Annotated in this window: 38 protein-coding genes and 2 pseudogenes; 32 read left to right on the top strand and 8 right to left on the bottom strand. The window is 30.8% G+C overall.

Features of this window, described 5'->3' with window-relative positions; genetic code table 11:
- The first annotated feature begins 124 nt into the window (after positions 1–124).
- Positions 125–322, top strand: coding sequence for a hypothetical protein (locus tag PNO30_RS03245; protein WP_271987140.1), 198 nt, complete (start codon positions 125–127; stop codon positions 320–322).
- A gap of 23 nt (positions 323–345) precedes the next feature.
- A complete protein-coding gene (locus PNO30_RS03240) occupies positions 346–762 on the top strand; it encodes an NAD(P)H-dependent oxidoreductase (RefSeq protein WP_271987143.1) in 417 nt (138 codons plus the stop codon).
- 48 nt (positions 763–810) lie between these two features.
- On the opposite strand, the gene PNO30_RS03235 is transcribed toward PNO30_RS03240, so the two are convergent.
- Positions 811–1,446 carry a YigZ family protein gene (locus PNO30_RS03235; protein WP_271987139.1) on the bottom strand — a complete coding sequence of 212 codons (636 nt, stop codon included), beginning with the start codon at positions 1,444–1,446 and terminating at the stop codon, positions 811–813.
- Between the two features lie 154 nt (positions 1,447–1,600).
- Here PNO30_RS03235 and PNO30_RS03230 point away from each other — a divergent pair, with 154 nt between their 5' ends.
- From PNO30_RS03230 to PNO30_RS03220, 3 genes are read left to right on the top strand one after another with little or no spacing between them, the layout of a single operon-like run.
- Entirely contained in the window at positions 1,601–1,918 is a 318-nt protein-coding gene (locus tag PNO30_RS03230; protein WP_040464235.1) for a PadR family transcriptional regulator, read from the top strand.
- Entirely contained in the window at positions 1,911–2,519 is a 609-nt protein-coding gene (locus PNO30_RS03225) for a DUF1700 domain-containing protein (RefSeq protein WP_271987138.1), read from the top strand. Before PNO30_RS03230 ends, PNO30_RS03225 begins: the two co-directional genes overlap by 8 nt.
- Positions 2,512–3,453 carry a DUF4097 family beta strand repeat-containing protein gene (locus tag PNO30_RS03220; protein ID WP_271987137.1) on the top strand — a complete coding sequence of 314 codons (942 nt, stop codon included), beginning with the start codon at positions 2,512–2,514 and terminating at the stop codon, positions 3,451–3,453. The genes PNO30_RS03225 and PNO30_RS03220 overlap by 8 nt, the downstream gene beginning before the upstream one ends.
- 42 nt (positions 3,454–3,495) lie before the next feature.
- Here PNO30_RS03220 and PNO30_RS03215 read toward each other — a convergent pair whose 3' ends face one another.
- Positions 3,496–4,842, bottom strand: a complete 1,347-nt coding sequence (locus tag PNO30_RS03215; RefSeq protein WP_271987136.1) for an LCP family protein — start codon at positions 4,840–4,842, stop codon at positions 3,496–3,498.
- A 184-nt stretch (positions 4,843–5,026) separates the two neighbouring features.
- On the opposite strand from PNO30_RS03215, the gene mutM reads away from it, so the two are divergent.
- From mutM to PNO30_RS03185, 6 genes are all read left to right on the top strand, one after another.
- Complete coding sequence (gene mutM / locus PNO30_RS03210) at positions 5,027–5,887, top strand: bifunctional DNA-formamidopyrimidine glycosylase/DNA-(apurinic or apyrimidinic site) lyase (RefSeq protein WP_271965974.1); 861 nt, start codon at positions 5,027–5,029, stop codon at positions 5,885–5,887.
- Positions 5,888–5,899: 12 nt separating this feature from the next.
- Positions 5,900–6,748 (top strand): YitT family protein, encoded by an 849-nt coding sequence (locus PNO30_RS03205; protein ID WP_271965972.1) that lies wholly within the window; start codon positions 5,900–5,902, stop codon positions 6,746–6,748.
- 70 nt (positions 6,749–6,818) lie between these two features.
- Positions 6,819–7,151 (top strand): hypothetical protein, encoded by a 333-nt coding sequence (locus PNO30_RS03200; protein ID WP_271987135.1) that lies wholly within the window; start codon positions 6,819–6,821, stop codon positions 7,149–7,151.
- 62 nt (positions 7,152–7,213) lie between these two features.
- Complete coding sequence (gene rnmV / locus PNO30_RS03195; RefSeq protein ID WP_271987134.1) at positions 7,214–7,765, top strand: ribonuclease M5; 552 nt, start codon at positions 7,214–7,216, stop codon at positions 7,763–7,765.
- Positions 7,765–8,625: a 16S rRNA (adenine(1518)-N(6)/adenine(1519)-N(6))-dimethyltransferase RsmA gene (rsmA, locus tag PNO30_RS03190; protein WP_271965969.1), complete on the top strand. Its 861-nt coding sequence runs from the start codon at positions 7,765–7,767 to the stop codon at positions 8,623–8,625. The genes rnmV and rsmA overlap by 1 nt, the downstream gene beginning before the upstream one ends.
- Before the next feature lie 10 nt (positions 8,626–8,635).
- Complete coding sequence (locus tag PNO30_RS03185) at positions 8,636–8,917, top strand: nucleotide pyrophosphohydrolase (protein ID WP_271965968.1); 282 nt, start codon at positions 8,636–8,638, stop codon at positions 8,915–8,917.
- Positions 8,918–9,169: 252 nt separating this feature from the next.
- On the opposite strand, the gene PNO30_RS03180 is transcribed toward PNO30_RS03185, so the two are convergent.
- Positions 9,170–10,387, bottom strand: coding sequence for an MFS transporter (locus PNO30_RS03180; RefSeq protein ID WP_271965967.1), 1,218 nt, complete (start codon positions 10,385–10,387; stop codon positions 9,170–9,172).
- A 794-nt stretch (positions 10,388–11,181) separates the two neighbouring features.
- On the opposite strand from PNO30_RS03180, the gene trpX reads away from it, so the two are divergent.
- The 6 genes from trpX to PNO30_RS03150 all read left to right on the top strand — a co-directional run bounded on the left by trpX (position 11,182) and on the right by PNO30_RS03150 (position 17,108).
- Entirely contained in the window at positions 11,182–12,186 is a 1,005-nt protein-coding gene (trpX, locus tag PNO30_RS03175) for a tryptophan ABC transporter substrate-binding protein (RefSeq protein ID WP_003147243.1), read from the top strand.
- 151 nt (positions 12,187–12,337) lie between these two features.
- Positions 12,338–13,213 (top strand): ABC transporter permease, encoded by an 876-nt coding sequence (locus PNO30_RS03170; protein WP_271987131.1) that lies wholly within the window; start codon positions 12,338–12,340, stop codon positions 13,211–13,213.
- A gap of 3 nt (positions 13,214–13,216) precedes the next feature.
- The gene (locus PNO30_RS03165) at positions 13,217–13,990 is read left to right on the top strand and encodes an ABC transporter ATP-binding protein (protein WP_271965964.1); all 774 of its coding nucleotides are present in this window, start codon (positions 13,217–13,219) and stop codon (positions 13,988–13,990) included.
- A gap of 219 nt (positions 13,991–14,209) precedes the next feature.
- A complete protein-coding gene (locus tag PNO30_RS03160; RefSeq protein ID WP_271987130.1) occupies positions 14,210–14,875 on the top strand; it encodes a response regulator transcription factor in 666 nt (221 codons plus the stop codon).
- Positions 14,865–16,208, top strand: coding sequence for a sensor histidine kinase (locus PNO30_RS03155; RefSeq protein WP_271987129.1), 1,344 nt, complete (start codon positions 14,865–14,867; stop codon positions 16,206–16,208). Before PNO30_RS03160 ends, PNO30_RS03155 begins: the two co-directional genes overlap by 11 nt.
- Before the next feature lie 294 nt (positions 16,209–16,502).
- A complete protein-coding gene (locus PNO30_RS03150) occupies positions 16,503–17,108 on the top strand; it encodes a PepSY domain-containing protein (protein ID WP_271987128.1) in 606 nt (201 codons plus the stop codon).
- A gap of 98 nt (positions 17,109–17,206) precedes the next feature.
- Here PNO30_RS03150 and PNO30_RS03145 read toward each other — a convergent pair whose 3' ends face one another.
- Positions 17,207–17,731 carry a hypothetical protein gene (locus PNO30_RS03145; RefSeq protein WP_271987127.1) on the bottom strand — a complete coding sequence of 175 codons (525 nt, stop codon included), beginning with the start codon at positions 17,729–17,731 and terminating at the stop codon, positions 17,207–17,209.
- A gap of 516 nt (positions 17,732–18,247) precedes the next feature.
- Between PNO30_RS03145 and upp the strand changes: the two genes are divergently transcribed.
- From upp to PNO30_RS03100, 9 genes are all read left to right on the top strand, one after another.
- Positions 18,248–18,877 (top strand): uracil phosphoribosyltransferase, encoded by a 630-nt coding sequence (gene upp, locus PNO30_RS03140; RefSeq protein ID WP_271965957.1) that lies wholly within the window; start codon positions 18,248–18,250, stop codon positions 18,875–18,877.
- Between the two features lie 163 nt (positions 18,878–19,040).
- The gene (atpB, locus tag PNO30_RS03135) at positions 19,041–19,769 is read left to right on the top strand and encodes a F0F1 ATP synthase subunit A (protein ID WP_271987126.1); all 729 of its coding nucleotides are present in this window, start codon (positions 19,041–19,043) and stop codon (positions 19,767–19,769) included.
- A gap of 78 nt (positions 19,770–19,847) precedes the next feature.
- Entirely contained in the window at positions 19,848–20,063 is a 216-nt protein-coding gene (atpE, locus tag PNO30_RS03130) for a F0F1 ATP synthase subunit C (RefSeq protein ID WP_003143965.1), read from the top strand.
- A gap of 53 nt (positions 20,064–20,116) precedes the next feature.
- Positions 20,117–20,641 carry a F0F1 ATP synthase subunit B gene (gene atpF / locus PNO30_RS03125; RefSeq protein ID WP_271987125.1) on the top strand — a complete coding sequence of 175 codons (525 nt, stop codon included), beginning with the start codon at positions 20,117–20,119 and terminating at the stop codon, positions 20,639–20,641.
- A complete protein-coding gene (gene atpH / locus PNO30_RS03120) occupies positions 20,641–21,180 on the top strand; it encodes an ATP synthase F1 subunit delta (protein ID WP_003147225.1) in 540 nt (179 codons plus the stop codon). The genes atpF and atpH overlap by 1 nt, the downstream gene beginning before the upstream one ends.
- A gap of 27 nt (positions 21,181–21,207) precedes the next feature.
- Entirely contained in the window at positions 21,208–22,710 is a 1,503-nt protein-coding gene (gene atpA, locus PNO30_RS03115) for a F0F1 ATP synthase subunit alpha (protein ID WP_003147223.1), read from the top strand.
- A 34-nt stretch (positions 22,711–22,744) separates the two neighbouring features.
- Complete coding sequence (gene atpG, locus PNO30_RS03110) at positions 22,745–23,614, top strand: ATP synthase F1 subunit gamma (protein WP_102170359.1); 870 nt, start codon at positions 22,745–22,747, stop codon at positions 23,612–23,614.
- 39 nt (positions 23,615–23,653) lie between these two features.
- On the top strand, positions 23,654–25,069 hold the full coding sequence (gene atpD, locus PNO30_RS03105) for a F0F1 ATP synthase subunit beta (protein WP_003147221.1): 1,416 nt from the start codon (positions 23,654–23,656) through the stop codon (positions 25,067–25,069).
- Between the two features lie 20 nt (positions 25,070–25,089).
- On the top strand, positions 25,090–25,494 hold the full coding sequence (locus PNO30_RS03100; protein WP_271987124.1) for a F0F1 ATP synthase subunit epsilon: 405 nt from the start codon (positions 25,090–25,092) through the stop codon (positions 25,492–25,494).
- 101 nt (positions 25,495–25,595) lie between these two features.
- On the opposite strand, the pseudogene PNO30_RS08965 reads toward PNO30_RS03100, so the two are convergent.
- The 3 genes and pseudogenes from PNO30_RS08965 to PNO30_RS03080 form a co-directional block, all read right to left on the bottom strand.
- Positions 25,596–29,195: pseudogene (locus PNO30_RS08965) on the bottom strand (amidase family protein).
- Positions 29,196–29,428: 233 nt separating this feature from the next.
- Complete coding sequence (locus PNO30_RS03085) at positions 29,429–31,558, bottom strand: amidase family protein (protein ID WP_271965946.1); 2,130 nt, start codon at positions 31,556–31,558, stop codon at positions 29,429–29,431.
- A 207-nt stretch (positions 31,559–31,765) separates the two neighbouring features.
- A complete protein-coding gene (locus PNO30_RS03080; protein WP_271965944.1) occupies positions 31,766–32,614 on the bottom strand; it encodes a 5'-nucleotidase, lipoprotein e(P4) family in 849 nt (282 codons plus the stop codon).
- Between the two features lie 413 nt (positions 32,615–33,027).
- On the opposite strand from PNO30_RS03080, the gene gap reads away from it, so the two are divergent.
- A complete protein-coding gene (gene gap / locus PNO30_RS03075; RefSeq protein ID WP_271965942.1) occupies positions 33,028–34,044 on the top strand; it encodes a type I glyceraldehyde-3-phosphate dehydrogenase in 1,017 nt (338 codons plus the stop codon).
- Positions 34,045–34,343: 299 nt separating this feature from the next.
- Positions 34,344–40,628, top strand: coding sequence for a leucine-rich repeat domain-containing protein (locus PNO30_RS03070; protein WP_271987122.1), 6,285 nt, complete (start codon positions 34,344–34,346; stop codon positions 40,626–40,628).
- A gap of 43 nt (positions 40,629–40,671) precedes the next feature.
- Here PNO30_RS03070 and PNO30_RS03065 read toward each other — a convergent pair whose 3' ends face one another.
- Complete coding sequence (locus PNO30_RS03065; protein WP_271987121.1) at positions 40,672–42,432, bottom strand: glycerophosphodiester phosphodiesterase; 1,761 nt, start codon at positions 42,430–42,432, stop codon at positions 40,672–40,674.
- 212 nt (positions 42,433–42,644) lie between these two features.
- Here PNO30_RS03065 and PNO30_RS03060 point away from each other — a divergent pair, with 212 nt between their 5' ends.
- The 4 genes and pseudogenes from PNO30_RS03060 to PNO30_RS03045 form a co-directional block, all read left to right on the top strand.
- Positions 42,645–44,147: a sucrose-specific PTS transporter subunit IIBC gene (locus tag PNO30_RS03060; protein ID WP_271987119.1), complete on the top strand. Its 1,503-nt coding sequence runs from the start codon at positions 42,645–42,647 to the stop codon at positions 44,145–44,147.
- Positions 44,137–45,447: a glycoside hydrolase family 32 protein gene (locus tag PNO30_RS03055; protein ID WP_271987118.1), complete on the top strand. Its 1,311-nt coding sequence runs from the start codon at positions 44,137–44,139 to the stop codon at positions 45,445–45,447. Before PNO30_RS03060 ends, PNO30_RS03055 begins: the two co-directional genes overlap by 11 nt.
- 1 nt (position 45,448) lies before the next feature.
- The gene (locus PNO30_RS03050) at positions 45,449–46,387 is read left to right on the top strand and encodes a carbohydrate kinase family protein (RefSeq protein ID WP_271987117.1); all 939 of its coding nucleotides are present in this window, start codon (positions 45,449–45,451) and stop codon (positions 46,385–46,387) included.
- Between the two features lie 141 nt (positions 46,388–46,528).
- Positions 46,529–46,722: pseudogene (locus tag PNO30_RS03045) on the top strand (IS5/IS1182 family transposase); the annotation flags it as partial.

The raw sequence follows: 46,722 nt of genomic DNA, 5'->3' as shown, positions 1-46,722 counted from the left end.
ATAACATCCACATGTTTAAACTAAATATATATGTGTCCAGAATTTTGGGTACACATCATTTCTTCGAAATCACGATTTTCAAGTCACTCCCTATTTTTTATATTGTATTATTTTATGAGGTGAAATGATGAAAATTTTACAGATTTTGTGTCATCCAGATTTTGATGGAAAGCATAGAATTTCTAATATTTTAGCAAAAATCGGTGAAGAGAAATTAATAGAAGAAGGATTCGAAGATATCGAAAAGATAAATTTATATGATCCGAGTCTTCACATTCCGGTGATGGATAAGTTTATGTTAATTATGAGGGAGTACAATTAACAGAAAAAGAACAACAGGATAAAATTAGACAAAAAGAATTATTAGAACAATGGAAGAGTGCGGAAGTAGTATTTATTTATATGCCGCTTCATAATTTTAATGTAGTATCAAAATTCAAAGATTATATTGATAATATCATGATAGTAAATGAAACTTTTAAATGTGAGGTAGAGTCTTTAATAGGACTAGACGATTCTAATAAACAAATAACCTTCATCATAACCAGTGGGGGAGAATTTGATAAGCATATCCAATATACTAATTTAGACTTTGCAGTTCAATATGTACGAGGAGTATTTAGCATCCTAGGAATAGACAAAGTTAAAGTTATAAGAGTAGAGGGCCTTGATTTAGCATTCAATAATAAAGAAAAAATAGTAGAGAAGGGTATCTCTGATTTAAAAGAGTGGATAGATGAGTTTTCTAGTAGAAATAAATAATGAAGGTATAAGAGGCCATGAAGTATGGTTTCTTGTACCTTCTTTCTTTTATTTAATATCAAATTCGAGTTGTTTTTCTTTTGAAGATAGAATTTTGAATTGACCATTAGTTAGGTTAGTAATCCAATTTTCAAAGTTATCGTAGTCTTCTTGCATTACATAAATTGTATAAATGATTTTGTCAGTGTATTCTAAGTTGTTCACGATGAAATTAGTTTTTCCAATTTCATACTCTATTTTTCCATTTAGACTATAATCTAATTCTAATCTAACTTCAAAAGCATCTTTTCTTTCTACCAATATTGCATTTTTTAGCGCATTAATTACTCCACCACCATATGCACGAACTAAACCACCAGTTCCTAGTTTAGTTCCACCATAGTATCTTATTACTGTGGCACAGACATTTTTAATTTCATTCTTTACTAATACGTCTAGCATTGGAGCGCCAGCAGTTCCACTAGGTTCTCCGTCATCATTAGCACGAGTTATTTCGTTATTATCACCAACTACATAGCATGAGCAAACATGTGTAGCATCGTAGTGTTTTTTCTTCATTTTTTGAATAAACTCTCGGGCTTCCTCTTCGCTATTAATTCTTATAAGATGAGTAATGAATGTAGATTTTTTTTCTACAAATTCATCGTATGAATCTTCTTTGATTGTAATAAATTTTTTCGCCATAGTACCTCCTTTGTAATTTATAATTTGCTGAATTTACTATATTAATTATGATGTATTATAAATAAAATGTCAATAATTAGAATGTATTGCTCATTATACTACTTGACAAATTATACTATGCAATGTATAGTATTATGTGAAAGGAGATATTTGTATGGAAGCTCAATTAAAAAGAGGTTTATTGGAAATATGTGTTCTTGCTACTTTACGTAATTCTGAATCATATGGGTATAAAATTATAAAAGATGTTTCAAATGTAATTCCTATATCGGAATCAACGTTATATCCAATCTTAAAACGCTTGGAAGCAAACGATTGTGTTACCTCATATTCGGTAGAACATAATAGTAGACTAAGAAAATATTATAAAATTACAGATGTTGGTCTCAATAAAATTCAGGAATTTCTTATCGACTGGAAAGTAATAAGTAATGCACATAAATATATATTAGGAGATGAAAAACATGAATAAGACACAGTTCTGCGCTCTTTTGGGAAATAAATTAAAACCATATTTATCGCAAAAAGAGATGTATAAAACACTTAATTTTTTCGAAGAAATGATTGATGATCGTATTGATGAGGGCTTAAGTGAAGAAGAAGCTGTATCACAATTAGGGGATATTAATATCATCGTTGATCAAATTTTAGATGAACATAATATTGGAAAAAAACAAACAAAACTAGTATGGAGGTTTATACCACGAAAAATCCCTACAGAGCTCGGCTTTATTATTACCGTATTATTATTTCCTGCTTGGATAACTATATTTTCTCTAGTCGCTAGTCTTTTTATAGTTATTCTGTCTATAATATTTAGTATTGTACTTTCTATTATAGCTATTTTCATTGGTGGAATCTTATTGATATTAAAATCCCCATTTTATCTTATTTACGAAAGAAATATTTCGTATTTCTTAGATACTTTAGGATTTGGATTTGTTATTTCAGGGGCTAGTTTAATTGGTATTTACTGGTTGATAAAAATATATAAAAAATCACGTCAAAATGGTATAAACATCAGAACAATTTTTGTGAAGATTTTCAAAAAAGAGGTGTATATAAATGAATAAATTTATAAAAATTTCTATTAGTTTTATAATTTTTGGATTAGTATTGATAGGATTAGCAGCTTACTTAAATAATGGTCATGTACCTAGATTTTCTTCTAATTTAGAGAAAAAGAATTATACTGTCTCAATTAATGATGTTAAAAATTTAGATTTAGATATTATTGATTCTGATGTAACCATAGAAGAGAATACTGCTTCTAAAAATATGGAAATAGAATACTATACTGCTCTAGAACGTAAAGTTAATATAGAGCACATAGGAAATAAGTTATCTATAAAAGAAAATAAAAATATTGTGGGTATTAATTTTAATTTCTTTACTGAAAAAAGAAAACTTATTATAAAAATACCTAAATCTTCTAATATCGATATCAATTCAGTTAATAAAATAGGAGATTATTTTATCAAGAATCTAGATATTAAATCTCTTATAATTAATAGTAAACTAGGTGATGTATATATAACTAATATTTCAGCTTCAGATGCTGACATTAAATTAGCAACTGGAAATTTAAATATAGATAACTTAAATAGTAAAAATAATTCTCTAAAAATTAATGTTGCTACAGGAAATGTTAAATTAAATAATATTAATGATTTAAAAGATATTAGTATTGATAATAAAACGGGAGATACAGATTTGTCATCATCAACAATAAAAGATATTAATATAACTAATGAACTAGGAAATATTAAGGTAAGTAATCTTCCTAGTGAAAGTTCAGATAATATTAACTTAAAAACAACTACTGGTAATATTATTTTAAGTAATCTTACTGCAAATAATTCTATTATTCTTAAGTCAACAAAAGGTGATATTATAGCTGAATTAAGTGATGAAGAATCAAATTTTACAAATAGCTCAAATAAAAAGAAACAATTATTCACATCTTCAAATACTGGAACTGTAAATGTAAAATTTTCAAATAAATAATTAATATCCCATCAAAAGTAGTTTTTGATGGGACATTAATTATTATTGATTATTATTAACTCCGGTATTTTGATGGGTATTTGTAGTACCGATACCAGTTGTAGTATTTTGCTGTTCATTGCTATTGTTAGCATTGTTTTCAGTATTACTATTTTCATCTGGTCTATTTTCGTTACTTACTGTAATATCTTTTTTCAGATCTTCTTTAGAAAGCTGTTCTGGAAGATTGATTAGTAAATCTCCAGGTGACATTATTGTAAGTGAAACTTCTGGATATATAGTTTTAGGTAATAAATCAGTTATTCTATATTCTTTTAATCCAATATTTATGTGACCTTGGTAATATATATTTAGTAAATCTTTTGATTTTGGTAATGGTAAATCTAAATTATCTCTTAACGCTGATGATGCGTATAATAGAGATAGTGGACGAGGATAGTAGTAATATACGCCGTTGTACATTACATCATATCCATCGATTCTGTGTGAAACGATTTGAATATCATCATTAAAGAACATTTTTATCGCTGAAGAGATTTCTGTCGTTGATAGGTTATGTTCTACATTATCACCTGCAATATTAATTACATCATTGATTTTAGTTAAAGCATTTAAACTTTTTGCTTTATCGATAAGAGCGTGAATAGCTTGAAGTTGACGTTGACCACGTTCGATATCACTATCGTAATATCTACTACGAGCAAAAGCAAGAGCTTGTTCACCGTTTAGAGTGTGCCATCCTTTTGTTAGTTTAACAGTGTTTTCTTCACCATTAGCATTTTGTTCATCCATATCGAATGGTACATATAAATCAATTCCACCGAAGGCATCAACAGTTTGCTCAAAAGCCTTGAAGTTTATTAATACGTAGAAGTTAATAGGTGTATTTAATAAGTTTTCTACTGCGTTTGTTGTTCCTTTTACATCATTATAAGCATGAGCATGTGTAATCTTATCATAGAAGTATGCACTATCATTGTTCTCGTCATTCTTTTCACGCATCAAAGCAAGCGAGTCACGAGGAATACTAACCATATCCATACGTTTTTTATCTTTGTTAACAGTTGCTAGAATCATTGAGTCTGTTCTACTGTCTTCACGAGTTTGACCTTGAGCTTTACGGTCATCATTCATATCTATTCCTAAAATTAATACTGAAAATTTCTTAAAGTTAGGATCAACTTCTTTTAAGTAATCAACTTTTTTATATCCTTTGTGAGTTGAATTATAGAAGTTGAAAAACGTATACGCGGCAAAAGCTCCTGTTCCTAAAAACAGCAATGCTAGAACTGTAAATATTATTTTTTTAAATCCTCTTTTTTTAGGAGAGTGTTTATCATTTCTTGATCCAGAACTGATTCTATCTCTTCTAGATATTCTTTCTTTCATTTAATATAATCCCTTCTATAACATTATAACTTTTTTATTATACTACAAATTTCAATTTGTTGCCATAATAAAGGTGAAAATTGGAGATAAATATTGAAAATTAGAAAATAAAAGTGGGAAATTTTTGATATTTTCAAATATTTATATTAAAATAAAAAAGTAAGTATAAAAATAGGAGTATATTATGCCAGAATTACCTGAGGTAGAGAATATAAAATTTGGACTTGAAGAAGTAGTAATAAATAAGCAAATTCTAGATGTGAAATATTCAAATGTTGTAACAGAAAGTCATAAATTGAATAAAATGGCGATAGTGAAGCAGGATATAAATTTTTTTTCGGAGAATGTAAAAGGTAAAACTATAGAAAAATTATCTAGAAGAGGGAAATATTTATATTTTACATTAAATGAAGGATATATTATCACACATTTTGGAATGACGGGAGCATTTTTTTTAGTAAAAGATATAGCAGAAATTACCAATAAAAACTACTTCAAACATCAACATGTGATTTTCGAATTATCGACTGGTGAAAAATTAGTCTACAGTGATATTAGAAGATTTGGCGAACTTAGATACATAGAAGATATAACGAAATTTAAACCTTTTGTTAATCTCGCTCCAGAACCGTTTGATAAAAAAGCTAAAAAGTATTTTCTAGATAAATTAGATGAAAATAAATATAAAGATCAATCTATTAAAGCATTGCTATTGGAAGGGAATGTATTTTGTGGATGCGGGAATATTTATGATTGTGAAGTATTGTATCGTCAAAAAATACACCCTTTAACTAAAGCGAGTGAACTTTCTAAAAAGAAGAAGGAAAGTTTATTTAAGGAGTTAGTTGATATTCTCGATTTAGCGATAAAAGAAGGTGGATCTACAATTTCAGATTATGTACATGCTGATGGTGGAGAAGGAAATATGCAGAATTTCCACCAGATTTATGGTAAGAAGGTTTGTCCATTAGGCCATGATGTTGAAAATGTTACAATAAAAGGTCGTTCGAGTCATTTTTGTCCTATTTGTCAAAAAATAAAATAAAAAGGAGATTCAATGGATAGTAGATTAGAATTTTTAAAGAAATATATTAGTATAGTTATAGGATCGTTGATCTTTGCGGCAGGATTAGAATTTTTCTTAATTCCTAATAATATCCTAGATGGAGGAGTGATTGGGGTATCTATTATTGCTCGCCATTATTTAGGATTACCACTTGGATTATTTATCTTTCTTTTAAATATTCCATTCTTATATTTAGGATATAAACAGATTGGTAAAGGATTTTCTATAGCATCTATTTTTGGTATTGTTATTCTTTCTGCAGCTACATCATACTTCCAAAGCATTCCACCACTAGTTACGGATCCATTTTTAGCTTGTATATTCGGAGGAATTATACTTGGAATTGGAGTAGGGCTAGTTATCAGAAATGGTGGTACATTAGATGGTAGTGAGATGTTCTCAATCTATGCTACAAAAAAATTACCGATTTCTGTAGGTGAAATGGTTCTTGGAATAAATGTTGTTATCTTTATCGCATCTGGATTTGTTTTCACATGGGAAGCAGCATTATATTCTATGATAAGTTATTTCATCGCATCTAAAGTTATGGATATCGTTATTGAGGGACTTAATGATTCTAAATCTGTTATGGTAATTACTAGTAATTACCAAGTAATAAGTCAAGAAATTCAAGATAGACTTGGTCGTGGAGTGACTCTATTACATGGTGAGGGTGGTTATTCAGGTCAAGAAACAAAAATTATCTTTTGTGTAATTACACGTATTGAAGAATCAAAACTAAAAAAAATAGTCTTTAGGAACGATAAAAATGCCTTTCTATCGATTGGAACAGTTAGTGAAGTAAGTGGAGCTAACTTTAAGAAAAAAGATATACACTAATAAACATTCCTTTGCAGAGTTTTCTGCAAAGGATTTTTTGTGTTATAATGACTATAAAGAGGTGGGAGTTATGGAAGAATTATATAATTATCTTATTAAGAGTGAGAAAGTTTATTTGTTAGAAAGAAGAAAAACAGTAAAGTGGTGGCATATGTTATTTGACCTTGTTGGATTTCTATATTTTTTGGGAGAATATGGAAAAGATAAGACTTATGATTGTTACTTAGTTAAGTTTGAAAAACATTGGGAAATACTAGTGTATAAAAAAGGAAAAGCACTAGAAAAAATTAAGCTTAAAGAGAAATTTGAATTGAAAAAGAAATTTCTTTGTGGAGGATATAAGTATACAGTTCACCATGAAATCACACATGAACTATACAACTATTTGAAATATTCATGCTAGTATGAGCAAAATTTGTCTAAATATGTTATAATAGACTGATAAATTTTTTAAAGGATAATAAAATGAAAATCAAAGAAATAATATTAGTAGAAGGAAGAGATGATACCAATAGGGTTAAAGAAGCAATAGATTGCGATACATTTGAAACTAATGGTTCTGCCCTTACTAAGAAAAAAATAGAACGATTAATCTTTTTAGAAAAAACAAGAGGATTAATAGTTTTAACAGATCCTGATTATGCGGGAAAAAGAATTAGAAGTATAATAGAAAAAAATATCCCTACGGCAAAACATGCATATATATCAAATAAAAAGGCCGTTGATAGTAAAGGGAAAATTGGAATAGAAGCTGCGAGCAAAGAAGATATTATAGCCGCTATTAAAAATCATTATACACCGATGGATGAGGTGAAAAATGATATAAGTAATGAAATATTGATAGAGTTAGGTTTGGTAGGAGGAACCACGTCAAAAGTCCTAAGAGAAGAACTTTGTGAAAGATTAAATATAGGTTACACTAATGCAAAACAACTACTAAATAAACTTAATATGTATAATATTTCTAAAGAACGTTTATTAGATGAGATGGAAAAAATAAGTAAAGGATTGAAATAATGATAGGAACACCTAAGAAAACTTTTGAAATACTAAAAAAACACGGATTCACATTTAAGAAGAGTTTAGGACAAAACTTCTTGATAGATGCGAATATCTTAAATAGAATCGTTGATGGAGCTGGAGTAAATGGAAATGTAGGAGTAATAGAAATCGGGCCTGGGATAGGTTCTCTTACAGAAGCATTAGCAAAAAAAGCCAAAAAAGTAATTTCGTTTGAAATTGATGGTAGACTTTTACCGATTTTGTCTGAGACGCTTGCAGACTATCCGAATGTCGAGATTATTAATAATGATATCTTAAAAGTCGATGTTGATAAAATAATCGCTGAAAAGATGTCAGATTGTGAAAAAATTATGGTAGTAGCTAACTTACCGTACTATATTACTACACCAATTTTGACTCATTTAATTGAGAACACTGAAAAGATTGATGGTTATGCAGTTATGATGCAAAAAGAAGTTGCGAATAGATTAAATGCGAAAGTAGGAACAAAAGATTATAACTCATTAACAATTTTATTAAATTACTATACAGATGTTGAGTATTTATTTACTGTACCGAAGAAAGTATTTGTACCTGCACCAAATGTTGAGAGTGCTGTTGTAAAAATTATGACAAAAGAAACTCGCGAATTTGAGACTGATGCCAAATTCTTTAAATTCGTGCGTTCATGTTTCGTTCAACGTAGAAAAACTTTACTTAATAATTTGATTTCAAGTTATGGTAAAGATAAGAAACAAGATCTGCAAAATGCTTGTGTAGACAGTGATATTGAACCTGGAAGACGAAGTGAAACTCTAAGTTTAGTGGAATTTTACAATTTATATAATAATTTAATAAATAACAGCCTAATTTAAAGGTAAAAAGATGGAAGAGTTAAAAACTATAATAACTGAGTTTAGAGAAAAAAGAGGTTGGGGAGAGTATGATACTTTAGAAAGATTTTCTAAAAGTATATCGATAGAAGCGGCAGAATTACTAGAACATTTTCAATGGAGCGAAGAAGGAGATGATATACAAGAGATAAAAGATGAACTGGCAGACGTACTAATTTATGCTCTTGCAATGTGTTATCATCTTAATGAAGATCCTAAAAAGATTATAAAAGATAAGTTAGTTGATGTCGCAAGACGTTATCCAGAAAAATAAAAGAGGTTGACTCAAAAGTCTTAAAATTTAACAAAGTTCATATGATAATATATAGATGCAGTGGTTTATTGATATCTAAATTCGCCTTGTAAAAGCTCTTTAGATATCTAATAAACTGTTCGGGGGTGACTCGACAAAATCGATTTCTACGAAATCACGATTTTTGAGTCACTCCCTTTTGTTATCAATAATAAATATCTATAAAAAAAGTAGTCCTAAATTTAGGACTACTTTTTAAAGTTTTTAATATTACTATCGACTAGTTTTAGTTTTTAGCACTGGTACTTCTTTACCTTTGTAGAACATAGCGTAAAGAACAGTTACTCCAATTGTTACTATTGCACAAAGGATGTAAATTCCTCTGTATGATAAGATTCCTTGAACTGTACCTAGTGCATATGGTCCAAATCCAAGACCAAGGTCTAATCCAATGAAGTATGTAGATAATGCAATACCTACTTTAGTAGAATCAACAAGTTTTAAACAAACTGCTTGTCCATTTGACATGAATGTTCCATATCCTAAACCGATTAAAGCACCAGAGAATAATAACATGAAGCTACCGTTTGTGAAACTTAACATTAATAATCCTAATGTTAAGAATACAAAACTTGGATACATAACTGCATTTTCACCACGTGCATCAAATACGCGTCCTGCGAATGGACGAGTAACTGTAACGATAAGAGCATATACTACAAAGAAGAATGCCCCAGCAGTAGATAAGTTTAAGCTATCAGCATAGATAGATAAGAATCCTAATACACTAGAGTAAGCTAAACCAACTAGGAATGCTACAGTAGAGATGAATAATACTTTGTATTCAATAAATGTATTTAAAGCCCAGCTGTTTAGTAATTCTTTTTGTTTTTCGTCTAATTCAATATTTTGAACTGGGAATAAGAAACAAGCAATTGTAACTGCTACAGATAATACGATTGCTAAAATAATAACTGCATTAAATCCTGTAATAGGAAGTAATAACATACCGATAAATGGTCCGATTGCAGCTGCTAAACTTGTACTTAATCCGTAGTAGTTGATACCTTCACCGTTACGAGATTTAGGAATGTAAGTTGTAACTATTGCATTAGCTGCAGTTGAGATAGTTCCATAAGCAAATCCATTTAAGAAACGAACAGTATCTAAAATAACAATGTTAGATGAAATTAGGTAAGCTGCTGTTGTGATTAAATAGATTAATGCTCCAAAACGTAAAATTTGTTTACGACCAACAATTTCTAATTTTTTCCCAATATAAAGTCTGGCAATAAGTGTACCGATAATATAAATACCAGCGGCGAATCCTGCTTGAGCAGCAGTAGCACCTAGTTGAGATGTTGCGTATTTTGCTGTAATAACTACGAAACAGTAGTAAATTAAAAATACGATAAAATTAATTGTAGTAATTGTTATAAATCCTTTATTAAATAATTTGTCTTTTTCTTCTATAGCTATCTGGCTATCCATAAAAATTCTCCTAACTTACTTTTTTATTTTTTAATAACATATATATATAATACTCCTCAGCAAATCTATTTTCAAGTGTAAATTTTCATGAAAATTATATATTTTCAATTTTATTTTCATGAAAAATACTATTTATTATAATTAATAATAAATGATGGTATAACAGGAACTAAAAGATTATATATGTGTATTAATATTTAAATATATATATTTTAACTATGAAAACGAATTATTTTCATAAGTTTCAAAAATAATTAAGAAAATACCTTAGTTTTTATAGTACAGCAAATATACATAAAACACCATTAATATCTTTTTAATATTTTTTTGAAAATATTCGTATTTACTATTTTCTTTACAAGCTAAAAATTCAAAGGTATTAATAATTTTAGATAAATTGTCAGAATCTTTTAATTTTTTTTGAAAAATATCTTGACAATAAAAAAAACTGTTGCTATAATGTAAACAAGAATTAAACGTAAAGGAGAAAAAAGATTTATGAAACTGTATCAAGTTGACACGCTACAATTAAATATTCGTTGGCAAAGCCACTAGATACTGAGTCGATCTTGTTTCTTTTTAACATAGATACGACTCTCAGGTGAGAAGTAAGTATCTATGTGGATTATTTGTGATGAAAAAAATGAGACCACATAGAAATATCTAGGTGGTTTTTTATATTAAAAAAATGTCGAGGGACCACTAGATATTATGCTAGTGGTCTTTTTCTATAGATACGCTTCTAAATTTTGATTACAAAAAATATTATTAAAGTAAAAAAGGAGATTATTAAAATGAAAATAAATAAAATTTTTGTAGCATTTGCGGTATTATTAGTTTGTGTATTAGGTTATGGTTACTTCTCTAGTAAGAAAGGTGAAGATACTAAAAAAGTTGATAATAAAGAGGTAAAAGTAGGGGTACTTCAATTACTTAGTCACCCAGCTCTTGATCAAATTTATAAAGGTTTAGAAGATGGACTTAAAAAAGAAGGATATGAAGTTGGCAAGAATTTAAAAATTGATCTTCAAAATGCTCAAGGTGATCAAAGTAACTTAGCGAGTATGGGTCAAAAATTAGTAACAGATAACAACGATATTTTAGTAGGTATTACAACACCAGCTACTTTATCTCTATCAAACGCAACTAAAGATAAACCAATCATTATGGGTGGTATTACTTATCCAGTTGAAGCAGGATTAATTAAAGCTGAAGATAAACCAGGAAACAACATTACTGGTGTTAGTGATAGAACTCCAATTAAACAACAACTTGAAATCATGAAAAAAGTATTACCTAACATGAAAAAAGTTGGTATTCTTTACACAGCAAGTGAAGATAACTCTGTAAAACAAGCTCAAGAAGCTGAAAAATTAGCTAAAGAATTAGGATTAGAAGTTAAAGTATCAACAGTAGCGAATACAAATGATATTCAACAAGTAACAGAAAGCCTTGCTTCACAAACTGATGCAATTTTTGTACCAATCGATAACACAATCGCTAGTGCAATGGCAACAGTAGTAAAAGTAACAGACGCTAAGAAAATTCCAGTATTCCCATCTGCAGATACAATGGTAGCTGATGGAGGACTTTTAGGACTAGGTGTTGACCAATATCAAATCGGTGTTGAAACAGCAAAAGTTGTTGCTAAAGTATTAAAAGGTGCAGATACTAAAGATATGCCAATCGTACTTGCTAATGAGGGTGTAATTTACTTAAATGAAGCAAAAGCAAAACAATTAGGAATCGAAATTCCAAAAGAAATTAAAGATAAAGCAAAAGTAGTAGATAAAAAATAACATTATTGATATTATATTATTAACAAACTATTTTAGGAAGTAAATATATTAAAGGAGCGGCTCATAAAATCGATATTATAAATAGTTGTTTATGAGTCGCTCTAAATTATATAATATCAATTTAGGGGAAAAATAAAAAAAGAGGTGTAAAATGGATTTATTTATTTCAGCGATTTCACAAGGAATGTTGTGGGGAATATTATCGCTTGGATTATTTATTAGCTTTAGAGTATTAAATATTGCAGATATGACTACTGAGGGTGCGTATCCATTAGGAGCTGCGGTATGCGTAATCTGTATACATAATGGAATTAATCCCATTATTGCTACATTAATTTCTATAGTAGCAGGAATGTTAGCAGGACTTGTAACAGGATTTTTAATTACTGTTTGTAAAATACCAAGTTTACTTGCAGGGATTCTAACAATGACTGCATTATTATCAGTGAATCTTAGAATTATGGGAAGACCAAATTTAAGTTTAATCAATAAAGATACGATTTTTAGTAAAATTCAGGGGTTAAACTTACCAACTCATTATGATACTGTACTTGTTGGAATTATTCTTTCTGGATTAATTATCTTAGCTATGTCTTTATTCTTTTCAACAGAATTAGGTCAGAGTTTAATTGCAACAGGAGATAATGAAAAGATGGCAACAGCTTTAGGTATTTCTACTAAATCGATGACGATTTTAGGATTAATGCTTGCTAATGGAATAATTTCTTTAGCTGGTGCGATTTTAGCGCAAAATAATGGTTATTCAGATGTTAATAGTGGAATTGGAGTTATAGTTGTAGCTTTAGCAGCGATTATTATAGGAGAAGTAATCTTTAAGGATGTAACTTTTACAACAAGATTAATATGTGTAATTTGTGGTGCGATTATTTATAGATTATTACTAGTTGGAGTGTTAAAATTAAATATTATTGGAGCTAATGATTTTAAATTAGTTTCAGCACTAGTTATTGCTATATTCTTAACACTACCTCAGTTAAAATTAAAAACTAAGAGAAAGGATGTATAGATCATGTCATTTATAAAAATTAATAAAATAGATAAAACGTTCTTTCCAGGTACGATTAGAGAACAACATGCATTAAAAAATGTTAGTCTAGAAATTAAAGATGGTGATTTTATCACTATTCTTGGTGGAAATGGAGCGGGGAAATCAACTTTTCTTAATGCACTAGCTGGTTCTTTTTCACTAGATGGTGGTGAGATTTTAATAGAAGGAAAAGATGTAAGTAGTATAGTGGAACATAAGAGAGCAGGATTTATCAGCAGAGTTTTCCAAAATCCTTTAGATGGAACAGCTCCTCGTATGACTGTTGCACAAAATATGTCTTTAGCACTTCGTCGAGGAAAAGTGAGAGGATTTAAGCCTGGAACTACTAAAGAAGATAGAGAACTATTTAAAAAGTTATTAGCAACTTTAGACTTAGGTCTTGAAGATAGATTAGATAGTGAAATGGGTCTATTATCTGGAGGTCAACGTCAAGCTATAGCACTTTTAATGGCAACTATGACTACTCCAAAACTTTTACTTCTTGATGAACATACAGCGGCACTAGATCCAAAAACTCAGAAAAAAATAATGGAACTTACTCGACAAAAAATTGAAGAGAAGAAATTAACAGCTTTAATGATAACTCACAATATTCAAGATGCGGTAAAATATGGGAACAGAATAATAGTTCTTCACCGAGGAGAATTAGTTCGAGATATTAGCAAAGAAGAAAAAGAAAAACTAGATGCAAAAGCATTATATGAATTACTTTATAATTTAGAAGAAAGTGAATAAAAGTAACGAAAGCGACTTAGATATGTGATTTTATAAATTACTAATTTAGGTCGTTTTTTCATTTTAAATTCATTTTTTTGTTTTAGAATGTAAATTAAATTATAAAGGTGGAGACTCTGCAAAACAGATTCCTCCTAAATCACGATTTTTTAGTCACTACCTTTACATTTACATATGAATTAAGTAAAATATAGTAGAATTTAGTACGAGGAGATTGTTATGAAAATACTTGTTGTTGAAGATGAACGCGATTTGAATAGAATAATTACTAAGCACTTAAAGAAAAATAATTATAGCGTAGATAGTTGTTTTGATGGCAGGGAAGCTTTAGATTTTGTAAGTTATAGTGAGTACGATTTGATTATTACTGATATAATGATGCCAAATGTTGATGGTTATGAGTTTATAGCGAGACTTCGTGAGAGTAAAAATAATACACCTGTTATAATGTTAACAGCAAAAGACACATTAGCGGATAAAATTGTCGGCCTTGACAGCGGAGCTGATGACTATATAGTTAAACCATTTGAGTTTGATGAGTTATTAGCTAGAATAAGAGTTTTAATGAGACGAAACTATGGTTTAGCGACTAATGTTATTCAAGTTGATGATGTTGTTTTAGATATTTCGAAAAAACAAGTGTTTAGAAATGGTCAAAATATTGGTTTAACTGGTAAGGAGTATGAAGTATTAGAATACCTTATGAAAAATAAGGAAAGTATCTTGAGTCGTGATCAAATTCTTAACCACGTTTGGGATTATGATTATGACGGGGCTTCTAATATAGTAGATGTTATTATTAAAAATATAAGAAAAAAATTAGATAACGGTACAGATAAGACTATTATTTACACTAAAAGGGGGTTAGGATACTTTGTTAAATAAAATTAAGAAATTATCGATATTTCCATTTAGAAAAGTATCGCTGACTTTTAAAATCACTTTATGGTACACAACATTTATAGTTTTATTAATAGGATCACTGATAGTTGGGACATTTTTAGTTAGTGATAGTGTTGTTGAAAAAAATAGTGAAAAGAAATTGATAGAAGAGGTGGCTGAAATTTCAAGTGGATCTGATAAGTTCACCCCATATGAAGATGGAGTAGCCTTATCAGTTTATGATAAAGATGGTAATCTTGTTGCAGGTTCTGTACCTAGAAATTTCAAAGTTAATGATTTTAGTCTAGGAGTAATTTCTGAATATAAAGATGTTAATCATAATAAATATCTTTACTATGATTCGGAAACAAGTTCGGCCCGTTTAGGAAATGGAAAATATGTAAGAGGAGTCGTACAAATTACTAATAATATTAATGGTTGGATATTGCCACTAATCATGAGTATAGGAAGTCCATTCGTTATATTAGTTATAATGTATGGTGGATATTTAATTATTAGAAGTTCATTAAAACCGGTTAGAGATATGACTGAAACTGCTGATACTATTGCAAAAAGTAATGACCTTAGTAAAAGAATTACTATAGAAGACGGTACTGATGAAGTGCATAAGTTAGGTAAAGTTTTTAATGAAATGTTAGAAACATTAGAAAATTCCTCAAAAAGGGAACGTCAATTTAGTTCAGATGTATCGCATGAACTTCGAACACCAATTTCTGTAATAATGGCAGAAAGTGAATATGGAGCTAAGTATACAGATTCTGTAGAAGATGCGAAAGAATCCTTTGATGTTATTGAAAGACAGAGTAAGAGAATGACATCTATGATAAATCAAATACTAGAATTAGCTAGATTAGATAGTCGTTTAGAGATTCCAAAAGAAGAAATAAACTTGTCGGAACGAATAAAATATACCATAGAAGACTATAAAATCTTATTCGATAATAAAAATTTAAAACTAATAATTAATATAGAGGAAAATATTACAGTATATGCTAATGAAGCGCTAATTATGAGGATGATAGATAATTTGCTATCGAACGCCTTAAAATATGCTGAAACAGAAGTAGCAGTATGTTTAGCTAAAAGGAATAGAATTATTCTTGAAGTTGCTGATGATGGAATAGGAATAAGCGATGCTGAGAAAAAACATATTTGGAATAGATTTTATAAAGTAGATAAATCTAGAACTACAACAGAGGATAATTCTTCAGGGTTAGGGTTATCTATTACGAAAAAAATAGTAGAATTACATGATGGTAAAATAGCTGTTTTAGATAATAATCCAAAAGGAACAAGATTTGTAGTGAATCTTTAAAAAACGAGGGAAAGTGACTCGAAAATCGTAATGTAAAAATCGATTTTGTTGAGTCACTCCTTTTTTATTTTACAGAAAATTATATATTAATATGAATCTTCATTTAAGATTCATAAAACACAGATATAATAAAAATATCTTAAGAGAAGAATAAAAGTGAAATCTTCATTTAGCATTCATAAAACGAAGATATAATAAAAATATCAAAAGAAAAGAACAAAAATAAAATTTTCATTTAACGTTCATAAAAGAAATATAAAATTAAGAATATAAAGAAAAAGAGGTAAATTAAAAATGACAAAAAATATTAATAACAACGAAATCGAAACAATTGAAGGTACTTACGTCGAAACTATCGAAAACGACAACCAATATAATGAACAACCTAAAAAAACTAAGAGGAATTTTCTAAAACCATTAATTATTGGAGTGTTAGCTGTAGTAGTAACGAGCGGAGTTGGAGCTTATGCTTATGATAAATATGAAATTGCGCAAAGAATTAAAATTCAAGATGCTTACTCTAATATTAAAATGAATGTAGGAAACCAAACGGCTCAAAATAATAATACTGCTAATAACAATAATAGTAACAATGGTTCAAATAGTGATAACCAATCAACAAATGTTCAAAATAATAACAATAATAATACTCAACAAAATGTACAAAATGCAAAATCACAACAAGAAATACGTTCAATAGTAGCACAAGCTATTTCTACTCCTGAGCAAAACATTAACTTTGTTAAAGTTAGACCAAAGTATGAAGATGATTACGCACCACAAAACAATGGTATGCCATTATATGTTTATGAGGTTGAAGCACGTGCGAATGGATTAGAGTATGATGTTGTTGTTGATGCAGTATCAGGTAAAGTTTTAAAGGTAGAGATAGATAATTAATAAAATAATAAACTGATAATCTAGAAATAAAGATCTAGGTTATCAGTTTTTTCGATATTTGGAGATATCTAAACAATTAATTATTACTTTTTAATTGATTACTTCCTATTGTTGTAAATATAATATCCAATGAAAATAGCCGCTATTAAATATAGATTGAAGTTAGGATTTGCAACGTAGAAAAGCATTGCTTTATATGAAAGTCTCATAAATAATCCTTGGATAATTGACGGAGCAAAAAGTAAAATTACAATTACAGAATTATCCATTTTCTTCGCTAGTATTATTATAAATATTAATACAAGTAAAAGAATTAGAATTGCTAAGTATTTATTTATAATAATATTGAATGCTGTTGGGAATTTAAAAGGATTAAAAAATATCAGTAATGCTATTAATAGTACTAAAATTGTAATTATTGTACTTTTGGTACGTTCATCGAGTCTGCTTTTATTTGTGTACATAAATATATAACTTAAATAAAATCCACCGAAAATTAAAATTCCAACTAAAGCCGCTTCTAATAGATTTAATGCCATAAATGGATTAGCCAAAATAGGCGTAAGATAAAAAAGTAAATATATACCTGTTGCTATTATTAAATTACGTTTGAATATTGTCATATACGCTCCTTAATTATTTTAATAATGATGATAGACCATAAGCTATAAATGAAAAAACTAATATAATAAGTATTAAAACTAGAGCACTCGAATTAAAAATGAAAAATAAAGGAAGTGCTAGAATAGTACTTAATACGGGTATAAATATAGTTTTTTGAATAAAATATGATATTAATAGTGTTATAGCAAATGAAGTGAATCCATAAACTAATATTAAAATGAAACCAGCTTTATCACTAGTGCCATTATAGAATTTCAAAAAAAGTAGTGGGATAATATAGTAGAAAATACTAGTAAGTAAAAATATCCCTAAAAATGTTTTTCTTTGCATGGTAAAGTCTCCGTTTATCTTGTTTTTATTATTGTAATATTTTCTATAATAGAAGTCTAGTAATATAAGAGTTTTAATAAAAAAAAAATTTTTAAAGGAGGTAAAATATTTTTGGATATCCCTTGTTAAAATGAAATAATTAGAGTAAAATAAATATAATAATATAACAAAGGAGAACTATAATTATGTCAAAAGTTCATGTATTTGATCATCCATTGATCCAACATAAATTATCTTTTATTAGAGATAAGAGAACGGGTTCTAAAGACTTTAGACAACTTACTAATGAAGTAGGTTCTTTAATGGCTTATGAAATTACTCGTGATCTTCCATTGGAGGATGTTGAAGTAGAAACTCCAATTCAAACTACTACTTGTAAACGTCTTGCAGGTAAAAAGATAGTTTTTGTTCCAATTCTTCGTGCAGGATTAGGAATGGTTGATGGTTTAATGAATTTAATTCCATCAGCAAGAGTAGGACACGTAGGTTTATATCGTGATCCAGAAACGCTTCAACCACATGAGTACTTTGTAAAAATACCAAATAATCCAGAAGAACGTCATTTTATCGTTGTTGACCCAATGTTAGCAACTGGTGGTTCAGCTATTGCTGCAATTGACTCACTAAAACAACGTGGAGTTAACGATATTAAATTTATGTGTTTAATAGCAGCACCAGAAGGTGTAAAAGCTTTACATGATGCACATCCAGATGTAGATATCTATATCGCAGGATTAGATGAAAAACTAAATGATCATGGGTATATCGTACCAGGACTAGGAGACGCTGGAGACAGAATCTTCGGAACAAAATAACATAATAATAACAACATATTTTTAAACAATTTAGATAAAATTTAAGAAATTGCTAGAAAATATTATAAAATAATATTATAATATGTATTAAGTATTTCTAATTTTATATTACAACAGATTTAGAAATATAAAAGATACTTAAGAAAAGAGGTGAGGGGAATATATGGAAAAACATACATATCTTATTACCAAATTATTTGGCTATGATATAACGGTTAATATTCCTAGTGTAATCACAACTTTAATAACAGTGTTGCTTACCTTTATTATAGTGATGTTTCTAACTAGTAGAATTAAATTAAGACCAGATAGTAAACGTCAAAATGCAGCTGAGTTACTTGCTTATTTCGTTAGTGATAATGTCATCAAAGGTAATGTTAACTGGAAAAAATATGGTAAAGGATTATGGGCAACAGCTCTAACAATTATTTCACTTGTTGCAGTAGCAAATACTATAGGTGTATTAATAGAAGTTAGTTACAATGAAGTAGTCTATGTCAACTCTGTAACTGCGGATCCAACATTTACTTTCTCTCTTGCATTATTAGTGATTGTCTTTACTCATTTTGCAGGAATTAAGTATAAAGGAGTTAAACACTATTTTGGTACATATACTTCTTCAGGTATAGGTATTACACCGTTCAAGGTTATTGAAGAGTTCACAAATTTAATGACTTTTTCAATGCGTTTATTCGGTAATATCTATGCAGGTGAAATATTATTAGCACTATTAGCTACACTTACAACAGTAGGATTCTTTGGTGCAATAGCTGGTATGGCAGGTCTAGTAGTATGGAAAGGATTCTCTCTATTTATAGGACTTATCCAAGCATATATCTTTACTGTCTTAACATTCATTTATTTATCACATAAAATTAGTGATGAACATTAATCTTTTTAAACGCACTATATGTGCAAAAATCTAATAATTAATAAAATTCATTTATTATCCAAGGAGGAAAATATAATTATGGTAGAATTAATTGGAGCAGGTTTAGCAGCAGGTTTAGCAGCGGTTGGTGCTGGTATCGGTAACGGATTTTTATTCGGTAAATTTATCGAAGGTGTATCTCGCCAACCAGAATTAGAGTCAAGATTAAAATCTAATGCTTTCGTATTATTCGCACTTGTAGAAGCAGTACCTATCTTAGCTATCGTTATTTCATTCGTTATCTTAGCTAAATAATTTAGTATAATACTGTGAACAAAAGAACTATGAAGAATAGGAGCATTTAGTAAATGGAAAATTTAGTATTTTTAGCTACTGAACACTCTTCTCATCAAGGTTTTAATCTAGGAAATATGGCTATTAATATAGTAGCTGTGTTAATCTTATTAGTATTACTGAAAAAATTTGCTTGGGACAAACTTATTGATATGTTAGATGAGCGTCAAAGATTAGTTGAAGGTCAACTTGATGATGCTGCTAGAAATCAAAAAGAAGCATTAGTTTTACTTGAAGAAAATCAAGAAAAATTAAAAAATGCTCAACAAGAAATTAAAGTTATGATGGAAGATGCTCGTGAACAATCTAAGATTGAAAAACAAGCTATTCTTGAAGAAGCTCGCAAACAAGCAGAACAATTAAAAGTAAATGCTCAAAGAGATATTGAGGATGAGAAGAAAAGAGCGCTTGAAGAAATCAACAGACAAATTGCTGATTTATCAGTGCTTGTAGCTTCAAAAATTTTAGAAAAAGAATTAGATGACTCAACACAAAGTGAATATGTTGATAAAGTCATTAAAGAGGTAGGGGTGAAATAATGAGTAAGTCAGTATTAGCTAATAAAATTGGATATTCATTATTTGAAGTTGCAAAAGAAAATAACGCATTAGAACAAGTAGCTAATGAGTTACCAGAAGTTGCAAAAGTTATTAATGGAAACTCTGATTTTGTTACATTGATGAACAACCCTAATTTAGAAAAAATAAAAAAAATTAACTTGATTGAAGCATCATTTGCAGGAGTAAACAAATATGTTGTAAATGTTGTGAAAATCTTAGCAGGAAATCTGCAAATCTCATTAATAAATTTTGTTTTAGAGCAATTTACTGAATTGTTTAATAAACATTCAAATAGCGTTGTTGTAAAAGTTGAATCAGCTTCGCCACTAACTGAAGTTCAGTTAGAAAATCTAAAAGAAAAACTTAAAAATGAGTTACAACTAGAAAAAGTAGAACTTAATAACCTTGTAGACAAGAGTCTTCTAGGTGGACTTAAACTTACTTACAATAACAAAGTAGTAGATGCTAGTGTTAGAGCAAAATTAAACGCTATAAAGTCAAAAATTTCTACAATCTAGAAGAAGTTGAAACAAGGAGGGACATAAATGGCTATTAGAGCTGAAGAAATTAGTTCATTACTAAAATCACAAATAGAAAATTATCAGTTTGAAGTTAAGTCAACAGATGTCGGTACAGTTATAGAAGTAGGGGACGGTATAGCTCGTGTATACGGTCTTAATGAAATAATGAGTGGTGAGTTAGTTGAATTCACTAAAACAGGGGTTATGGGACTTGCTCAAAACCTTGAAGACACAAATGTTGGTATCGTAATTTTAGGACCAACAACTGATATTAAAGAGGGAGACGAAGTTCGTCGTACTGGACGTGTTATGGACGTTCCTGTTGGTGAAGAATTAATAGGACGTGTAGTTGATCCATTAGGACAACCAGTTGATGGACGTGGTCCAGTAAATACTACAAAACGTCGTCCAATCGAATCTCCAGCAGTTGGGGTTATGGGACGTAAATCTGTATCAGTTCCTTTCCAAACTGGTATTAAAGCGATCGATGCATTAGTACCAATTGGACGTGGACAACGTGAGCTTATTATCGGGGATAGACAAACAGGTAAAACTGCAGTAGCTATCGACTCAATTTTAGCTCAAAAAGGACAAGATGTTATTTGTATCTATGTTGCAATTGGGCAAAAAGAATCTACAGTACGTAGTGTTGTAGAAACACTTAAAGAACACGGTGCGCTAGACTACACTATCGTAGTTACAGCATCAGCATCTCAACCAGCACCACTTCTTTACATTGCACCTTATGCAGGGGTTGCTATGGCAGAAGAGTTTATGTTTAATGGTAAAGATGTAGTAATCGTTTATGATGACTTATCAAAACAAGCAGCAGCTTACCGTGAGTTATCATTACTATTAAAACGACCACCAGGTCGTGAAGCATACCCAGGGGACGTATTCTATTTACACTCACGTCTTCTAGAGCGTGCAGCTCGTGTAAATGAAGATTTTGGTGGAGGAAGTATCACTGCGCTACCATTCGTAGAAACACAAGCAGGTGACATTTCTGCATATATTCCAACAAACGTAATCTCAATTACTGATGGACAAATCTTCTTACAATCAGATTTATTCTTCTCAGGTATCAGACCGGCGATTAACGCAGGGCTTTCAGTATCTAGGGTAGGAGGATCTGCGCAAATTAAAGCTATGAAAAAAGTATCAGGTACATTACGTCTTGACTTAGCATCTTACCGTGAGTTAGAAAGCTTTGCTCAATTCGGTTCTGACTTAGATCCAGCAACTCGTGAAAAACTAGAACGTGGTAAACGTACAGTTGAAGTTTTAAAACAAGACTTACATAAACCAATTCCAGTAGAAAAACAAGTTATGATTCTTTATGCTTTAACGCACGGATTCTTAGATGATGTTGAAGTTAAAGATATTCACAGATTTGAACAAGAATTATATGCGTACTTAGATGCTCATGAAAATGAAGCAGTTAAGCACATTAAAGAAACAAAAGACTTACCAGCAACAGAAGTTATGGATGAAGTAATCGCTGCATTCAAAAAAACTTTTGCTTAAGATGAGAAGTAGTAGAGTAAAGGTGGTGAACTAATTGGCGTCACTAAGAGATATTAAAAACAAAATCAATTCTACAAAGAAAACTAGTCATATTACAAAAGCGATGGAGATGGTTTCCACTTCTAAACTTTTAAAAGCACAATCTAACACACAAAGATTCAATCCTTACATGCAAAAAATGCAGGAAGTGATGGGAACAATTTTTGGTAAAGGAGCTAATATCAAGCATCCTATGTTAGAAAAAAGAGAAGCTAAGAAAACTCTTTATGTGGTAATTACTAGTGATAGTGGTTTATGTGGAGGATTCAACTCTAATATCATAAGAAATTTTGTTAATACTGTTAACGAAAGACATAATGATAGCGAGTATGGAATTGTAGCTATAGGTAACTATGGTGCAGAATTCTTCAGAAAAAATGGCTATAATGTAGTTGATAGTTATAGAGATATACCAGATGAGCCAAGTTTCACACAGGTTAAGGAAATTACTAATAAAGTTGTAGGTTATTTCATAGATAAAGAATATGATGAAATCTACTTACATTACAATCACTTTGTTAGTATGATTCAACAGGTTGTAACTGAAAGTAAAGTTCTTCCTATAGAAAATACAGATCAATTCGCAAATTCTGATGAGCAACCTACAGGAGCTTATGAATTTGAACCTGGTGAGGCAGCAGTACTAGATGTAATACTACCACAATATGCTGAAAGTATGATTTACGGAAGTATATTAGATAGTAAAGCTAGTGAACATTCTGCAAGAAAAACAGCAATGAAAAACTCAACTGATAATGCAGGAAATATTATTGATACACTTACGATTAAATATAATCGTGCAAGACAAGCTGCAATTACACAAGAAATTACAGAGATTGTAAGTGGAGCAGCAGCAACAAAATAGTAATGAGAAAGGAGAAGCTATTAAGTTAGCAAACAACATATGAATAAAGGTTATATTCTCCAAGTTATGGGACCTGTAGTAGACGTAAAATTCGAATCAGGGCATATGCCTAATCTATTAAATGCTTTAGAAGTATTTATAGAAAAAGGTGATGGAAAAAAAGAAAAATTAGTTCTTGAAGTTTCTCTAGAAATTGGTGATAACGTAGTTAGAACAATTGCGATGTCATCTACTGATGGATTAAATAGGGGAGCAGAAGTAGTAGATACAGGAGCGCCAATCACAGTTCCTGTTGGTAACTACACATTAGGTCGTGTGTTCAACGTATTAGGTGAAGCAGTTGACCACGGTGAAGAAGCAGGAGCAGAAGTTCGTAAAGATTCAATTCATAAAGAAGCTCCTACATTCGAAGAATTATCAACACACGTTGAGGTTCTTGAAACAGGTATTAAAGTTATCGACTTACTTGCACCATATATCAAAGGTGGTAAAATCGGTCTTTTCGGTGGTGCTGGAGTTGGTAAAACAGTTCTTATCCAAGAACTTATCAATAACGTTGCACAACAACACGGTGGTCTTTCTGTATTCACTGGTGTAGGTGAACGTACTCGTGAAGGTAATGACCTTTACTACGAAATGAAAGATTCTGGTGTTATTAACAAAACAGCCATGGTATTCGGACAAATGAACGAACCGCCTGGTGCTCGTATGCGTGTAGCATTAACAGGATTAACAATGGCGGAATACTTCCGTGATGAAGAAGGACAAGACGTACTTCTATTCATCGATAACATCTTCCGTTTCACACAAGCAGGTTCTGAGGTTTCTGCGTTATTAGGACGTATGCCTTCAGCCGTTGGTTACCAACCAACACTTGCTACTGAGATGGGACGTTTACAAGAACGTATTACATCAACTAAAAAAGGATCTGTTACATCTATTCAAGCGATCTATGTACCAGCCGATGACTATACTGACCCGGCTCCAGCTACAACATTCGCTCACTTAGATGCAACAACAAACCTTGAGCGTTCATTAACAGAGATGGGTATCTATCCAGCCGTTGACCCATTAGCTTCTACATCAAGAGCATTAGCTCCAGAAATCGTAGGAGAAGAACACTATCAAGTTGCGACTAGAATTCAAAGAACTCTTCAAAAATATCGTGAATTACAAGATATTATCGCTATCTTAGGTATGGACGAGTTAAGTGATGAAGATAAGAAAACAGTTGATAGAGCACGTCGTGTTCAATTCTTCTTATCTCAAAACTTCCACGTAGCAGAACAATTTACTGGTCAACCTGGATCATATGTTCCAGTATCTGAATCAGTAGAAGCATTCAAAGGAATCTTAGATGGTAAATATGACCATATCCCAGAAGATGCATTCCGTCTAGTTGGTGGAATTGAAGACGTATTAGAAAAAGCTCGTAAACTAGGAGTAGAAGTATAATACAAATAGGAGGTAAATAAATGAATACTTTAAGTGTAAGCATTGTTACTCCTAATGGAGAAGCTTATAGCGCAAAAGAGGCTTCTATGGTTGTATTAGGGACTACGAGTGGACAAGTTGGGGTAATGGCCAACCACGTTCCAATGGTTGCATCATTAAAAGTGGGACCATTAAAAGTAGTTTTTCCTGATGGCAGAGAAGAATATTTAGCTGTAAGTGAAGGATTTGTGGAAACACATAAAGGCGAAGTAACTATTATAGTTCAAACAGCAGAATTAGATAAAGATATTGACGTTGAACGTGCTCAAAGAGCATTACAACGTGCAGAAGATCGTCTTGCTAAAAAAGAAGATAGTCTTGATGTAAGACGTGCAGAACTGGCTTTAGCTAAAGCTTGTGCTCGTCTGAAAGTATCTGGAAAGTAAAGAAAAAGATATAGTTCATTTTATTTGAACTATATCTTTTTTTTATAATTTTAAAGAGATACCTCGGAGATAAAATGCTTTATCTCCGAGGTAAAAGTGTATTAGCTATTTTTTCTACGTTTTAATAGTATAGTTGCAGCGAATAATGAAATTCCCAATAAAGTTAAAGCTTTATTAGTAGTTTCTCCAGTTTTAGGAAGTGTTTTTGGTGCGTTTTTAGGAGCTGATTTTGCTCCTTTTGCATTTATAACTGTGAATTTTTTCTCTTCTTGTACTGCAGAAGTATTAATATCTTTTTCATTAGATGCTAATGCTGTTTTAATTTTTGCTATAATAGCAAACTTACTAAAGTGATTTACAGTAAATTGTAAATTTCCACCTGTAGTACTTGAAGGTATTAATTCAATAGAATTATCATCTTTTAAGTGATATACAAGTATTTCTTTATCTTGCTCATTCTGAAGTAAAGCTATGTGAACTGTTCTTGGTACATTTAGTTTAACTGTTTTATTATCTTTTTTTAATTCTAAATCAACAACTCTAATAGATGAAATTTTATCTTTATTATTAATTTCATTATTTTTATCATTTATTATTTTTGCTTTTAATTCTTCTAAATCTATTTTATTAGTAATATCAGTTGCTTTAAAACTGATTTCTTCAGTATGGTTAGAATTTAGTTCTACACTGATATTTTGATCTTTTGATTTAATTACAACAGTTGTTGTTTCGTTGTTGATAGTTAGTTCTGGAAGCTTTGGAACACTAGGTGCTTTTTCTGGGTTTCTAAATTCAGAAACATTACCATTTTTATCGACAATAACTTTATTTCCACTTGTTGAAAGTTCATTGACTTTACCAGTGAAAGGTTTAAGAGCTGCAGTAACAGGAGCGTCATCAGGAGTATTGAATTCAAAAACATTGCCATCTTTTCCGACAACTACTTTATTACCATTTTCAGAAAGTACGTCAACTTTACCAGTGAAAGGTTTAAGAGCTTCGGTAACAGGAGCATCGGCTGCAGTGTTGAATTCAGAAACATTTCCATCCTTATCTACTACTACTTTATTACCATTTTCAGAAAGTCCATCAATTTTACCAGTGAAAGGTTTAAGAGCTTCGGTAACAGGAGCATCAGCTACAGTGTTGAACTCAGAAACATTTCCATCCTTATCTACTACTACTTTATTACCATTTTCAGAAAGTCCATTAACTTTACCAGTGAAAGGTTTAAGGGTCTCAATCATAGGAGCATCAGCTGCAGTGTTGAACTCAGAAACATTTCCATCCTTATCTACTACTACTTTATTACCATTTTCAGAAAGTCCATCAATCTTACCAGTGAAAGGTTTAAGAGCATCAGAAACAGGAGCGTTATCAGGAGTGTTGAATTCAGAAACATTGCCATCATTATCAACAACTACTTTATTACCATTTTCAGAAAGTCTGTCAACTTTGCCAGTGAAAGGTTTAAGAGCTTCAGAAGTAGGAGCGTCAGCAGGAGTGTTGAATTCAGAAATATTTCCATCTTTATCAACGACTACTTTATTGCTGTTTTCAGAAAGTCCGTCAACTTTGCCAGTGAAAGGTTTAAGAGCCTCAGCAACAGGAGCATCAGCAGGAGTGTTGAACTCAGAAACATTACCGTCATTATCAACGACTACTTTATTGCTGTTTTCAGAAAGTCCGTCAACTTTGCCAGTGAAAGGTTTAAGAGCCTCAGCAACAGGAGCGTCAGCAGGAGTGTTGAACTCAGAAACATTACCGTCATTATCAACAACTACTTTATTACCATTTTCAGAAAGTCCGTCAACTTTTACAGTAAAAGGTTTAAGAACCTCAGCAACAGGAACATCAGTAGGAACTGAATATTCATATTTTGTACCATATTCATTTTCTCTTACTTTATTTCCAGTTTCCGAAACAACTGTTTTTCTAATGTTTGGGTGCATTATGAATTGATTATTATCTTGGAATAATTGTCCCATTTCAAGAAGTATTTTTTCTGAATTATTCTTAGCAGCAAACATAACCCCAAGAGGAAGATTATTTTCACTCTTATAAACTGGTAAAGATATAGCAGGATTACCTGTTAAGTTGAATAACCATGTAAATGGAGTACGTTTCATCATTGGTTCCCATTGTTTTACAAGTAGATTGAATCTCTCTTTTGGATCTTTTATTTTATTAATATTATAAAGTTTTTCTTCAACTTCTGGATCTACATAAGGATCTACTTTTTTATCATTTGATGGAGCTGTAACAGCATTTGTTGCCATTAAGAATAAATCATATTTTTTATAGAACTCGTTCATTTGATTTATATATTCCGACATTGGTTTTGCAGAAGAAATATCAGTGTTAGCAGTTTTTCCTCTAGTCGCAGATGTACCTAAAGCATAAGTAGCAGGATCTAAATCGCGTTTATTCTCTTCGGTAGCTACTTTTGCAGGAGCAGTATATGCACCACCAATGGCTCCGATAGTGTAGGTTCTGATTCCTTCGTAACCATCGATAGGGAATTCATTTACTTCTTCTACAGTGAAGCCTTATTTTCTAAGAAAATCAACAGCTTTAAGAACAGCTTTTTTCCCATCTTCACTTAATTCAACATCTCTTAATGGTGTTTTAAGAGTATAAGCAATTTTTAATTTTTTCAAATCAGTTGGAACTTCTTCCAGAGTTTTTGGTTTACTAATTTGTGTTTTATCAAAATATGCCTTAGCATCTTCGATAGTTTTTACTAGAGGGAATTTTACTACATGCCCAGTAGGTTTTAAACCAATTAAACCTGTCCATGAAGCAGGGATACGAATTGAACCACCAGCGTCACTACCGCTTGCAATTGATACCATTCCACTTGCTACAGCACCTGCACTGCCTCCTGAAGAACCACCTGTATTTCGACTTGGATCCCATGGATTACCAGCAGGTCCGAATAACTTAGAGTCCGTAATATTTCTAGTTCCTAGTTCAGGGTAGTTAGTTTGTCCAAGTATTACAAATCCAAGTTTTTCGAATTCTTTTGAGACAGCTCCACTACCTTTAGATACTTTACCTTTATTAAAATAGATACCATTAGAAGCATCACCATCTTTTAGTAAATCTAATCCTTTAATTAATGTAGGAACTCCTAAGAATGGTTGTTCTTCCCAATTTACAGGATTAGCAGCAAGATTACCTGCTTTTACTCTCTCGTCTATTTCTTTAGCAGTTCTATATGCTTCATCAACGATAGCTTTAGGAATTTTTCCATTTTCAGTAGTAAGTACAGCGTTTAATTTAGGATTTTCTTCTGCGATAACTTTATATGCTAAATCAACTAACTCTGTACTTGTTACTTTTTTCTCACGAATTAGTTTAGCAAGTTCAAGAGCACTTTTTTGTTTATACTCTGCTACAGTAAATGGGATTGTAGGTTTAGAAGATGTGTTTTCTTCAGTATTAGTAGTAGAAACCTCACTATTATTACTGGCTACATTAGGCTTAACATCTGTAGTTGAAGATGAATTTGTAGCAGTGTTAGAAGTTGGGGTTTCAGTAGTTGAAGTTCCGTTATTGCTAGCTGTATTATTAACTGGTGCAGATACTGTATCACTGTTCTCATTAGCATGAGCTTGGTTGTCATTTGCTAAGACAGGAAATAGCGTAGTAGCTGCAAATGCTGGTATAAGAACGTATTTTAGATTTTTCTTTTTCATTTTTGACTCCTAATTTAATGAATAATAAATAAGCTGTTATATGCTTTGCTACTTAATTATACTCTGATATTCGCTATCAATCAAGGAAATAATTTTATGAAACGGAAAAATATTGATGTTGTTTATTAATCTATAAAATAAAATTTAAGAAAAGTAGAGATGATTTAAAGAAAAAATAATAACTACGGCTGATTTTTAGAAATCAATCGTAGTTATAAAAAAAATATTTTATATTAATTATTATTTTTGCGTTTTAATAATCCAACTAGAGCAAGAAATGCTAACCCTATTACTGATAGGAAGCTACTTGTATTTTCTCCAGTGTTAGGTAGAGTTTTAGATGTGTTAGGTGTTGATAAATTAACTTTTGCTGTGTTCATATTTGCTAACTTATTCTCTTCTTTAGGAGTTGGAGTTTGTGATTCTTCAGATTTAGCAGGAATAGTACTTGTTTCATTGTTAATCTTAGATGTTGATGATTCTGAAACAGTAGGTGCGTAAGTAGGAACTGTGTATTCAAATTTAGTTCTGATTTCAAGTTCTCCTGCTTTGATTCCATTTTCTGATGCAGTTGTACTTCTAATACTTGGATTCATTTTGAATTGGTGTCTATCTTGGAAGTATTGACCAATCTCTAAAAGAACTTTTTCTGAATTGTCTTTTGCTGCGAACATTACACCAAATGGTAGATTTTTATCACTTAGATATGTTGGTAGTGAAATCGCAGGATTTCCAGATAAGTTAAATACCCAAGTATATGGAGAACGTCTTGTCATTGGTAACCATTGTTTAGTTAATAAATTAAATCTTTCTTTTGGATCTTTAATCTTGTTAATGTTATATAGTTGTTCTGCAATATCTGGCTCTATATATGGATCTACTTTTTTATCGTTAGATGGAGCAGTGACTGCGTTAGTTGGAACTAAGAATAAATCGTATTTTTTATAAAACGCATTCATTTGATCTATAAATGTAGATAGTGGTTTTACTGAAGAAACATCAGTATTTGCATTTGGTCCCATATATGAAGAAGTTCCTAATCCGTAAGTTGTAGGATCTAGTTGACGTTTGTTTTCTTCTGTTACGTTTTTAACAGCTGCAACATAACTTTCTTCTCCAATACCACCTACAGTGTATGTTTTAATTCCTTCATATCCATCGATAGGAAATTCTTTAACCTCTTCAACAGTAAATCCTTCTTTTCTTAGGAAGTCTACTGTCTCTAGAATAGCTTTTTTACCAACTTCACTTAATTCAAGATCTTTAAGTGGAGTTTTAAGGGTGTAGGCTATTTTTAATTTTTTCAAATCTTTTGGTGGTTCTACTAATGTTTTTGGTTTGCTTAATTCAGTTTTTTCGAAGTAAGCTTTAGCATCTTCAATAGTTTTTACAAGAGGGAATTTAACAACGTGACCAGTTGGTTTTAGACCGATAAGTCCAGTCCATGAAGAAGGAATACGGATTGATCCTCCCGCATCACTACCACTAGCTATAGGTACCATACCACTAGCTACAGCACCGGCACTTCCTCCTGAAGATCCTCCACTATTACGGCTAGGATCCCATGGATTACCAGCAGGTCCAAATAATTTAGAATCTGTGATATTTCTAGTACCTAGTTCTGGGTAGTTAGTTTGACCAAGTATAACAAAACCTAGTTTAGCAAATTCTTTTGCCACAGGACCACTTTCATCAGCAATTTTACCTTTGTTCAGATATACACCATTAGTATAGTCACCATTTTTTAATTGATCCAGACCTTTAATTAAAGCAGGTACACCTAAAAATGGTTGGGCTTTCCAATCAACAGGGTTAGCAGCTAGTTTCCCTGCACTAATACGATTGTCAATTTCTTTAGCAGTTCTATATGCTTCATCAACAATAGCTTTAGGAATTTTTCCATTTTCAGTTGTTAGAACTGCATTTAATTTAGGATTCTCTTCTGCAATGACTTTGTAAGCTAAGTCAACAAGTTCTGTACTAGTAACTTTTTTCTCACGAATTAATTGAGCAAGTTCTAAAGCACTTTTTTGCTTGTATTCAGCTACAGTAAATGGAACTTTTGGATTAACAGTTTCGTTGTTAATAACATTTGTACTATTAGTCGACTCAATTTTAGCTGCTGGAACTTGCTCTACATTGTTAGATGGACTAGCAGGAGTAGTAGCTGTTGTTTCTGCAACATTGTTAGTAGTTGGAATATTAGCAGGTTTTTTGCTAGTAGTTTCTGGTTTACTTACAGTTGAAGTTGTAGTAAATTTATCCTCATTAGCTTTTGCTTGATTATCGTTAGCTAAAACAGGGAATAGTGCAGCAGCTGCAAATGCTGGTATAAGAACGTATTTAATATTATTTTTTTTCATTTTTAACTCCTATTTTAAAATAAATATTTAAATAAATGATTGAAGCTTTGAAAAAGCTTTCTATTAATGATTATACTCCGATAATATTTTTCAATCAAGAAAATGATTTTAAAAATAAAAAAAAATATAAGTGACTTAATAATATTTTTAAATTATATTTTAAATCACTTATATTTTTTATTTATGGTAATTTGTTATTCTTTTAGATTAGTATCCTTTAAGTGCATTTAGACGAGCTTCAGATTGTCCTTTAGCATCTTTTTTCTCACCTTTATATACTGCTGATTCCCATGATCCGTACAGTGGGTTAGGGAAGATTATGAATTTTTCACCAAATTCAGCTTTTAATTGTTCAAACATTTTATCTCTATCAGGTTCTGATGTAGTAGAGAATTCAGCGAAGTCTACTAAGTTATCTCCAAATAACATAACTAGGTTAGTATGTTTAATAACTTCTTGTCGACGTCCTTCTTTAGATTTGTCACCTTCTTTTTTGAACATTAGGTGATCGCGCCCTTGAACTGGAATACCTTGTGCTTCAAGGTTTTTGATAGTAGCATCTACTTGTGAATCAGTTCTGTCAGAAATGTAGTAAATTTGAACTTTATTTTTGTCAGCAAATTGTAAGAATTCTTTAGCTCCAGCTACAGGTTTAGCTTCGGCTTTTTGAACCCATTCATCCCAACTTTTCGGGTTGAATGCAGTTCCATCTTTAACATTTTTAACTTGATATGGAACGTTATCTAATACTGTTTCATCTAAGTCTAATACGATTGAATAAGGTTTATCAGTAGGTTGTTTTAGTAGTTCTTTTAATCTACTAGTAGCAACATTATAACCTTGTTGGTATAAAGCATCTACTTCAGCTGCGTTTTGATACCATAAAGCACCCATTGTATTTTCTCTAGATCTAAGCTGATCATAAGTAAGAGTTATCTTGTTATCTCCACTCTTATTTTCTTCTTTTTTTTCTTCAGTTTTTTGTGCACATCCTGTTGCAAGAACAACAGTTGCTAAAACTGATGAAATAGTCATAACAAATTTTTTATTTTTCATAATAAATATAGCTCCTTTTATTGTCTACAATAATAAGTATAATTTATAAATTAGGAAATTTCAATATGAAATTATTTTTTAAAAATTTATAATTTAAATATTTTAATATAAAATATTTAAATTAATGTTGAAAACGATTTATAAAATGATAATAAAACAAAATTAGTATTATTTTTATTTTAAGAATAATGATTTGTATTTTCTCGATTGAAATACAGAATTTTATATGCTATACTGAAATTAGGTGTTTTGAAACGCTTACTATAAGATTTCTTATAGGTAATCACAATTAAATAATGAATTAAAAAGTTTAGTTTGTCATATAATTTTACTTAAAAGAAATTCAAGTTGTAAAAGGGATGAGCATATGAGTTATCTTATAGGAGTAAAATAATTAACAGGGGGAAAAACACATGACAATAAAAGTTGCTATTAATGGTTTTGGTCGTATTGGGAGATTGGTCTTAAGACAGATTCAGGCTCAGCATGCAGATGATATTGAGGTTGTAGCTGTCAATAGATCAAGAATGAGACCGATAAATCAAATAGTTTATCTGTTAAAATATGATACAACGCAAGGACCTTTTCCAGGGACTGTAGAAGAAGGAGAGGGAGCGTTTATCGTAAATGGTAAAGAAATTAAAGTTTTTGGAGAACCAGATCCAGAAAATTTACCATGGAAAGAGTTAGGTGTAGATATTGTTCTAGAATGTAGCGGACGTTTTAACAGTAAGGATAAAGCTGAAGCGCACATAAGAGCGGGAGCTAGGAAAGTACTACTTTCTGCACCAGGTGGCTCAGATGTCAAAACTATTGTATATAATGTTAATCATGAAATATTAACTGGGGAAGAAACTGTAATCTCGGGTGCATCATGCACTACAAACTGTCTTGCTCCAATGGCAAAAGTATTACATGATAACTTCGGTATTGTACATGGTTTAATGACAACTATCCACGGATATACAGGAGATCAGCATACTTTAGATGGATCTCATAATAAGGGAGATTTTAGACGTGGAAGAGCAGCAGCAGAAAATATAGTTCCTAATACTACAGGTGCTGCTAAGGCTATAGGATTAGTTATACCAGAGTTAAATGGACGTTTAGATGGAGCAGCTCAAAGAGTACCCGTTCCAACTGGTTCGTTAACAGAACTATTTGTAACAATTGAAAAAAATGCTACAGTAGAAAAAATTAATGAAGTTATGAAAAAAGCAGCTAATGAATCATATGGATATACAGAAGATCCTATAGTATCTTCTGATATAATAGGAATGAGTTATGGTTCGTTATTTGATGCCACACAAACAAAAGTTATTGGACAAGGCGAAAATCAAATGGTTAAGGTTGTTTCTTGGTATGATAATGAAATGTCATACACTGCACAACTAATTAGAACGTTGAGATATTTTGTAAAATTAGTATAGAATATAAATTATAAGGCTAGGAATCTAAAATGGTTTCTAGCTTTTTTGATTTCCATTATTATTTACTTAGTTATTTACTAAAAAAATTATTATTTTTCTGAATATAATGATAATATGATATTTTTTAGTTTTTGATTGTGATATTACAAAGAAAAAGGTAATTAAAATAAAAAAATTACTTTATTTAAACTTTTCTATATAGATAGAAGGGGTGTTGAAAAAGCACTTATATTGCTATAATATAGTAGGTGTAATACAACAAAAAGTATAAAGTAAATCTATAAATATGGAGAAAAAGTATGAAAAATTTATTTAGTAGAAAAGAAGTATTTTCAATTAGAAAATTTAGTATGGGAATAGCTTCAGTAATGATAGCTTCAAGTTTAGTTGTTTCATCTCAAGCTAATATACAATTATTGAAAGCGAAAGAAAATATAGAAGTACAGGCTAATAAAGATATTAATATGCGTGTATTAGAAAGAGATGGAGGAGCAGTAATTGAGTTAGCTGCAACTAAAGACCTAACAGATATAGATGTAAATGTTATGTTAAATGGTAATAGAGTAGCTTCATATCATATTGCAAGTATAAAAGCTGGACAAAAAATAGAAAAGAAAGTAACTAAAGAACAGCTAGAAACAATAAAAAAATTAATTTCGAATGGGAAAAAAACTTTACCTAATACAGCAATAGTGGAAAGAAGTGCTTCACAAACAATTAATATTGCAGGTAATAGATTAAGAGTGGATGTTAAGTATCATGTAGAAGATAATTCAGTACCTGAAGCAAAACAAGAGAAACCAGAGGAGAAACAGACGCCAGAAGTTAAGACAGAAAAACCAGAAGTAACTCCAACGCCAGAAGTAAAACCGGAGCAACCGAAACCAGAGGTAAAACCAGAGCAGCCAAAACCAGGAGTAAAACCAGAAGTAAAACCAGAGCAACCAAAACCAGAGGTAAAACCAGAGCAGCCAAAACCAGAAGTAAAACCGGAGCAACCAAAATCAGAAGTAAAACCGGAGCAACCAAAACCAGAAGTAAAACCAGAGCAGCCAAAACCAGAGGTGAAACCGGAACAACCGAAACCAGAGGTGAAACCGGAACAACCGAAACCAGAGATGAAACCTGAACAACCGAAACCAGAAGTAAAACCAGGACAACCGAAACCAGAGGTAAAACCGGAACAACCGAAACCAGAGGTGAAACCGGAACAACCGAAATCAGAGGTGAAACCGGAGCAGCCGAAACCAGAGGTGAAACCGGAGCAACCGAAACCAGAGATGAAACCGGAACAACCGAAACCAGAAGTAAAACCAGAGCAATCAAAAACAGAGAAACCAGTTCCAGGTGAACAACCAGGCAACGTATCTGAGACAACTAAACCTAAAGGCCAAGAAAATAGTGATAAGGATGAAGAAGTAATCATTAACGATCCAGTTCTTAAAAAATTAATTAATAAAAACTTAAGCAGTGAAAGAGCTGATGATCAAAAAATAACTAAAAAAGAACTTGAATCTCTAAAAGAACTTAGTTTAAGGGATAAAGAAGGAAAAAATATACTTACTACAACATCTTTAAAAGATACACCAGAGTTTAAATTTATTCAAACACATGGAATTAAGAATTTACTAGGATTAGAAAATGCAGTAAATTTAGAAAAACTAGACTTAAATGAAAATGAAGTAAGTGATTTATCACCAATTGCTAAATTGAATAAATTAACTAAATTATCATTAATAAGAAATAGGATTTCAGATTTACAGCCATTATCAGAATTAACAAATTTAGAATACTTAGACTTATATGCTAACAAGATAGAAAATATTTCACCTTTAGCCAAACTTACTAATTTAAAACATTTAGACCTTCATAATAACAACGACCAAACAGGTGACCCTGTTCATCCAATTATTAGTGGGGGAATAAAAGATATTTCAGTAGTGAAAAATCTTACTAAATTGGAAATGTTATCACTTGGAAGTAATAATATTTCAGATATAACACCAATTAAAAATCTTACTAATATAAAGGATTTAGTATTAGGTGGGAATCATATTAGTGATTATTCGGGACTTGAGCAGTATATTGCCGATAGAGTAGCTAAACAACAGGAAGGTGAAGGAAGTGTTAGTTTCGCAGGGCAAAGAATAAATTATGATAAAACTGTTGATGTTTCTAAATCAAATGTAACAATAGACAGTCCATTTAAAGGCTTAAATGAATTAGGTGAAAAACTAGCGAAAGTATTCGAAAGTGATGAGCCTATTAATCTATTCTCAGAAGTCACTACTAATGTCGACGGGGTAAGTGCGACTTATAATCCAGAAACATCAAAATTTGATTTTACATTTACAGAGGAATTCTTAACTAAAAATCAAGGTAAGGTAGTTCCTATTAACTTAAAAGTAGGAGTTGGGGATTATGCTTGGAATGTGAAAAATATTAAACTAAACATTAAAGAAAAATTATCAGAACCTAAAAAATTAGTCATTGATGATTTAGTTGTAACAAATGAAAATAAACCTGTAATTGATAAGTTGACATACATACTAGTTAATAAAAAAAATGACAATGAAGTAATTGAAAAAAATACTAATAAAGGCATGCTTAGTGGACTGGAACTTACTAAGGATGAAGTTTATACATTATCTTTAAATGATAATGAGAAATATCAAATGGAAGATATTGATGTAGTAGCAAAAGAAGAGGATGGATTCTCTGTATTATACAATGTAAAAACTAACGAAATAATACAAAATTTAGAAGTAAAAAAAATAGAAAAAGAAGAAACACCTGAGGATGATGTAGTTACATTGGATGGTATTACTGCAAAAGTGACTAATAGTTCAGGTAAGCCAATTAGTAATGTTCCATTTAGATTGTTTGAGTATGATGGTATTATTCCAAATATTGTAAAACAAGAAAAAACTGGTGAAGATGGTACATTAACATTTACTGCTAATAAACTTAAACCTAATAAAAAATATGAACTAAGAATTGAAAAAAGAGACTCAGCATTTAATAGAGAGAATGTTATATTTACAACTGATAAAGATGGAGAAATTGTAAGTATTGATAATAAAGCAGTTACCGAAGAAACTACCGGAGTAATTGACTTTAAAGAAGAAAGAAAAAATGATAATGAAATTAAAACTGTTAAATCGTACTATAAAGTAGTAGATGAAAATGGAAATCCTGTTGAGAATGTTGAGTTATCTGTTAATGGTATTAGAACGAAAATTACAACATTGAAAAATGCTAGATCTAATAAAAATGGTATTGTAGAGTTGGATTTAGAAACTAAAGTGAATGGTGTAGATTACATAGTAAATGTATCAAAAAATGATCAATTCAACTGGGAATTCAGACCGGATTCAGTGAATTTAAATGTTTCTGAAGAAGGAAAAATTTCTTACAATGATTTGAATAAAGATTATACATTAGAAGATTATAATGGTACTAAGATTCCAGTATTTGTGGTGAAAAAAATAGATTTAAATTATTTGAAAACAGATTTAAAAGAAAAAATCAAAGAAGCGGAAGCAGAATTAGAAAAATCACCTAATAAAGAATTAAAAGATATTGTAAATTCAGCTAAAGAAGAACTCGCTAAATCTGAGACTTTACCAATTTATGTAAAAGGGTATATTGGAAACTTGACTACTGTATTAGAAAAAATTAAAAAATCAAAAGCAGATGAGAAACCACTAAAAAAAGGTGTTATTCCTGAAATGTTAGTTAGAAATGGAAAAACTCCTGAATTAAACGAGGTGACAGTTGAGTTTATTAATAAAAATAATCCTAAAGATAAAGTAGTCGCTGTAAGTGAAAATGGTATGTTATCTAATGTTCAGTTAACTGTTGGAGAGGAATATACTATTAAGGTTAAAGGACAAGGAATCGAAGTATTCCCTACTAATCTTATATTAAAAGAGGAAGAGGGAGAATTCATCCCATATAAAGTAGGAACAGATGAATTTTATGATTCTATAGATTTAGATGAATTAAAAAAAGAAGACAAACCAAAAGAGGATTTAAGTAAAATACGTGGTGAACTTGAAAAAGTAGTTAGTAGGGAACTAAGAACAGAAAAAGGATACATCGCTAACGAAGGAAATCAACCAGCAAATAATGCATGGATTTTTGCTAGAACAGAAGCAGAAAAAATACTTAGAAATCCAAATGCTACTAAAGAACAATTGGAAACTGCTATTTCAGACTTAACAGAAAAAACTAATGCAGCTATTATTGGAAGTGAAAAAACAAAAGTTAATAAATTGATTTTAGCTTCTAATAAAGAACATGAAGATAAGTTGAAATTGAGAGCGGAATTAAAAACAGCTAAAACTATTGAAGAAGTTAATGCTATTGCTGAAAAAGTAGGAGGGAAGGTAACACCTCCTAGCGGAAATAATACAGAAACAAAACCGGAAAAACCTGAGGGAAGTAATATAGAACCAACTCCAGAAAAACCAGGAGAAAATAATACAGAAACAGCGCCGGAAAACCCAAAAAGAGAAGATGGTAATATAGTGTCTATTAAAGAAGCAATTGTTCAAAATAAATTGCCAGGTAAAGGTGGATTGTTATTACTTGATGTGGAAGTTAAAAATACAGATGTAAACAAAGTAGGACTTGTTGCATATCGAGATGGAAAAAAAGTAGATAATGTGACGATAGATAAATTTTTAACTGAGTCAACTAATAAAGTAAGTTATACAATTACTGTTCCAAAAAATGAAAGTAATAAAGTAGTTAATTACAAATTTGTAGCTGCTATAGATGGAATAGAAACAGATAAATCAATAGAAAAAATACAAGAAGCATTCGTAGAAGATGCTAGAATAACAAATTATTCGCTAGAAAATGAAGTTCTCCAAGGAGGAGGATTAGGTACTCTAGTTTTAAAAGGGGATAATTTGACCACAAGTAATGTGAAAATAAGAGTATTTAATTCTGATTCAGTGGAAGAGAATAGTTCATTAACAAGTAGTGTTGTTTATGAAAAACGTGGTAATGATCTTATAGCAAAAATAAATTTTCCAGAGAATAACACAAATACATCGAAATCATACAAAGTGAAATTATATCAAAATGGCAAAGAGGTTAATATTACAACATTAGACAAAAGAGACAGAAGAGATAAGCCCACATTTACGGTAGTGGGTAGAAATCAAGATAGTACAAAACCAGTATTATCAAATTTGACAATTACATCATATAGAACTAGTGGAACAGGCGCTGTAAATGATGGAGTAGAGAAAACTGAAACTACAGTAGCATCGAATCAAGTTAGTAAAAAAACTGAGGTTCACTTATATGGAGCTAATTTGAATGAGGTTAAAACAAAAGTTAAAATAGTCGATCAAAATGGAGTAGAGTGGCCTATCGAAGGTGCTGAGAGTGATTTAATTAAGATGGTTTTAGCAGGTAAAAGCGGTGTGAATAATGGTATCCTTGGAAATGGAACATTCCAAATTGCTGAAATAATATTACCAGGTAATTTAAAAGAAAACATGACGTTTACTTATACATTTGCGGTGGATGGGGTTAATTTTGACACCTCTCATCAAGTTCGAGCTATTGTAGAAAAAACTGGTGGACAGGTAGTACCAGAGGTAAAAAATATAACATTTAAATATCAAGATGAAGCAGGTAAGAAGATTGCAGAAGACAAGATTTTAAAAGTATATGATCACTTTCCAGTTTCAGTTGGGAAAGCCGATTTAGTAGGATATACACTTGCTAAAGTAAAAGATAATAGTGCTTTAAATAGCCGTATTGGGGATAAAACAGAAGTAACATATGTGTATAAAAATTCTGAAGGAAATTATACAGTAGTAGAAAAACCAAAAGTTGAGTCTCCAAATAATGGTATACAGCCAGCAGTAAGTGAAGATATTGAAAGACTAAAAACTAAACTACAAGAATTAGTTGCTAATGATTTAAGAATAGAGACTAATTATAAAATGAATGGTACAGCTCAAGAGAAAGCATGGCTTAAATCGAAAGAAAATGCTGAAAAAACATTAGCTAAAGTTGATGTTGATAAAAATGAATTAGAACTTAGAATTAAAAAGCTAGCTAGTGCTATAGATATTTTAAAAGATGAAAATTCTAAAAATAATAGTGTTGTAGAAAATACAACTCCAAGTAATAATTCAGTAACGGGAAGTGAAGAATTGGAGAAAGTTAGAAGTGAAGCGAAAAGCAAAGTACTAAATTCTGAGTTTATTCAAGATAAAACAAAATATTTCAAGAGAATCAAAGAAGCAACAACTGTTGAAGTATTAAAAGTACTTATCTCAGAAATAGAGAAACTAAATAGCAATGAGGGTATAGAATCTAAACCTGAAGAGAATATATCAGAAACTACCGAACAACTTAAAACGAAGTTACAAACATTGGTAGATAATAATTTAATAAAAACTGAAAAGTATACTCAAGCAACTCCAGAATTGCAAACTGAGTATAGGAAAGCAAGAGCTTTTGCTAGAAAATTGTTGAATGAAGATACTTCTAAAGAAAAATTACAAGAGCAAATAAAAGTCTTAGAAACTGTTATTAAAAAAATCACAGGATAATAAAAATCATCGACTGAAACAATCAAATTTCAGTCGATATTTTTTATATATTAATAAGTCTTAGTATTTTATCATAATATGAGTAGTTATTTTCTAAGATATTTTTTTCTTCTTTTACAAGTTCAGGTTCATCGGTAATAATACCATCTGCAGAGCTTTGTAAGTATCTAGTAATTAAAGCTGGATCATTTATTGTCCAGACAAAAACTTTTTTGTTTTGTTTTTTAGCTTGTTCTACTAGACGATCTCTGTATGAGAAGTCTTCTATTACGAAAAAATCGACATTAGTTTGGTGAAAGTTTCCAAATTGAAGAGGGATTACATAACCAGTTTCTAAATTTGGTTCCTTTGTTTCAAGTTCTTCCATAACTTTAGAATTAAGTGACATGAATTTATAATTTTCAAGTTTTAATCTTTTTATTTCTTCAATAAGAATGTCGATGTAGTTACTTGGTTCACCACCATGAGGTTTTAGTTCTATTACTAAATTCATATTTAAATCCTTAGCTTTATTTACAAATTCTTCTAAAGAAGGTATTTTACTAGTATGGTCTCCTTGTTTTATTTGTAGACCAACAACCTCATCGAAGTTCATATCTTGAACTCGTTTATTAATACCTGCAAGTCTTTTAAGGTTATAGTCATGTATTACAATGAATTTATTGTCTTTAGTTAGCAATATATCTAATTCTACGTAATTAGCTCCGACTTCAGCCGCACCTTCAAGAGCTTCGATAGAATTTTCTACTCCCTTTGCGACATATCCTCTATGAGCAATAGTTTCAATATTTTTGTTGACTCCATTTCCATAAATATTAAAACCATTAATAATAGCTGCAATAACAATTATTATAGTAGTAAAGGTTGCTACTAATCTAGATTTTTTCTTATTTTCATTAAGATTATTAACTAGTTCTTCTGATATTTCGTTTTGATCTATTAGCACAGTAACTAATGAAGTAATAACAGTTATTTTTGAGAGTACCCCTATAAAGAAGATAATTGCACTTATTGCTGAGAAAAATAAGGTTTGAACTATAGGATTACTACCATCCTTATCAACATAAATACATAAGAAGGTGATAACACCGATTAAAATTACTGCAATAATGATGTATATTGTTTCAAATAATATAATAGTGATTACAAGTTTTCTTTTACCGGTTTTTGTAAGTTCCCAGCTCCTTTTAATACTATCGAGTATATTCTCATCTCCAACAGCTGTAAGAGGAAGTGTGAAAATTAATCTAAGATTTAGATAAGCAAAAACTATCATAATTGTTCCCCAAATAATAAGTCCACTATTGGTTTTCATTATTTCACCGCTTATAAACTTAGGAATAAATAAGTTTTTAGCTAAAACAGATTTTACCCCTAGATTAACAGTAGGGATAGTAATTATGAAATAAATTATAAAAAATAGAGTTTGATATCCTGCCAAATTTTTTGTTTTATTCCATGCATTTTTTAAAATCTTTCGATATGAATATTTCTTATCTGTTAGTTGTCCGTATATCGTAAATGTCAGTATAGAAAATTCTATAAACATAAAAAATGCAACGATAAGTATTAAAAGATTAAGAATTATAAAACTATAGGGGTTAGTTAATATATGAAGAATATTATTCTTGTCAAGATGTTCTTCACCAGCGAGGGTAAGTGCTAGTTGAAAAACTCTAGCGATTAACCATAAACCACATACAAGAATTAGTTGAATTATAGCAGCTATTGAAATGTATGTGAATTTATATCGATTAATGTTTGTAAAAACACTAGTAAATAGATTTTTAATTGAAAAATCCATATAAGCCTCCTATTTTATAGTTATTAGATTATAACAAAAATAATACTTTGAAGCAAGGAAGCTACTATTTATAAAAAATATGGTAACGTTACTTTTTCCTCTTGACAATTTGATATTAAGAGGTGTACAATAAAAAGTAACGTTACCATTAAATTCTGGTGAATGTTAAAAGTCGTTATATAAAATTAAAAAATAAAAAAGGAGAAAGAACTATGGACTTAAAAAAAGTTATAAAAGAAGTTGTTGAACATAGTGGTGGTCAAGAAAACTTACGCTCTGTTGTTCACTGTGCAACTCGTCTTCGTTTAGAATTAAACGATGAAAAAAAATATAATAAAGAAAAATTAGAAGATATCGAAGGTGTTAAAGGTGTATTCTTTAACAATGGTCAACTTCAACTAATCTTCGGAAGTGGTCTTGTTCAACAAGTTTACGCAGCATATAATGAAGTATTCAAAGGTGCTGCTTCAAATAGTGAAGAAGATTCAAGTGAAACTGTTAAAAAAACAAAAGGAAATCCACTTCAACGTTTTGTAAAAATGTTAAGTGATATTTTCGTTCCAATCATTCCAGCAATCGTAGCTGGTGGTCTTTTAATGGGTATCAATAACGTATTAACAGCTAAAGATTTATTCTACACTGGTAAATCAGTTATTGAAGCTAACCCAGGTATCGCAGGACTTGCAGACATGGTTAACGTATTTGCAAATGCGCCGTTCGTATTCTTACCTGTATTAATTGGATTCTCTGCTACTAAACGTTTTGGTGGGAATCCATATTTAGGAGCTGCTCTTGCGATGTTAATGGTTCACCCAGATGTAATGAACTTCTATACATTTGGTAAATTAGATCCATCTACAAACCAACTTCTTGCGCCAGCTTTAGATATCGTTAACCAAAGTGGTCAAGCTGTAGAAGGTCTTCAAAGAGTTACAACTCTTGGGTACTGGGATGTATTCGGATTTAAGATCGCTAAAGTAGGATATCAAGGAACTGTATTACCAATTCTTGCAGCTGCTTGGTTATTAGCGACAATCGAAAAATTCTTACGTCGTGTAACTCCATCATGGTTAGATAACTTAACTACACCATTAGTTTCATTATTCGTAACTGGATTTGTAACATTCGCATGGATGGGACCTGTACTTCGTGAAGCTGGTACTTTACTTGGTCAAGGATTACAATGGTTATACATGCAAGGTGGATTCGTAGGAGCAGGTATTTTCGGTTTATTCTACGCACCAATCGTAATCACAGGATTACACCAAAGTTTCTCAGCTATCGAAACTCAATTACTAGCTGCAACAGGATTAACATTTATATTCCCAATCGCATCTATGTCTAACGTAGCACAAGGTGCAGCGGTTCTTGCGGTATTAGTATTCTCTAAAAACACAAAAATGAAATCAATCTCATCAGCATCTGGTATTTCTGCTTTACTAGGTATTACAGAGCCAGCTATGTTCGGGGTTAACTTAAGACTAAGATATCCATTCTACGGAGCTATTGCAGGAAGTGCGGTAGGAAGTGCATGGATTGGATTAAACAAAGTATTTGCATCTGCATTAGGTGCGGCTGGTCTTCCAGGATTCTTATCAATTCCTGCAAATCACTGGTCAACATTTGGTATTGGTTTAGCATTATCATTCATCGTTTCATTCTCAGTAACAGCATACTTCTTCAAAACTAAGAAGGAACTTGTAAATGCTAGCTAATAACTGGAAACAAAATCTTCATTTAGAACCTACTAAAGGTTGGCTAAACGATCCGAATGGATTAGCTTACTTTAAAGGTAAATATCATATTTTTCACCAATATTCTTATGAAGTAGAAGGTGGATTAAAACTATGGTATTACTATACTAGTAGTGATCTAAAAAATTATGAAGATCGTGGCGTATTCCTAACACCAACTATTGAAGAAGAAACGCATGGTGTATATTCAGGAAGTGCCAATATAGAAGATGGAAAGCTAGTCTTCTACTACACAGGGAATGTGAAATATAAAGGAGATTATGACTACGTTCATGAAGGACGTGGTCATAATACCATATCTTTTGAAACGGAAGATGGAATTAATTTTACTGAGAAAAAATGTTTATTAACAACAGACGATTATCCTAATATGTCAAATCATGTTAGGGATCCAAAAATTTTTGAAAAAAACGGAAAAAAATATCTAGTGCTAGGTGCTAGAGATAGTAATGATTATGGATGTTTATTAGTATATGATAAAGATACTCTTAAACCGTATAAAACTATTTATTCAGAAAAAAATCTAGGATTTATGTGGGAATGTCCTGATTATTTTGAAGTAGATGGAAAAGAAATATTTATGTTCTCACCTCAAGGTATTACAAGAATGTACCCATATTATGAAAATGTGTATCAAATTGGATATTCTGTAGTTGAAGATGGAATTGAGAATGTTGATAAACTTGATAACTTCACATTATTAGATTATGGACATGATTTTTATGCAGCACAAACATTCTTAGATGAAGATGATAACCGTGTTTTAATAGGTTGGATGTATGTACCAGATAGTAGCTATACAAATCCGACTGTGAAGTTTGGTTATCAAAACTGTTTAACTGTACCTCGTGTAGTAAATTTCAAGGATGGTAAAGTTAGACAAACGTTACACAAATCGGTGAAAGATTTATTAGGTAACGATATTAAAACTAATGACTTTAACAAAAATACATGGTATTATAAACAAGAACATGGCGATAAATTTGAAATTAGCGTAGCTGATTTTAAAGTAAGCTATGATAATAAAGAATTGAAAGTATCTTTTGGAACTAGTGGTTATGGAAGAGATGATAGAAAATATAAACTGGATTTAGAAAATGTGGAAATAGTATTTGATAGTTCATCTATAGAATTATTCGCAAACGATGGATCTTTTGCACTTTCAACAAGATTCTACCCAGAAAATCATAATGTTAATATTTTAGCCACTGATTATTTAGCAAAAGAACTTGGAACAATTGAAATTAGAGAGGAGAACTAAAATGGCAGTTTTATGTATAGGAGAAATGCTAATTGACTTTATTGGTGAAGGTGTAGGAACAATCGATAAAGTAAAATCATTTAAAAAAGAGGCTGGAGGTTGTGTAGCTAACGTTGCGTGTGTTGCGCAAAAACTAGGACATAAGAGTTATTTATTAACATCACTTGGACAAGATGGTTTTGGTGATTTTCTAGAAAATACTTTAAAAAATGAAAATGTAGACTGTAGATATGTAAGCCGTAAAGCTGATAGTTTTACACCATTAGCATTTGTTTCTTTAGATGAAACTGGAGACCGTTCATTTAGTTTTTACTTTAAAGGTTCATCAACATTAAGAATTAGTAAAGAAGATGTTGAAAAAGTTGATTTATCGGAAATTGAAGCAATTCACTTCGCAAGTATTGCTATACAAGAAGAATCAAAAGATAGCCATCACCTATTACTAAAAAAAGCTAAAGAAGCTGGCGTGCTAATTTCTTTTGATGTTAACTTACGATTCAATCTTTGGGATGATCATAGAGTATATCTTGAAACTATTAAAGAATTTTTACCTTATGTTGATGTTATCAAAGTTGCTGATAATGAATTAGAATTCTTAACTGGAACTACTAATATCGAAGAAGCTTTGAAAAAAGACTTTAGCCACATGAAAGTTGTTCTTTATACTAAAGGAGAACATGGAGCAGAAGTTTATTATGAAAATCACAAAGTAGTAACTGAAATACCTAACATAAAAGCTGTTGATACAACGGGGGCAGGGGATGCTTTCGCTGGTTCATTCTTATCGAAACTATTAAATCATGAAAATCTTAATAACATTTCAGAAGAAGAATTAGCACAAATGGCAAAATTTTCGACAAACTACGCTAGTTTAACAACTACAAAAACGGGTGCAATTTCAAGTTACTTAACTGAAGAAGAATATAATAGTCTAATATAATTTTTAAAAAATAAGTCCTAATTAGGGCTTATTTTTTTCAGGCTGTTGACAAATGCAGAAACTGCATGAGTCAGCAGCCTATTTTAATGAGAAAAAGTGCTGAAAATGTTATAATATAAGTATATAGAGGGGGTTTTTAGTATGTTTAATAAAAAAGAAAATATCAAAGATGAAATAATATTAATGACGTTATCAGAACTAGTTCCTACAAATCACTTTTTAAGAAAAGTAGCCGAAGCAATTGATTTTAAATTTATTTATGATTTGACAGAAGAATACTATAGCCACACATCAGGTAGAAATTGTTTAGACCCTGTAGTATTATTCAAATTAGT

The sequence above is a fragment of the Gemella haemolysans genome (assembly GCF_028308085.1).
Classification (GTDB): Bacteria; Bacillota; Bacilli; order Staphylococcales; family Gemellaceae; genus Gemella; species Gemella haemolysans_D.
The sequence above is the reverse complement of the archived record's forward strand: the minus strand, read 5'-3'. Positions and strand labels throughout refer to the sequence as shown.

Coding starts and splice junctions, on each gene's coding strand:
- PNO30_RS03245 (WP_271987140.1), top strand. CDS start 125: ATGATGAAAATTTTACAGATTTTGTGTCATCCAGATTTTGATGGAAAG.
- PNO30_RS03235 (WP_271987139.1), bottom strand. CDS start 1,446: ATGGCGAAAAAATTTATTACAATCAAAGAAGATTCATACGATGAATTT.
- PNO30_RS03230 (WP_040464235.1), top strand. CDS start 1,601: ATGGAAGCTCAATTAAAAAGAGGTTTATTGGAAATATGTGTTCTTGCT.
- PNO30_RS03225 (WP_271987138.1), top strand. CDS start 1,911: ATGAATAAGACACAGTTCTGCGCTCTTTTGGGAAATAAATTAAAACCA.
- PNO30_RS03220 (WP_271987137.1), top strand. CDS start 2,512: ATGAATAAATTTATAAAAATTTCTATTAGTTTTATAATTTTTGGATTA.
- PNO30_RS03215 (WP_271987136.1), bottom strand. CDS start 4,842: ATGAAAGAAAGAATATCTAGAAGAGATAGAATCAGTTCTGGATCAAGA.
- mutM (WP_271965974.1), top strand. CDS start 5,027: ATGCCAGAATTACCTGAGGTAGAGAATATAAAATTTGGACTTGAAGAA.
- PNO30_RS03205 (WP_271965972.1), top strand. CDS start 5,900: ATGGATAGTAGATTAGAATTTTTAAAGAAATATATTAGTATAGTTATA.
- PNO30_RS03200 (WP_271987135.1), top strand. CDS start 6,819: ATGGAAGAATTATATAATTATCTTATTAAGAGTGAGAAAGTTTATTTG.
- rnmV (WP_271987134.1), top strand. CDS start 7,214: ATGAAAATCAAAGAAATAATATTAGTAGAAGGAAGAGATGATACCAAT.
- rsmA (WP_271965969.1), top strand. CDS start 7,765: ATGATAGGAACACCTAAGAAAACTTTTGAAATACTAAAAAAACACGGA.
- PNO30_RS03185 (WP_271965968.1), top strand. CDS start 8,636: ATGGAAGAGTTAAAAACTATAATAACTGAGTTTAGAGAAAAAAGAGGT.
- PNO30_RS03180 (WP_271965967.1), bottom strand. CDS start 10,387: ATGGATAGCCAGATAGCTATAGAAGAAAAAGACAAATTATTTAATAAA.
- trpX (WP_003147243.1), top strand. CDS start 11,182: ATGAAAATAAATAAAATTTTTGTAGCATTTGCGGTATTATTAGTTTGT.
- PNO30_RS03170 (WP_271987131.1), top strand. CDS start 12,338: ATGGATTTATTTATTTCAGCGATTTCACAAGGAATGTTGTGGGGAATA.
- PNO30_RS03165 (WP_271965964.1), top strand. CDS start 13,217: ATGTCATTTATAAAAATTAATAAAATAGATAAAACGTTCTTTCCAGGT.
- PNO30_RS03160 (WP_271987130.1), top strand. CDS start 14,210: ATGAAAATACTTGTTGTTGAAGATGAACGCGATTTGAATAGAATAATT.
- PNO30_RS03150 (WP_271987128.1), top strand. CDS start 16,503: ATGACAAAAAATATTAATAACAACGAAATCGAAACAATTGAAGGTACT.
- PNO30_RS03145 (WP_271987127.1), bottom strand. CDS start 17,731: ATGACAATATTCAAACGTAATTTAATAATAGCAACAGGTATATATTTA.
- upp (WP_271965957.1), top strand. CDS start 18,248: ATGTCAAAAGTTCATGTATTTGATCATCCATTGATCCAACATAAATTA.
- atpB (WP_271987126.1), top strand. CDS start 19,041: ATGGAAAAACATACATATCTTATTACCAAATTATTTGGCTATGATATA.
- atpE (WP_003143965.1), top strand. CDS start 19,848: ATGGTAGAATTAATTGGAGCAGGTTTAGCAGCAGGTTTAGCAGCGGTT.
- atpF (WP_271987125.1), top strand. CDS start 20,117: ATGGAAAATTTAGTATTTTTAGCTACTGAACACTCTTCTCATCAAGGT.
- atpH (WP_003147225.1), top strand. CDS start 20,641: ATGAGTAAGTCAGTATTAGCTAATAAAATTGGATATTCATTATTTGAA.
- atpA (WP_003147223.1), top strand. CDS start 21,208: ATGGCTATTAGAGCTGAAGAAATTAGTTCATTACTAAAATCACAAATA.
- atpD (WP_003147221.1), top strand. CDS start 23,654: ATGAATAAAGGTTATATTCTCCAAGTTATGGGACCTGTAGTAGACGTA.
- PNO30_RS03100 (WP_271987124.1), top strand. CDS start 25,090: ATGAATACTTTAAGTGTAAGCATTGTTACTCCTAATGGAGAAGCTTAT.
- PNO30_RS03085 (WP_271965946.1), bottom strand. CDS start 31,558: ATGAAAAAAAATAATATTAAATACGTTCTTATACCAGCATTTGCAGCT.
- PNO30_RS03080 (WP_271965944.1), bottom strand. CDS start 32,614: ATGAAAAATAAAAAATTTGTTATGACTATTTCATCAGTTTTAGCAACT.
- gap (WP_271965942.1), top strand. CDS start 33,028: ATGACAATAAAAGTTGCTATTAATGGTTTTGGTCGTATTGGGAGATTG.
- PNO30_RS03070 (WP_271987122.1), top strand. CDS start 34,344: ATGAAAAATTTATTTAGTAGAAAAGAAGTATTTTCAATTAGAAAATTT.
- PNO30_RS03065 (WP_271987121.1), bottom strand. CDS start 42,432: ATGGATTTTTCAATTAAAAATCTATTTACTAGTGTTTTTACAAACATT.
- PNO30_RS03060 (WP_271987119.1), top strand. CDS start 42,645: ATGGACTTAAAAAAAGTTATAAAAGAAGTTGTTGAACATAGTGGTGGT.
- PNO30_RS03055 (WP_271987118.1), top strand. CDS start 44,137: ATGCTAGCTAATAACTGGAAACAAAATCTTCATTTAGAACCTACTAAA.
- PNO30_RS03050 (WP_271987117.1), top strand. CDS start 45,449: ATGGCAGTTTTATGTATAGGAGAAATGCTAATTGACTTTATTGGTGAA.